Source organism: Altericroceibacterium xinjiangense (assembly GCF_003958635.1).
GTDB lineage: Bacteria > Pseudomonadota > Alphaproteobacteria > Sphingomonadales > Sphingomonadaceae > Altericroceibacterium_A > Altericroceibacterium_A xinjiangense.
This window is the reverse complement of record NZ_RSEK01000001.1, coordinates 223,502-280,115: the sequence shown is the minus strand read 5'-3', so window position 1 is coordinate 280,115 and position 56,614 is coordinate 223,502. Positions and strand designations below refer to the sequence as shown.

The window sequence follows — 56,614 nt, the reverse complement described above, 5'->3', positions numbered from 1 at the left end:
CGAGCCCGTCCAGGCCGCGGATCTGGCCGGATGCATAGACGGTGCTCGCCCGCTGCAGTTCGTCCGCCGTGGGGCCGTTGGCGATGAAATCGGCGATCTGCCGGTCCAGCGCGGCGGCAACGGTGGCCGGATCGACCCCCGGCTTCACGTCGGCATAGATCACGAATTGCCCGGCCTGCGCGAAGGTGTCCGCGCTGCTGCTGACCCCGACGGCGACTTCCTGTCCCCGGACCAGCGTGTTGTCTAGCCGCGAACTCGCGAGGCCGCCCAGCACCGCGCTCGCCATCTGCAGCGGCAGGTGGTCCGGATTGTCCAGCCCCGGGATCGCCCAGGAGCGATAGATGCGGGTCGTCGCGACCTGATCCTGAATGGTCTTCGATAGCGGCGCATCCAGCGTCGGGACCGGGGCGGATACCGGCGCCACTTCCGGGCCCGCCGGAATTTCGCCGAACCACTTCGTCACCTTTTCGCGCGCGGTCGCGGTGTCGATGTCTCCAGCCAGCACCAGCACGGCATTGTTGGGACCGTAATGATCCTGGAACCACTGGCGGACATCCTCCAGCGTTGCGCTGGACAGATCCTCCATCGAACCGATGGTGGAGTGGTGGTAGGGATGGCCGGACGGGTAGAGATTTTCCAGCTGCTCGTACTCGACCAGCCCGTAAGGCTGGTTGTCGCCCTGGCGCTTCTCGTTCTGGACGACGCCGATCTGGTTATCGAGCTTTTCCTGCGTCACCGCGCCCAGCAAGTGGCCCATGCGGTCGCTTTCCAGGAACAGCGCCAGATCCAGCGCGCCGGTGGGCACCGTCTCGAAGTAGTTGGTCCGGTCGAACCACGTCGTGCCGTTGAAATCGGTCGCGCCGACTTGCTGCAGCGGCTCGAAGAAATCGCCGGGCGCGTTTTCGGAGCCGTTGAACATAAGGTGCTCGAACAAGTGAGCAAAGCCGGTCTTGCCCTGCGGCTCGTTCTTCGATCCGACCTCGTACCACATCGACACCGCGACAACGGGCGCCTTGCGGTCCTCGTGCACCAGAACCGTCAGCCCGTTGGGCAGGGTGAAGCGATCGTACGGAATGTCGACGCGGTTCACCAGTTCGGCCACCGGGGCGGCCTGAAGGTCCGCCAGCGTGACCGCCGACACCGGCGCGGCCGGCTGGGCAAACGCGGGGGCGGGACAAGCGAGGGAAAGCGAGAGAGCGGAAGCGAGAAGGAGCGTGCGCATCGGCGGACCTCGAAAAAGTTCAGGGGCAAGTTGCGACAGTTACGATTGTTACGGTCTAGCACGCGCCACCGCACGCCGACAGCCGTTCGTCGATCCGTCATGACGGCCCAACGAATGTTCGCCCGCGCCCAAACGCCTTTTTCGCGGAGCGATACGGCATGCCGCGGCGAGGGATTGCGCTGGCGCAATGCGGGGACCACCTTGCCGGGCGCAAACAGCGCAAGCCGGGCTGAAAAATGCACGGGCAGGGCTTGTGTTGCAGATGTGCAACACTATCTGGTTTGGGAAAGATATTGAGGGGCAGTTCATGAATCTCGAAAAATTTACCGACCGGGCCAAGGGTTTCCTTCAGGCGGCGCAAACCGTCGCCATCCGCATGAATCACCAGCGGATTTCGCCCGACCACATCCTGAAGGCCTTGCTGGAAGACTCAGAAGGCATGGCATCGGGCCTGATCCAGCGCGCGGGCGGCGATGCGCAGGCAGCGCAGGCGCAAGTCGACAAGACGCTGGCGAAGATCCCCGCCGTCTCCGGCAGCGGCGCCCAGGCGACCCCGGGGCTCGACAACGACGCGGTCCGCGTGCTCGACCAGGCGGAACAGATCGCGCAGAAAGCCGGCGATAGCTATGTTACCGTTGAGCGGCTGCTGGTCGCGCTCAGCCTCGCCACCACCACGGCGGCGGGTCAGGCGCTGAAGACCGCGGGCGTTACCCCGCAGGCGCTCAATTCCGCGATCGAGCAATTGCGCGGCGGGCGTTCGGCCGATAGCGCCAACGCGGAAAGCGCCTACGAAGCGATGAAGAAATTCGCCCGCGACCTGACGCAGGCCGCGCGCGACGGCAAGCTCGATCCGGTGATCGGGCGGGATGAGGAAATCCGCCGCACGGTGCAGATCCTCGCCCGCCGGACCAAGAACAACCCCGTGCTGATCGGCGATCCCGGCGTCGGCAAGACGGCGATTGCCGAAGGGCTCGCCCTGCGCATCGCTAACGGCGACGTGCCGGATTCCCTCAAGGATCGGCGGCTGATGGCGCTCGACATGGGCTCCCTGATCGCGGGCGCGAAGTACCGCGGCGAATTCGAGGAGCGGCTGAAGTCCGTACTCGATGAAGTGAAGGGCGCGGAAGGCGAGATCATCCTGTTCATCGACGAGATGCACACGCTGATCGGCGCGGGCGCGTCCGAAGGATCGATGGACGCCGGCAACCTGCTCAAGCCCGCCCTCGCGCGCGGCGAACTGCACTGCATCGGCGCGACCACGCTGGATGAATACCAGAAGTACGTCGAAAAGGACGCCGCCCTGCAGCGCCGCTTCCAGCCGGTGTTCGTGGGCGAGCCGAGCGTGGAAGACACCGTCTCCATCCTGCGCGGGCTGAAGGAGAAATACGAACTGCACCACGGCGTGCGGATCACCGACGGCGCGCTGGTTGCCGCGGCGACCCTGTCCAACCGCTACATCTCCGACCGCTTCCTGCCCGACAAGGCAATCGACCTGATGGACGAGGCCGCCAGCCGCATCCGGATGGAAGTGGAATCGAAGCCCGAGGAAATCGAGGCGCTCGACCGCCGGATCATCCAGCTCAAGATCGAGGAATCGGCGCTGGCGAAGGAAAACGATCAGCCTTCGAAGGACCGGCTCGCCGCCTTGCGGGAAGAACTCGCCAACCTTGAACAGCAATCGGCCGAAGTCACCACCCGCTGGCAGAATGAGCGGGACAAGATCGCCGCCGAAAGCAAGATCAAGGAAGCGCTGGACCAGGCGCGGATCGAGCTGGAGCAGGCGCAGCGCGCCGGCGATCTCGGCCGCGCGGGGGAATTGTCCTATGGCCGCATTCCCCAACTGGAACAGCAGCTGCGCGATGCGCAGGCCTTGTCCGAAAACGCCTTGCTGCGCGAGGAAGTGACCGAAGACGACATCGCCTCCATCGTCAGCCGCTGGACCGGCATCCCGGTCGACCGGATGATGGAAGGAGAGCGCGAAAAGCTGCTGCAGATGGAAAAGATCATCGGCAAGCGGGTGATCGGGCAGGAACAAGCGGTCGAGGCGGTGTCCAAGGCCGTCCGCCGCGCCCGCGCCGGGCTCCAGGACCCGAACCGCCCCTTGGGCAGCTTCCTGTTCCTTGGCCCGACCGGCGTCGGCAAGACCGAGCTGACCAAGGCGCTGGCCGGGTTCCTGTTCGATGACGACAGCGCGATGGTCCGCATCGACATGAGCGAATTCATGGAGAAGCACGCCGTCGCTCGCCTGATCGGCGCGCCTCCGGGCTATGTCGGCTATGAGGAAGGCGGCGTGCTGACCGAGGCCGTGCGGCGCCGCCCCTATCAGGTCGTGCTGTTCGACGAAGTGGAGAAGGCGCACAGCGACGTATTCAACGTCCTGCTGCAAGTGCTCGATGACGGGCGGCTGACGGACGGGCAAGGCCGGGTGGTCGATTTCTCGAACACCCTGATCATCCTCACCAGCAATCTCGGCAGCCAGTTCCTTTCGAGCATCACGGATGACCAGACGGTCGAGGATGTGGAACCGCAAGTGATGGACGTCGTCCGCGCACACTTCCGGCCCGAATTCCTCAACCGCCTGGATGAGATCATCCTGTTCCACCGCCTGAGCCAGGAGCACATGGCCCCGATCGTCGATATCCAGGTCGGCCGGGTGCAGAAGCTGCTGAAGGACCGCAAGATCACGCTCGACCTCACCGACGCGGCGCGCCGCTGGCTGGGCCGGGTGGGGTACGATCCGGTCTACGGCGCAAGGCCGCTGAAACGGGCGGTCCAGCGCTACTTGCAGGACTCGCTGGCCGAACGGCTGCTCGGCGGAGAAATCCCCGATGGCTCGACGGTCAAGGTGGACGAAGGCGACGGTCAACTGGCGATCGAGATCGAAGGCGCCCGGAAACAATCCGAAGCCGCCGAGTGACGATTTGCCCTTCGTGGCGACTCGCAACGCGGGTCGCCACGAACAAGGGGCGAAACGGCATCTCGGGGCTTTTGGGGTCTTCTTGTCGGCGTACTGGCCTGCAGGGGTTTCGTCTTGCCGCATTAAAGAAAAGGTGCGGTTTATTAGGCGTATAAAAGTCGGGCCTACCCAATAACGGGGGGCATGACAGGATGCCTGAAATGAACCAGCAGAAAAACCAGGGCGGCAGCCAGAAGCAAGGCGGCCAGAAGCAAAGCGGCAACCAGCAGCAAGCCGGTGGCCAGCAGGAACGGCAGCGCACCCAGCAGGGCGGCGCCGGTCGGCAGCAAGCGGGCTCCAACGACCAGAACCGCAAGCAGGACTGAAACCGCATCGCCCGGATGCGCACCGGCGGCCGCCCTCCTCCTGAAGGGCGGCCGCTTTGGTAACGGGCGAAGGCGCGGACGGCGGACGCCGGCCAGAGCACGGGCACGAAGGCCGCTCTCGGCCGCGATCCGACGCTGCGGCCTCAGCCGCGCGGGGAAACTTGGGGGAAAGCTGCCCGTTCATGCCTGTGGAACCAACCTCAGGACGACGGATGCCCGCCACCAATCGCTATATCCCGCGTGTCGCGGTGATCTTCGACTTCGATGAGACGCTCGCGACCGACAGCGTCGATGCCATTTGCGCGGCTTGGGGAATAGGGCGCGAGGAATGGGAGGAGCGCTACTTCAAGCCCCTTGGCCACAACTGGGACAAGATCATCAAGCGGAGTCAGGCCTTGCTCGATTGCGGGCGCGACCGGGGAGAGCCACTGTCGGCCGATCTGTTCGAGAAGGCAGCCCGGAAGGTCGAACTCTATCCCGGCGTCACGGAACTGAAGCAGCGCCTCACCGCCTGCGCCCGTGAGATACTGGAAGAGCTGGAAGTCGAACTGGTGGTGCTCTCGTCCGGGTACGTGGAAATCATTCGGAGAACGGCCGTTCGGGACTCGTTCGACCATGTATGGGCAAGCAGCTTTCACGGAGAGCGGAGCGGGGGCGAAGTGCGGATCAAGCGGATCATCTCGCATCCCGAAAAAGCCCGCTATGTCGAAGCGTTCGCCAAGGGGCTGGACCTCGATTCGGCGAACGAGCCCCGCGTCGATCCGCCGGGCTCCAATCCGCACGACATGCACGTGCCGTTCGATCAGATCATTTACCTGGGCGATGGCCTTTCCGATCTTGCCACGTTCAAGTTCGTCACCGGTCATGGCGGGCTTGCGATTGCGGTGAACAAGGGCGAGGGCTTCGAGTACGCAAAGGAGCAGACCGCAGACCAGCGAGTCGATCACCTCGCGCCGCCCGATTACTCCCCGGGCGCCGAGTTGATGGAAGCGCTCTACCACGCGGTCCGCAGCGCTGCCTCCCGGACTGCGCTGCGCAAGCTCGGGTGCGGCGAGTAGAACCAGCGCCTGCCGCCGGCCAGGTTGCTCTCTGCCCCTGAGAACGACTGCTGGGAATGATGCTCAGAACGAGCGCGCGTGATGTCCGGCCGAGTTCGCCGCTCTTTCCTACACTGCGGGCCGCAGCCCACACCGCCCGGTCATGCCGACGATGCGATTCGCCTTTCCTTTCCCACTGCGGACTTTGCGATTCGAGCAGAATGACGCCTCATGCGTGAAACAAGATTTTAATTCTCTGCGACGGGGATTCTGTCGCCCAAGGGGCCGCAACCCGGCAGAAAACCGGGACTGGTTGCAGTGGACACCAAATGTTGGAGGTGTCACTTGTGTCAACCTCGACCCGCGCGCCGCCCCCGGGGACTCGCCCGTCGCGGGAGAACGGGCTAAGCCGGCAAAAATTTTGGTCCTCCAGGGAGAAGACAGTGAAGGTCGACAGTTCCGTTTCCGCCGTGGTCACCGGAGGCGCTTCGGGCCTGGGTGAGGCAACCGCCCGCGCGCTCGCTGCCAAGGGCGCAAAGGTTGCCCTGTTCGACCTGAACGAGGAACGCGGGGAGCAGGTTGCGAAGGAAATCGGCGGCACGTTCTGCAAGGTCGATGTCTCGGACGAAGCCTCCGTCGACGCCGGGTTCGCCAAGGCGCGCGAAGCGCACGGGCAGGAACGGGTGCTGGTCACCTGCGCCGGGATCGGGACCATCGGCAAGACCGTGCGCCGTGATCGGGAAACAGGGGAAATCAGCCACTTGCCGGTCAGCCTGTTCGTCAAGACGCTGCAAGTGAACCTGCTCGGCACCTTCCAGTGCGTGGCCAAGTCCGCCGTAGGGATGATGACGCTCGACGGGCTTGAGGACGGCGAGCGCGGGGCGATGATCACGACCGCGTCGGTTGCCGCCGTGGACGGGCAGATCGGGCAAGTCGCCTACTCCGCGTCCAAGGGCGGCGTCGTCGGCATGACCCTGCCGGTCGCGCGCGACTTCATGAGCGAAGGCATCCGGATCAATACGATCCTGCCCGGCATCTTCGAAACCCCGCTGATGCGCGGACTGCCGGAAAAGGCGCAGGAAGTGCTCGCAGCCTCGGTGCCGTTTCCGAAGCGCTTCGGCCAGCCGCAGGAATACGCCCACCTCGTGATGACGATGGTCGAAAACGGCTATTTCAACGGGGAATGCGTCCGGCTCGACGGCGCAATCCGCATGCCGCCGAAATAAGGAAGGACCGATGGATACCGCGAACCGCCTTGCCGATTTCCTGCCCTATCAGCTTTCGGTCACCTCGAACGCGGTCAGCGGCCGCATTGCGCAGGAATACCGCAGCCGGTTCGGCCTCAGCGTGCCGGAATGGCGCGTGATGGCAGTGCTGGGCGATGCCGGGGCGGTCACGCAGCGGGATCTCACCCAGTTGACCCTGATGGACAAGGTAGCGGTCAATCGCGCGTGCAAGGTGCTGGAAGAACGCGGGCTGGCGGTCCGCCAGCCCAACGCGCTCGACGGCCGATCTCACTTGCTCCAGCTCACGCAGGAAGGGGAGACGATGCACGGGGAGATCATGCCGCTCGCCGTGGAAATGGAGCAGCGCTTGTTCACCAACTTCTCGGCCGATGAAATCGCCACCTTCCGCTCCCTGCTCGGCCGGGTGCTGAACGAAGTGCGCGATCTCGATGCCGAAGGGCTGGACAGCGGCGCGTTCGGAGTCGGCTGACCGGGTCCCGGACCGGTTTGCTTGACGCAAGGCCCGCTTTGCCCGACCGGCAGCGGCGATGGACGAGACTTTCGACATTGCCGTGATCGGCGCCGGGATGGCCGGAGCCAGCCTCGCCGCCGAACTGGCGCCCCACGCCCGGGTGCTGCTGGCCGAAGCGGAGCCGCAGCCGGGTTACCATGCCACGGGCCGCTCCGCCGCCTTCTGGGAGGAATGCTACGGCGGGCCCGAGGTAGTGCCGCTGACGCTCGCCTCCGGCCCCTGGCTGCGCGAGCACGGGTTCCTGACCCTGCGCGGCGCGCTCTACATCGGCCGGACCGAGGACGCGGCCGCGCTCGATGCCTTCATGGATCGGTTCGCCAGCAGCGGCGCCTCGCTCGATCGGCTGGACCGTGCCGGCATCGACCGTCACATCCCGGGCCTGCGCCCCGACTGGACCGAAGCGGTATGGGAACAGGCCTGCGCCGACATCGACGTTGCCGCCCTGCATGCCCATTACCTCAAGCAGGCCCGGCGCTCCGGCGTGGAACTGCGCTGCTCTGCCCCGCTGACGGGTGCCGAGCGGGAAGGAGACGGCTGGCGGCTGGACCTGGGGCGCGGCGGCGAAGCGCGCGCGGCGATCCTCGTCAACGCGGGCGGCGCCTGGGTGGATACGATCGCGGGACTGGCGGGTGCCCCGCCGCTCGGCATCGCGCCGCTGCGGCGGACGGTGGCGCAGCTGCGCACCGATCCGGTCCCGTCAGCGGACCTGCCGCTGGTGCTCGACATCAACGGGCAGTTCTACTTCAAGCCGGAAAACGGCAGGCTCTGGCTCAGCCCGCATGACGAAACGCCTAGCGCGCCGTGCGATGCGGCGCCGGAAGAACTGGACCTCGCGCTGGCAATCCACCGGTTCGAGCAAGTGGTCGATTGGCGGGTAACGGCAGTGGAGCGTAAATGGGCCGGCCTGCGCAGCTTTGCGCCGGACCGGCTGCCGGTCTACGGGTACGACAAGCGCCTGCCCGGCTTCTTCTGGTTTGCCGGACAAGGCGGCTTCGGGATCCAGACGGCTCCCGCGGCCGCGCGTCTCGGCGCGCAACTGCTGCTGGAACTCCCGCGTGACGCGATGACGGAGAAGCTGGACGCGTCCCTCTACGCGCCGGACCGCTTCGGCTAGCGGCGGACCGATTCCGCCGCGGCAGAGGCAAGCTGGTCCACGCGCTCATTCTCCGGATGTCCGGCGTGGCCCTTGACCCAGCGCCACTCGATCCGATGCGGGGCCGCAGCCTCGATCAGCTCGCGCCACAAATCGGCGTTGGCGACTGGCTTCTTGCTGGCATTGACCCACCCATTGCGCTGCCAGCCGTGGATCCACTTGGTGATCCCGTCGATGACATAGCGGCTGTCTGTGAAAAGCGTGACGTGGCAGGGCTGGACCAGAGCCTTCAGCGCGCAAAGAACGGCCGTCATCTCCATGCGGTTGTTGGTCGTCTGCGGATCGGCGCCGGACAATTCCTTCTCATGCCGTCCCATCCGCAGCAGCACGCCCCAGCCGCCGGGACCGGGGTTGCCCTTGCACGCACCATCGGTGAAAATCTCGACCTGCTTCATGGATCAGGCGAGCGAAGGAAACGCGGCGTGCCCCGCTTCGGAATAGAACTGCAACCGGCGGGCAAACGCCATCGGATCCTTGCGCGTCACCAGCGCATCGGCGGGCGTGTGCAGCCAGTCGTAGGCGCGGGTCGCGAGGAATCGCATCGCCGCGCCTTCCGCGAGGACCGGCATTGCCTCGCGCTCCTCTTGTGAGAGGGGGCGCACTTCCTGATATCCTTCGACCAGTGCGGCTGCGAGATCGTGCCGGAAGTTGCGGCCGTCGGGATCGAAGCACCAGGCCGCATGAGTCACGGCAAGATCGTAGGCGGTCGTGTCCCGGCAAGCGAAGTAGAAGTCGATCAGCCCGCTTACCCGGTTGTCCAGCAGCAGGACGTTGTCGGGAAACAAATCGGCATGAATGATCGAGCGGGGCAGGCCGACCGGCCAGCGGGCGTCGATCGCGTCGAGCGCCTGTTCGGTGAGCGAAACCAGGGCAGGATCGATTTGCGCAAGGCCTTCCTTTCCGCAGTCCCCGATCAGGGTGCGCCACGCCGCGGGGCCAAGACCGTTTTCCCGCTCACCTTCGAAATCCGCCGAGGCAAGGTGGATTCCGGCCAGTGCCTCTCCCACGGCACGCACGTGTTCCGGACCAGGGTCGTCGATGGAAACGCCGGGCAGGAACTCGATCAGCGCAACCGCCTTGCCGTCGAGGAAGCGGAACGCAGCGCCGTTCCGGTCATGGATCGTGCGCGGGACAGGACAAGGCCGAACCGCCAGGTGATCGAGCAGGGAAAGGAAAAACGGCAGTTCGGAAAGGTCGATCCGCCGTTCATACATCGTCAGGATGAAGCGAGCGCCCTTGCCGTCCGTCCCGGTCGTTTCGATGAGCCAGTTGCTGTTGGAAACGCCTTCGGCAATGCCTTTGGCCGAAATCAGTTGCCCGACTTCGTACTGCGCGATCAGGTCTGTCAGCTGGTTGGACCCCAGCTGCGTGTAAACGGCCATGGCGGGAAACCTCGATCTATTCCGTCAGCTGTCGCGGCAGCTTGAAGACCATTTTTTCTTCCGCCGTAACGACCGGAATCTCCTCCACCTCGCGCCACTCACCGAGCCGGGCGATGACTTCGCGCACGAGTTCCTCAGGCGCGGAGGCACTTGCCGTCAGGCCAACCGTGCCAACTCCGTCGAGCCAGCTAGGCTCGATCTCGCTCGCGCGCTGGATCAGCTTCGCGCTGGTTCCGCAGCGCTGCGCTACTTCGACCAGGCGCAGCGAGTTGGAAGAGTTCGGCGCGCCGATCACCAGCACCAGATCGCTGGAAGGGGCGATTTTCTTGACCGCCGCTTGCCGGTTCGACGTCGCGTAGCAGATGTCGTCGGCCCTTGGCGCGACGATCTGCGGATACCGCTGCTTGAGCGCAGCGATCACTTGCGCGGTATCGTCTACCGAAAGGGTCGTCTGGGTGAGGAAGGCGAGCGGCTGCTCAGGCCCGAACTGCAGGCGCTCCACATCCGCGGGCGTTTCGACCAGCGTGATCGATCCTTCCGGCACCTGGCCGAACGTTCCAATCACTTCCGGATGGCCCTTGTGGCCGATGAAGACGATGTGCCGCCCGGCTTCGATCTGCCGTTCCGCCTGACGGTGAACCTTGCTGACCAGCGGGCACGTCGCGTCGAGATAGGACAAGCCGCGATCCTCCGCGGCCTGCGGCACGGACTTCGGCACACCGTGGGCGCTGAACACCACCGGTACTCCGTCCGGCACTTCGTCCAGTTCCTCGACGAACACGGCGCCTTTCTCCCTCAGTCGGTCGACGACGAAGCGGTTGTGGACGATCTCGTGGCGGACATAGACCGGTGCGCCGAACTGCTTGAGAGAGCGCTCGACGATCTCGATCGCCCGGTCGACGCCGGCGCAGAATCCGCGTGGGGCGGCGATCAGCACCTGAAGCGGCAGTTTCTCGCCAACAGCAGAGGTGACGTCAGGTTGGGCAGCGGACTTGGAAAAGGGGGCGTTCATGCTTCCTCGTCTAGCGGTTGTGAGGCTGCGGCGAAAGGGCTAGACGGCCGACGATTGACCCAAGAGGATCTTCGATGAAGCTCTGCGTTCCGTTTTCCATCGCGGCAGCCGCCCTGGCGCTGACTGGCTGCAAAAGCTCAGGCGACATCGTTGTCCAGGAGGGAGTGGGCATCACTGCCCTTCGTTCCGCCTGCCCGGCTGTCGGCGTTCCGGCCTATACCGGCGACATCACGTTGTTCTCCCCCGAAAATGCCCGCACGGCCGAGGCTATCGACGTCACTGCGAGCATGACCAACGTGCGCATGCAGTGCAACGAAACGGGCGACCAGGTCTATGCCACCGCCACCTTCGACGTCTTCGGGCAGCGGCGGGACACGCGGGGCGCACGGGACGTGCAGTTGCCTTACTTCTCGACCGTGGTGCGCGCGGGAAGCTCCGTGGTCGCCAAACGGGTCGGGACGGTCACGCTCCGTTTCGCCGACGGTGAGGCGCGCGCGCAGACGAGCGGGACGGCAGGGGCCTACATCGATCGGGCCGAGGCGACGCTTCCCGACGAAATCCGCCAGCGGATCACCCGGCCCCGCAGGGCGGGCGACCCCGATGCTGCGATCGACCCACTGGCGCAGCCGGAAGTGCGGGCCGCACTTGATCGGGCGAGTTTTGAGCTTCTGGTCGGCTTCCAGCTGGCGCAGGACCAACTCGCCTATAACGCCACGCGCTGATCCAGAGCCTGACCATGTCCGACACCCAGACCCTTTATGCCCTGTTCGCCGAGAAGATCGCCGCCGCGCTCGGGGCGTTGGAAATGGAAGCCGTGCTCCCCGTCGGGGCCGCCGCGACCCCAGTGAGCATTGAGCCTCCGCGCGATCCTGCCCACGGGGATCTGGCGACCAACGCCGCCATGGTGCTGGCCAAGCAGGCAAAGACCAACCCGCGCGCGCTCGCCGAAAAGATCGTCGGGAAACTGGCCGACGATCCGCTCGTCTCCAGCATCGAGATTGCCGGACCCGGATTCCTGAACCTGCGGCTGGACCGTGCGAACTGGCAGCGGGAGCTGGAGATCATCGCGACGCTCGGGGCCGAATACGGGCGCTCTGACGTAGGCACAGGTGAAACCGTCAACATCGAGTATGTCTCGGCCAACCCGACGGGGCCGATGCACATGGGCCACTGCCGCGGGGCGGTGGTCGGTGACGCTCTGGCGCGCCTGCTCGAATTCGCCGGGCACACCGTGATCCGCGAATACTACGTCAACGATGCCGGATCGCAGGTCCAGGTTCTCGCCCGTTCGGCCCATCTTCGCTACCGAGAGGCACTGGGCGAGGACATTGGCGAAATTCCGCCGGGGCTTTATCCGGGCGATTACCTGAAGCCGGTCGGCGACCAGCTGGCCCAGGAGTTCGGTAAGACTTACGTGTCCGCGCCGGAGAGCGAGTGGCTCGACATGTTCCGGGAGCGGGCGGTCGCGGCGATGATGGCGATGATTCGCGACGATCTCGCCCTGCTCGGCATCCATCACGATGTGTTCGCGTCGGAGGCTGCGTTGCAGCAGGCCGGGAAGCCGGCTGCGGCGGAAGCCTGGCTGCGGGAGCACGATCTCGTCTACGACGGCCTGCTCGAAGCGCCCAAGGGCAAGACGCCGGAAGACTGGGAGCCGGTGGAGCTGCCGCTGTTCCGTTCGACCCGGTTCGGGGATGACCAGGACCGGCCGATCCGCAAGAGCGATGGCAGCTGGACCTATTTCGGCGCCGACCTTGCCTATCACATGCAGAAGGCGGAAAGCGCCGATGCGCTGATCGACATCTGGGGCGCGGACCATGCCGGGACGGTAAAGCGGATCAAGGCCGCCGTTGCCGCCTTGTCCGAAGGGGAGGGCAAGCCGATCCCGTTCGACGTCAAGCTGGTTCAGATGGTGCAACTGCTCCGCAATGGCGAACCGGTGAAGATGTCGAAGCGCGCCGGGACGTTCGTGACTCTGGCCGACGTGGTGCAGGAAGTCGGCAAGGACGTGGTCCGTTTCACGATGCTGACTCGCAAACCCGAAGCGCAGATGGACTTCGACTTTGCCAAGGTGGTTGAGGCGAGCAAGGACAACCCGGTCTTCTACGTCCAGTACGCCCACGCGCGGATCAGTTCCACGTTGCGCAAGGGCGCGGCTGAGGGAATCGAGCCGTCGGCGCAAGCGCTGGACCGGCTGGGCGCGGAGGATCTGGAGCTGATCAAGATCGCCGCGCAATTTACCCGGCAAGTCGAAGCCGCTGCCGAAGCGCGCGAACCGCACCGGATCGCGTTTTTCCTCCATGATCTTGCCAGTGCGTTCCACACTTTCTGGAACCTCGGCAACGACGAGCCGGGCAAGCGCATCCTGATTGCGCAGGACCGGCAGCTCAGCGCCGCGCGGCTGTTCCTCGCCAGCCAGATCGCGCAAGTCCTGCGCAACGGCCTGGCCCTGCTGGGCGTGGAGGCGGTCGAGGAACTCTGAGGGTGAGCGGGACGGGAGCCGATCGCGAAACCTCGAGGCCCCGGAGCGGATCCGCAGGGCAGCTTCGGCGCGAGGATGACCGGCACCTTCCCTGGCTGGAGGCAGACGAAGAGGAAGAGCCGGGAATCGATACAGGCCGGGCCATTGCCTTCGCGTTGATCGCGCTGGTGGTTCTGGGAGTGCTGGGGGCAGCGGGATGGTGGTTTCTGCAAGGATCCGGCGGATCGGCGGCGGCCGATGGCAGCACGATCGAAGCGCCCGATGCCCCCTACAAGGTTCGACCCGAAGATCCGGGCGGGAAAGTCCACCTCGGGACCGGGGACCTCAGCTTCGCGGTGGGCGAGGGGCGCACCCGGAAAATCCGCGTGGGGCAAGCCGAAGCTGCTGCCGTCACCGAAATCCCCGACGTCGAGCCCGACGGTGAGGTCGATGCCGAGGGAAGTGAAACGGAGCCCGCCGTGGGCGTGCAGGTCGGCGCGTTCAGCTCGAAGCAGGAAGCCCAGCGTGGCTGGTCCGATCTTCTGCGGCGGATTCCGGCGCTCGACGGCGTGAATCACCGGATACTGGAAGGGCAGGCCGACATCGGGACCGTGTTCCGCCTGCAGGCCGTAGCGCCGAGTGTCCCGGCCGCCGATGACTTGTGCCAGCGGATCAAGGCGCAAGGCGGCGCCTGCGAGGTCAAGCACTGACCGTATCCGCACGAGCTTGCGCAACGCGCCGCATCCTGCGAATTGCCGGGGCATGACGCCTGCCATCTTCAGCTTCGCCGGACCGCACCTCACCGATGCCGAGCGGGCTTTGTTCCGCGAGAGCGACCCGGCGGGATACATCCTGTTCGGCCGCAATGTGGAGAACCGGGAGCAGCTGAGGGCGCTGACCGATTCGCTGCGCGAAATACACGGGCGCGCGGACCTGCTGGTCTCAATCGATCAGGAAGGCGGGCGAGTGGCGCGGATGAAGCCGCCGGAGTGGGATGCCTATCCGCCCGCAGCCACATTCGGAAAGCTTTACGAACGGGCGCCGGCAAGCGCGATTGAGGCAGCCCGTGTCAACGCAGAGATCCTCGCGCTCGATCTGGCGGAGGTGGGCGTTACCCTCAATTACCTGCCGTTGCTCGACGTTCGCCAGCCGGGCGCCCACGACGTGATCGGGGAGCGGGCGTTCGGTGAGGACCCTCTCCGGGTGGCGGCGCTCGGCCGCGCGGTGCTTGACGGGATGGCCCGAGCCGGAGTGGCGGGCTGCATCAAGCACATGCCGGGCCATGGCCGGGCCTTTGCGGACAGCCACAAGGAACTGCCGACCGTCACCGCGAGCGAGGAGGAGCTGGAAACCGATCTCGCCCCGTTTCGTGCGCTGGCCGACGCGCCGATCGGGATGACTGCTCACATCCGCTATACGGCATGGGATGCGGAAAGCCCGGGTACACTGTCCCGGTTCGTGATCAATACGATCATCCGGGAGCGGATAGGCTTCGACGGCTTGTTGCTCAGCGACGATCTCGACATGGAAGCCTTGTCCGGCAGCGTGCCCGAACGTGCCAAGCAGGCGATTGCGGCGGGCTGCGACCTGGTGCTCAATTGCTGGGGCAAGTTCGACGACATGTCGGAAATCAGCCGCCGCTTGCCTTCGATGTCCGATGAAACCCGCCAGCGGCTCCACCGCGCTGTCGTGCGGACGGAGAGCAGCGAGGCGAGCGATCGAGCGCACCTGATCGCGAAGCGCGAGGCGCTGCTGAACCTGCTCAAGGATGATGGAGCGGTTGCCAACTGAGCCGAGCGGCTCTCCATTTGCGGGTCGCGCTGGAAAAGGCAAACCAAAGCGCCTAGATGAGGGGCGAGCTACTGGAGGTTTCCCGTGAATATCGGACCGTTTCAAATCCTGATCATCGCACTCGTGATCCTCGTGCTGTTCGGTCGGGGCCGGATTTCCGAGATGATGGGCGATTTCGGCAAAGGCGTGAAGAGCTTCCGCCAAGGCCTGAATGACGAGGACACAGCTGCTGCGCGCCCGCGAATCGAGGGGCCGAGCAACGAAGCCCAACCGACGGTGAAGCCGGTGTCCGAAGTCATGCCCGAATCCAGGCCGGTCGAGCCGGTCGACAAGAAAATCGGCTGAACTCCTTTAGGAAGCGCCCATGTTCGATATTGGCGCAACCGAGCTGTTGCTGATCGTCATCGTGGCCGTCGTCGTAATCGGCCCGAAGGACCTGCCGCTCGCCTTGCGAACCGCCGGGCGCTGGATCGGCAAGATCCGCCGCGTCTCCACCCATTTCCGCACTGGGCTCGACGCCATGGTGCGCGAGGCGGAAATGGAGGACATGGAGCGCAAGTGGCGCGAACAGAACGCCCGGATCATGGCAGAACACCCGGGCGGGGACGTGGTCGAAGGCGCACCGCCGCCGAAAACCGCCGCCAATCCGGGCCCTGAAGTGCCCGCCGGCGCGGAAGCGCGCCTGCCGCCAGTCGAGATGGAACCGCTACGCGAAAGCGAGGAGCCGCAATTGCCGCTCAACACGCCGCGTCCGCCGTCCTAAGGCGGTCTCATGGCTTTCCAGATTCGCGACATCGATGAGACGCAGGCACCGCTGCTGGATCACCTGATCGAGCTGCGTTCCCGGCTGGTGCGTGCCGTGGCCGCGTTTGCCGTGGCCTTTGCCGTCTGCATCTACTTCGCGGACGACATATTCGGAATTCTCGTCCGCCCGCTGACCGCCGCGTTCCCGGCGGGTGAGGGGCGGCTGGTCTATACCGCGCTCTACGAAGCGTTCTTCGTGGAGATCAAGGTGGCGATGTTCGCCGCGTTCTTCGTCAGCTTCCCGATCATAGCCAACCAGTTATGGGCCTTCATTGCCCCGGGACTTTATTCCAACGAGAAGAAGGCGTTCCTGCCGTTCCTGATTGCGACCCCGGTGCTGTTCACGATGGGTGCGTCGCTGGCTTATTTCGTCGTGATGCCGACCGCGTTCCGCTGGTTCCTGGGATTTCAGGGTGTGACTGGGGGACTGCGCCAGGAAGCGCTGCCCGCGATGGGTGAATACCTCAGTCTGGTGATGCAGTTCATTCTCGCCTTCGGGGCCAGCTTCCTGCTCCCGGTGCTGCTGATGCTGCTCAACCGTGCGGGGATCGTCTCGCGGGAGCAGTTGGTCACCGCACGCCGTTATGTGATCGTGGCGGTGTTTGCTGTTTCGGCGGTAATCACGCCCCCCGACATAATTTCCCAGCTGATGCTGGCGATCCCGCTCCTGATCCTGTTCGAAGGCTCGCTGTTGGTGATGCGTTTCAGCGAGAACAAGGCCGCGAAGCAGGAGGCTGCACAGGCGGAAGAGGCGGTATCCACCTCCGATGTGCCGCCCCCTGCCTGACCGGGAAGTCCAGGACTTCAGGCGGCGGTTTCCGGGTCAGCAGGCAGGTGATCGGTGCCATATCGCCGAAAATGTGTGATCCGGCCTAGGTCTAACAGGCAAGAGATTTTCGTTTGCGGCGCCGTGCGCGCCAGACAAATAAAGCGTACCGCACTGTCGCCATCATTAATCCCAGGATGGAGCCTATGAAAAAGTTTCCGCCCCAGCTCGATTTTTTTGCTCCCTGATCGAGCCCGTTCAATTGCTTCTCACGCGTGATGCGGGATGCAACTGTAGCCCCGGTATCGTCGTAAATTGATAGAATGATGTTACTACCTTTGAAGGGAAAAACCTCAACCTCGACCCTCATGGGCAACTGGTTGCGTAAGGAGCTCGGGAAGCAATCGGACGCCAGGTACTCTGCACCGCAGCTTAACCCCACTCTTTGGCCACTAGTTTTCGTCAAGACTAGTTGACGCTCTCGATAGCCCGTCCGATGGAGCTCACCCGTGATCTTGACCGGTGTGACATTCACAGCCGCTTCACTGATACCGACGCGATCACTGATGTTGAGAGATGCATAGAAAAGCGCTGCACCCAACGGAATTAGCACCCAGTTGCAGAACAGACTCGTTTCGACCCAATCCCAAAATCTATTTGTTGACGCGCCGCCGTGCTCAGAGGCCTCCGGCTCGCTCACCGTGCTAATTGCCCGGATCCTCGTAGAGCTTGCGGCCGCCGACCCAGGTTTCCAGAACCCGGGCGTTCCGCAGTTCCTCCGGGCTGGCTTGCAGCGGGTTGCGGTCAAGGATCACGAAGTCCGCCCTTTCGCCGGGGATCAGGCGGCCAAAGTGTCCTTCGGCAAACCCGGCATAGGCCGCTTCCGCCGTGTAGGCGGCAAGGGCTTGTTCCCGGCTGATCGTCTCCTGCGGCTGCCATCCGCCCGCCGGTTGCCCGCTGGCGTCTTCCCGGCTGACCGCCGCAGCCATTCCGGCGAAGGGATCGGGCGCTTCCACCGGGGCGTCGGACCCGAAGGCGAGCGTGGCGCCCGCTTCGAGGATCGAGCGCCACGCATAGGCACCGGTGAGCCGTTCCGGTCCCAGTCGTGCTTCGGCCATCAGGCGGTCGGAAATCTGGTGGACCGGCTGCATCGAAGCGATGACGCCGTGCTGGCCGAAGCGGGGAATGTCCGCCGGTTCGACGATCTGCGCGTGCTCGATCCGCCAGCGCCTGTCTCCCGTGAAGTCCTGCGACAAGTCGTCAACTGCGTCGAGCACCTCTGCGTTGGCGGCATCGCCGATCGCGTGAACGGCGACCTGGAAATTGTTCATTGCCGCCCGGCTCATCAGGTTGCGCAGCTGCGTTCCGTTGAGCAATTGCAGCCCTTCGCTGTCCGGTGCATCGGCATAAGGCTGCTTGAGCGAGGCCCCGCGCGAGCCGAGCGCTCCATCGAGATAGAGCTTGATCCCGTTCAGGCGCAGCCGGTCCTCGTAAAGCCAGGGGGTAGGGCCGCTGCCACCGATCATGAGCATTTCGGGAATGCCCTTGGCGTAGGACATGATCCGAACCTGCAGCCGCCCCTCATCGCCTGCGCGGCGGTAAGTCATCCAGTCCTCAAGGCTGGTCCCCATGTCGGCAACCGCCGTGACACCGTTCCGCAGTAGCGCCTGCTGCGCTTCCTGAAGCGCCAGATCCCGGTCCTGCGGGCGGGGCGTCGGCACGTGATCCGCGACCAGCGCGCGCGCGGCATCGACCAGCACGCCTGCCGGCTGCCGGGACTTCGGTAGCCGCTCAATCCGTCCGCCTGCCGGATCGGCGGTTTTCGCGGTAATGCCTGCCGCCTTCAGAGCCAGGGTGTTCGCCCAGCCGGCGTGGCTGTCCACCCGATCAAGCCAGACGGGCCGGTCGGGTACCACCGCGTCGAGCTCGGCAGCGGTGGGGAAGCGCCCGAGGCCCCACAGTTCCTGATTCCATCCGCGACCGATGATCCAGGGACGATCCGGGTTCGCGGCGGCGTAGGCTGCGATCTTCGCCTGCGCTTCTTCCAGCGACCGGGTGTCGGAAAGATCGAGCGTCAGCGCCGCAAAACCGAGCTCCATCACATGAGCGTGGGCATCGATCAGGCCGGGGATGACCGTGCGGCCTTCTCCGTCGACCCGGTAATCGGGACGTTCGGCCGGGCGTTCCCCGCGCTGAAGGATTTGCACGATCCGCCCGTTGTCATCGATCAGCATTCCGGAGAAGCGGGCGATATCGCCGTTGCGGTCGGCCGAGATGCCGTCGATGTTGTCGACCAGGATATCGGCCAAAACCGGTGCGGGGAGGGTCAGAAGAAGCGCCGCCGCCAGTGCGCGCACGATCATCGTCCTTCTCCCTTCGGCAAGTGGCGGATCAGCGCGCTGGTGTCCTGCCGTCCGCCGCCCTGGGCCTGGACCTGGCCGTAAAACTGATCGACCAGCGCGGTGACCGGCAGCGAGACGCCCATTGCGCGGGCTTCTTCCAGTGCGATGGCGAGATCCTTGCGCATCCAGTCGATTGCGAACCCGAAATCGAATTCGCCCCGCGCCATCGTGTTCCAGCGGTTCTCCATCTGCCAGCTTTGCGCAGCGCCTCCGGAAATCGCTTCGAGCACCTTGTCCATTTCGAGCCCTGCCTCCGCAGCGAAACGAACGGCTTCGGAAAGTCCCGCGAGCGTTCCGGCGATGCAGATCTGGTTCACGGCCTTGGTGGCCTGGCCCATCCCCGCATCTCCGACATGAACGATGCGCGCGGCATAAGCCTCCATCACCGGACGGGCGCGCTCCATCGCGTCAGCACTGCCGCCGCACATGATTGCCAGTCGGCCGTTTTCGGCCCCGGCCTGACCGCCCGAAACCGGCGCATCGAGGGCAAGCACGCCGGCCCCTTTCGCTTCCTCGGCGATACGGCGGGCGAGCGCGGGCGAAATGGTGGTGTGATCGACGAACAAGGCGCCGCGTTCCATCGCAGCCAGCGCGCCGTCGTTACCCAGCACGACTTCGGTAAGGTCCCGGTCGTTACCGACGCACGTCAGCACGATGTCCTGGCCACGCGCCGCTTCGGCCGGAGTAGCGGCCGAGGCGACATTCAGGCCCTGGGCTTCATGCCGTTCGACCCATTCGGCTGCGCGCGAAGCGGTCCGATTGTAGACGGTTACCCGGTGCCCGGCGCGGGCAAGATGGCCGGCCATCGGCGCGCCCATGACGCCGAGACCGAGAAAGGCGATGCTCTTGCTGGTGCTCATGGATCGTTCCGTGCCGTCTTGGAGCGGTGAAAGCAATCGGGAGCTTGCGGTGAAAATCGAGCGTTTCCCTTGCACCGCATTTTCCGATAGGCCGCGCATGATGAGCGATACCCAGACTCTCGAGCCGACCGTCACGATCGATGACGTGAGGGCAGCGGCCCAGCGCGTGTCCGGCGCGCTGGTGCGCACGCCGACGATGCACAGCCGCACTCTTTCCGAGATCACTGGGGCGCAGATCTGGCTGAAGTTCGAGAACCTGCAGTTCACCGCATCCTACAAGGAACGCGGGGCGCTGAACAAGCTGCTGGTGATGGACAAGACGCAGCGCGACCGGGGGGTAATCGCCGCGTCCGCCGGCAATCACGCGCAAGGCTTGTCCTATCACGGCACCCGGCTGGGCGTACCCGTCACCATCGTGATGCCGCGCACCACGCCGATGGTGAAGGTGATGCAGACCGAGCAAGTCGGCGGCAAGGTGGTGCTGGAAGGGGAGACCTTCGACGATGCTGCCGCCCACGCCTGCAAGCTGGAGAAGGAGCTTGGGCTCACCTTCGTGCATCCGTTCGACGATCCGGCGATTGCAGCCGGGCAGGGGACCGTCGCACTCGAGATGTTCGAGGATGCGCCCGAGATCGACATGCTGGCGCTGCCGATCGGCGGCGGCGGGCTGGCCACGGGCGTGGGCACGGTGGCGCGGGCGTTAAAGCCCGATGTCGGGCTGATCGGCGTCGAGGCGAAGCTGTACCCATCGCTTTACAATCGCCTGAAGGGCACGGACCTGCCTTGCGGCGGCGATACCCTGGCTGAAGGCATTGCCGTGAAGGAGCCGGGGGTTTTTACCGGCGGGGCACTGGCGAAGCTGCTGGACGATATTGCGCTGGTCGATGAGCCGGCGCTGGAAAGCGCCGTCGCGCTGCTGTTGCAGATAGAAAAGACCGTGGTCGAAGGGGCCGGCGCGGCCGGGCTGGCCGCCGTCTGCAGCCACAAGGAATTGTTCGCCGGCCGCAATGTCGGGATTGTCCTGTGCGGCGGGAACATCGATACCCGCCTGCTTGCAAACGTGCTGCTTCGCGACCTTGCCCGTTCAGGCCGACTGGCGCGCCTTCGGATCACCCTGCAGGATCGTCCTGGTGCCTTGTTCAAGGTGATGCGCGAATTCGACCGGCACCAGGTCAACATCATCGAGATCTATCACCAGCGGATCTTCACCACCTTGCCCGCCAAGGGGCTGGTGACCGACATCGAATGCGAGGCGCGCGATCGCTTCCAGCTCGATGCGCTGATCGACGCCTTGAGGGCCAAGGGCTACTCCGTCGGCCATGTGGAGCTTAACTGAGCCTCGGCACTTTCCCGGATGGATTTAATCCTGCTTTTGCCCCAAGATACGGCTATCGTAATGGCTGAGTCCCACACCGGTGCCAGAGATCGTGATTCGTTGGCCCGGAACTGATTGAAAGAGAGACCGCCAGTCCCGTGACGGCCCCAGTTCGTTTCCCCCGCTTCTATGTGACGAGCCCTGCGCCGTGCCCGTATCTTGCCGGACGGACGGAGCGGAAGGTCTTCACTGAGCTGAAGGGCCGTCATGCCGAGCAGCTCAACGATGCGCTTGGGCGGATCGGGTTTCGTCGCAGTCAGACGGTCGCCTATCGCCCCAGCTGCGTGCAGTGCCATGCGTGCGTTTCGGTGCGCGTGGTGGCGAGCGAATTCAAGCCTTCCTCCAGCCAGCGCCGGAGCCTGCGGCGCAATTCGGATCTTGTCGTTTCCGAATGCCAGCCATGGGCCACAGCGGAACAGTTCGAGCTGCTGCAGCGCTATCTCACGGTCCGTCATCCAGGCGGCGGCATGGCCGCGATGGACGAAATCGATTATGCCGACATGGTGGAACACACCGCCGTCTCGAGCTTTGTGATCGAGTACAGGGAACCTTCCGTAGACGGGCAACCGGGACGCTTGATCGGGGCGTGCCTTACCGATCGGCAGGGGGACGGGTTGTCGATGATCTACAGCTTCTACGACCCGGAGCATGGGGCGCGCGACGGGCTTGGGAACTTCATCATCCTGGATCATATCCGCCGGGCTGCCGAAGCGGGCCTGCCTTATGTCTATCTTGGCTATTGGGTCGAAGGTTCGCAGCGGATGCAGTACAAGATCCGCTATCGTCCGGTCGAGCGGCTTGGACCCAATGGATGGTTGCGGTTCTCCGATGCCGAACAGGACACGCTTATTGCTGCCGCATCCGGGCACCATTCCGGCCGGACTCTGCCGGTGGGCGGGAGCGGGAAGGACGGGACGCCTGGCGGCCAGAAGCAATACGATCTGGGCTGACCGGCTCACCGGGGTCATCGCTGCCGTTCTTGCGGCATCATCCACGGTTCTAGCCGGGCCGGTGAGCGCGCAGGACCCGGACGCCGCTTCCCGGCTGGAGGAGCTGATTCCCGATTCCGCGGTGGAAAATCCGGTGGAATGGGCGCAGCAGGGCTCGCCTCCCGAAGTGGAGGTGCTCGAGGACGCCCCCCCTGAAGTCCAGGCGAATTCGCCGCTGGCCGAAATGCCGCTGGTCACTGTGCCATGGCCCGAGGAAACCGAGCTGCCGCTGCTCGCGCCCCTCGATGCCGAGGACGACATCCAGTTTGCTGACCTGGGGATCGAAGGGCCGGCCGCACTGGGCCTCGAAGATGGCTTCGAGGTCGAGATTTCCAACGAGCTCGCTCTCGTCTTCCCATCCGACGATACCCTGTTTCCAGAACGAGACGAATTCGTCAGCCGCTTCCGTTCGCTTTCGACCATCGAGCAGCTGGAGGATGAGAACGTCACCGCCCGGCTGGCTGCTCAAGCCCAGGCGGACCAGGACCTGCTGGAGCGCCTGCTCCGGATCTACGGCTACTACGAAGGCCAGGTCGTCCGCAGGACGGCTGAAGTTGCTGGTGTGGAAGAACCTGCCGAAACCGCCCCAAGCGTGCGCTTCGATGTCATGCCCGGCACGCAGTACACGTTCTCCGAAGTCGATCTCGGGGCGCTGGACGAAGCGGGTGAAGACTACCCGCTGCTGCGCAACGCCTTCGAAATCGAGGCAGGCGACCCGATCCTGGCCGACAAGATCGTCGAGGAGCGCTATGATCTGGACGAAGCGCTCGGTGAGAATGGCTATCCCTTCGCGGAGATAGAAGAACCCGAACTGCTGATCGACCATGCAACGGACATGGGCGACCTCGTCCTGCCCGTTACGCCGGGCGGCAAGTATGCCTTCGGCCGGGTGATCAGCGACATGCCGGATTTCCTGTCCAGCGAGCATCTTGCCACCATCGCGCGGTTCGATCCCGGCGATACCTACCAGCGCAGCCTTGAACTCGACTTGCGGCAGGCGCTGCTTGCCACCGGGATCGTCTCCAGCGTCACCGTCACCCCGGTCGTGGCCGAAGAGCCGAGCGCGGGCGACCCCGGCACGGTGAATCTTGAGGTGGGCATCACGCCCGCGGAGCTCAGGACCATTGCCGGATCCATTGGCTATGGCACCGGGGAAGGTTTCCGGGCCGAGGCGAGCTGGGAACACCGGAACCTGTTCCCGCCTGAAGGCATGGTACGGGCGCGCGTCATCGCGGGTACCCAGGAGCAGTTGCTCGGCGTCCTGTTCCGCAAGAGCAACTTCGGCGGGCGCGACAGGATCCTGACTCTCGATGCCTATGCGACGACGATCGACAGCCAGGCCTACGATTCACAGAGACTGTCGTTCATCGCCAGCTACGGGCGGGTCAACACCCTCTATTATCAGAAGTCCTTGACCTGGTCGGTCGGGCTTGAACTCGTCGCGAGCAAGGAACGGCCGCCGAGGGTCGATGACTTGCCGCAGCAGCCGTACCAGACCTATTTCGTCGCCGCGATTCCCCTGCAGGCCCAGATCGACACGTCGGACGACCTGCTGAACCCGACCGAGGGGTTCCGGGTCGGCGGCATGCTTTCACCCGAGATATCGCACACTGGCGGCGCGGAAAGTTTCTACCTGCGCAGCCGGGTGGATGCAGCCTACTACCGGCAGATGAGCGAGAAGGTGATCCTCGCGGGACGCGTGCGGTTCGGCAGCATCCCCGGCGCGCCGATCAGCGCGATCGCTCCGTCACGGCGTTTCTATGCCGGTGGCGGTGGATCGGTTCGCGGCTACGGGTATCAGGCGATCGGACCGCGCAACGAATTGGGAGAGCCGAGTGGCGGCCGATCCGTGACCGAGCTTTCGCTGGAAGGCCGGATTCAGACCGGCCTGCTGGACGGTGCCGTGTCGATCGTGCCGTTCATCGATGCAGGCTCCGTCAGTACCAGCCCGACGCCGACCTTTGACGAAATCAAGATCGGCGCGGGCGTCGGCATGCGCTATCTCACCGGCTTCGGCCCGATCCGCGTCGATGTCGGCATCCCGCTCAATCCGGGGCCGTACGATGCTCCGGTCGGGGTTTACGTCGGCCTCGGGCAGGCTTTCTGATGAGCGAAACCGATGCCCCGGAACTGGTAATCGATCCCCGCGCGGGAGAAGAGGCAGCGGAGCCCGAAAAGCCCCGGAAGCGGTCGCTTCCTCTGCGCATTCTGCGGTGGCTGGGTATATTCCTGCTGGGTGTCGTCGCGCTGATGCTGGCCGCGGTTGCCTATCTGCACACCTCACCTGGCCGACAGCTGATCGTCGAACAAATCGCGAAGTTCGCCCCGGCATCGGGCCTGACGGTCCGGGTCGGTAGGATCGAGGGTTCGGTCCTGTGGAGCGCGACGCTCCACGGCGCGCAGTTCTACGACGCGAACGATACGCTGTTCCTGGAAGTCCCGGAAATCGATCTCGACTGGCGGCCCTTCAGCTTCTTCTTCAGCGGCCTCGACCTGCGTTATTTGGTGCTGCACGAGGGGACCTTGCTCGCCGCTCCGGAATTGAACCCCGGCGATCCCAATGCCCCCACCCTGCCGAACTTCGATATTCGGGTCGATCACTTCGTGGTCGATGACTTGCGCATCGCCCGCGGCGTCATCGGGGAAGAGCGGATCATCGACTTTCGTGCGAGCGCGAACGTCACGGACGGCCTCGTCTATATCGATGCCGCCGGACAACTCGGCGGCGGAGATCGCTTCACCGCGCTTGTCCATGCCGAGCCGGATGGGAACGTCTTCGATCTCGAACTGGACTATGTCGCCCCGCAAGGCGGCTTGCTGGCCGAGCTTACCGGCGCGAGGGAGGATTTGCGGATCCACGCGGCCGGGGATGGCACCTGGCAGGAATGGACTGGCGCACTGGTGGTAAACCAGGGCGGCGCCCGGCTTGCCGCGCTGAAGCTCTACGAAACCGCGGGACGCTACAAGATCGTAGGCCAAGTGGCGACGGACGGCTATGTCAGCGGCTTGCCGGCCGACGCACTGGGCAGCGTGGTCTCCGTCGCCGCCGTGGGGACGCTGCAGAACAGCGTTCTGGCTGGCGGCGTTTCCGTGCGCGGAGAGGGTGTCAGCGCCGATGTGCGCGGATGGGTGGACCTGGCGAACAACCGGGTCCGGCAAGTCCGGGTCGAGGCACGCCTGCTCGATCCCGATCTCTTCGGGCCGAACGTGGAACTGGAGGACGCCCGGCTCGAGGCGGTGCTCGACGGCGCGTTCCGCAATCTGACCATCCCGCATGAACTTTACGTCGCCCGGGCGGATCTTGGCGGCACCATCCTGGTCGATGTCGTGCAGAAAGGGGTGGCGGTCTACACCGGCTCTCGTCTGGCCCTGCCGATAAACGCTGCCGTCCAGCGGATCGTCACCGGAAACGAACTGGCCGATCCCCGACTGGTAAACGGGCGGATAACCGGCCTGCTGGTCTACACCGGAGACAGGCTCGTCTCCGAAGGACTGGCGATCGCCTTCCCGGGGCTGCGCGCTAATCTGGCGCTCGACGGCGATCTGTCGCGCGGTCTCTACCAATTGAGCGGACCGGTGGACGTGCGTGGGTTCCCGGTTGAGAACGTGGGTGTCGTCGATCTGAACGGCAGGATCGCTTTCCGGATCGGCAGCGACACTCCCTGGGCGCTCAGGGCCAACGTGGCGGGACGCCTGACCCAGGTGACGAACGCTACGCTCGCCAACCTCGCCGGCGAGAACATCCGCTTCCGGGGGAAAGTAGCGCTCGGCGCCGGACAGCCGATCGTCCTCGACAATGTCGAATTGACCGGAAGCAAGCTTCAGCTTCAGCTCGATGCACAAGTCGTCGACGGGGAAGTAAGGATCACCGGGCGCGGGCGGCACGTGGAATATGGCGCGTTTACTGTCGAGGCGGAGATGGCCGAAGACGGCCCGCGCGCGGTGCTCGTGTTCGAAAACCCCCTGCCTGCGGCAGGGCTGCGCGATGTCCGCGTGGCGCTTTCGCCAAGCGGTGACGGCTTCCGCATCGAGGCGGAAGGCCAGTCGATGCTCGGGCCGTTCAGCGGCTTGTTCAACCTCTACGCTCCGGAAGGCGGACCGACACGCGTATCGATCGAGCGGCTTGAGGTCTCCGATACGCTGGTCACCGGAGACATCACGCTGGTGGACGATGGAGTCGCCGGCACGCTGCGTCTTGTCGGGGGCGGGGTCGACGGTACGGTCGAGCTCATTCCGCGGCCCGGCGGGCAGGGCTTCGATGCCCGGCTCGTCGCCGACAACGCCCGCTTCGGTGGAGCCACTCCGCTAACCATCCGGAGTGGGACGGCCGAATTGACCGGCGTCATCGGCACGAACACTGTCGTGGAAGGCACCGTTCGCGCCGAAGGCGTCGAGTATGGATCGCTCTACATCAGCCGCCTTGCCGCGACGGGAGAGTACCGCAACGGACGCGGCACCTTCGACGGATCGCTGATCGGGCGACGCGGTGAGACTCCGTTCCGGCTGCAGCTGACCGGCACGGCCACACCGGACCGGATTGCGGCTGCCATACGCGGAACCTATGCGGGCCGGCCGATCTCGATGCCGCGGCGCGCGGTTCTGCTGCGGACTGAGGATGGTGGCTGGGAACTGCAGAAGACTCAGGTCTCCTTCGCCGGCGGCTACCTGATCGCGGAAGGCCGGTTCGGCGGTGACGCACCGGCAAGCGGGCGGGTGGCTTTGGCTGAAGTGCCCCTGTCGGTAGTCGATATTTTCGCAGGCGATCTCGGCCTGGGCGGGACTGCATCGGGGGTGATCGAATTCCAGACAGGCCCCAACGGCCTCCCGACGGGAGAAGCGCGCCTCCTGGTAGAAGGGCTCTCCCGTTCCGGGCTGACCCTGTCCTCCCGGCCGATCGACCTCGCGCTGGTGGCCGATCTTTCGCCCGATGTGCTGCAGGCTCGCGCCTTGATGACCGACGAAAGCGGCACACGCGGACGGTTCCAGGGCCGTATCGCGAACCTGCCCGCGACCGGCTCCCTGATGGAAAGACTTCAGGCGGGCAGTCTCTTCGCCCAGCTGCGTTACGACGGCCCGACCGACGCCTTGTGGCGCCTTGCAGCCGTAGACATTCTGGATATCACCGGAAACATCGACGTGGCCGCAGATATTCGCGGCAGCCTGCAGAATCCGCAAGTCAGCGGATCGCTCGCCGGCGACGATCTGCGCGTGGTGAGTTCCCTGACCGGTACAAGCCTGCGGGACGTGGACGCACGGGGACGCTTCTCCGGGTCACGGCTCCAACTCACCCGGTTCAGCGGGGTAGCGCCGAATGGCGGCACGGTGACCGGCAGCGGCACGGTCGACTTGTCCAATCTGGGGGCGGGGCGCGGACCGCAGCTGGATATTCGCGCGGCTGCAGTGAACGCCGAAATCCTCGATCGCCCGGGCATGGAAGCAACGGTTACCGGGCCGCTCCGGATCGTTTCGACCGGTATCGGCGGTACCATCGCCGGGCGTCTGCGGATCGACAAGGCGTACTGGCAGCTGGGCGGGGCCGTCGCGGCGGAGGACCTGCCGAGCATCCGGACCCGGGAAATCAATATGCCGGAGGATCTGAGCCCGCCGACCGCACCGGGGGCGCCGTGGCGGTTCCTGATCAACGCTTCCGCCAATGACGATATCGAGGTCGACGGCATGGGTCTCGACAGCGAATGGAGCGCCGAAATCCGCCTGCGCGGCACGACCGACGATCCTCGCATCGGCGGTGGGGCAGAGGTGATTCCACGCCAGGGCTTCTACTCGTTCGCCGGCACACGGTTCGATATCACCCGTGGGCGGATTGCCTTCGACGAAAGCGTGCCGATCGATCCCCGCATCGACATTCTGGCCGAGACGCAGGTAAACGATCTCGCGGTGGCCGTATCTGTCACCGGCAGCGCCTTGCAGCCGGACATCGAATTCTCCTCGACGCCCTCGCTGCCGGAAGAAGAGATTCTGGCCCGGCTTCTGTTCGGCGGATCGATCAGCAACCTTTCCGCCACCGACGCCCTGCAACTGGGGGCGGCGCTTGCGTCCCTGCGCGGCGGCGGCGGACTGGATCCGATCAACAAGCTGCGGGAGGCCATCGGGCTCGATCGCTTGCGGCTCGTTCCCGCCGACCCGGCGCTGGATCGTGAAACTGCGGTGGCGCTGGGCAAGAACTTCGGGCGCCGGCTCTATGCGGAGATCATCACGGACGGGCGTGGCTATAACGCGACATCGGTGGAATACCGGATTACCGGCTGGCTTTCGCTTCTCGCGACGGTTTCGTCGATCGGCCGTGAAAGCGTCGCGGCCGCGTACAGGAAGGACTACTGAGCCTGATCAGGAGACGGGCGGAACCGTCTTTAGCAATCCGGTCACCGGGATGGCGACTCCGTTGCTCCCCTGCTTCGCAGCTCCGCTGATGCGTACCACGGAGCCGTTTTCCGTGCTTATCAGGATCCCGCTGGGGTCGCGGGTGAAGCGCAGCGTGCGGTCCCCCATGGTCTGGATCTCCACCATGTCCTTATCGACCAGTGCCGCCTCGATGTCGTCCGGCGTCAGGTAGCCGGGCACGATATGGTCGCGCAGGACAGCCGCGATCAGTGGGCGCTGTTCCGGCTCGCGCAGCCACGTGCCTTGATCCGCAAGTCGGACGAAGACCGCATCCTCCGGCGCGAAGATCGTGTAGGATCCGACCCCGTTGAACAGCTGCATCAGGCCGGTATCGTCCAGCACGTCGGACAGAACCTGCAGTTGGGGCGCTTCGGCGATTTCCGCCGCCAGAGTCTCGCGGGAATGCACGACAGCCATGACCGGCTTCTCGATCGTGCTCTCGTCATCGTTATCCGAACAGCCGCCCAGCCCACCAAGCGCGACCGCTCCCAGCAGAGTTGCGAGCCGCAGCGCTGTTCGTCCTGCCTGCACGCGTCCTCTCCTCAATTCGCCATCAGTTCGATCGCGGCCCTGACCAGCCGAGTGGCCGGATCTATCTCGTAGATGTAGCCGTCGCTGTAACGGTAGACGGCGTTCGCCCGATCGATATAGTGGTCCCGGTAGCCCACCGGAATATTGTAAAGATCATACCCGGGCGGGGCCTTTTCCCCAATGGCGAAGCGATCGCCTGTCAGCATCGCCGCGATGGAGGTGATCGCGCTGCTCCGGGGTTCGATCCGATAGATTACGTTGTTGGCGTAACGGTAATCCGTACTCGAGCCCAAAGCGTACAGATCGACGTAGTAGTCGGGCATCTCCACCGGCTGGTACGAGGATGGCCAGCCATTGCCGACCGAAAGCGCGCCTCCCAGCAGTGGCACGTAACCGGTGACGCGGTCCCCGCTGCGGCGCAGAAGATAGCCGTCGTGATAGACGTAACGGCCATCCAACTCGGCAAGTCCCCACCACTTCGGCTCCAGCGATACCCAGGAACGGGAACGCGCCTGTCCGGGCGGCAGGCATCCGGTTCGCTCGTTGGTCAACCCTGGAGGGCAGCCGCCGATCAGGGGGGTGGGACGCGATACTCCGGGATCGTACCCAAGGCGTGTGCCCTTCAGCGAGAAATAGCGGTTTCCATTCACGTCGATGGAGGCCGGCTCGGTGGCGATCCGACGCGCTTGTCTCAGCCGCTGCTCATCGCGGCCGCGGCGCGGCGGGCGCGTTACAGGCGGCCTGACCGCTGGCCCGGCTTCGGCTGCCGCGGCGGGGATCGCGGAAGCATTCTCTCGGCCAACGGGGCCGTTCTGGCGAGGTCGTGGCGCGTCAGTGTCGGCAACGGGGGGATTTCCGCGCGGACTGCGGCTGGCGGGTGAAACGGTGCCGGGCCCCCTGCTGCCGCGATCAGGTGCGGCGGCAGGCGGCGAACGCTCGGCGTTCGGCTCAGCCCTTTCCTCCATGGCTGGGCCTTGCACGTCCTCTCCGGCGCTTTTGTTCTTGCCGTTCTCCGGGGCCGCCTGAGCAGTGCCGACGGCCAGCGCGAGGGCGGCCCCCAGCAGCAACTTGCGCATGAAACTCTACTCCTTTGGGTCAGAACCCTCCGGCGAACGGCACGGTTCCCGCCCAAGGCATCGCAGCGTTTCAGTCTGGAGAGGCGTAGAGCCTCGCCTCATCCGCCCGGCGATTGCGCAAGCCCTGCATCGGCTTGCCATCATTGAATATCCATTTGCCGAATTCAGCCCGGGCGCCGGCGAAATCGCCCCCCTTGTGCTTTCGGGTCAGCGTGGCAGTCGCAATCTTCCCGGTGTTGTAGTGAAACGACACCAGGGCATCGAACTGGTTCTGGCTCGTCGGCGCATCGCCGATCGTCCGCGCGACTTCATCGACGTAGCGTTGAAGCTCCTGCAGGAACCGCTCGTCGCATTGCTCCTGGTTCCAGACGACGCCCGGCCGGATGTCCGAACCGGTGGAGCCCCAGCCGATCGTCCAGGGATGTCCGTCCTTGCTGCCGGGATCGGGATAGGCTTCAAACCGTCCGTCCGCGCGCCGTTTTGCGCAGCCTTCCCATTTCTGGATGAGCTTGAGGCCGCCGGCACCCACGGTGCGGGAAGCCGTACCGGCTTCAGGCGGGGAAGCGGGCGCCACGGAGTTCGGCAAGACGGCCAAGGCCTGCTCGATGGCAGCATCCAGCGCGTGCACTTCATCCTGACTGAAGCCGCGCCCCAGAAGAACGCGGACAGTATCGAAGATCGGCTTCGGATTCATGATCGTCTCCTGCGAGTCGAGGAGCACGCTAGGAACCTGGATAAAGCGTAGGAAAGAGCTGTTTTTGCAGCCGCAACCGGGCAGCCAAAAAAAAGGGCGTCCGGATCGCTCCGAACGCCCTTCCTGTGCCGTATAACCGGCGATCAGGCGCTGTAGTACATGTCGTACTCAACCGGGCTGGGGGTCATCTCCCAGCGCAGCACTTCTTCCCACTTCAGGTCGAGATAGGCGTCGACCTGATCCTTGGAGAAGACGTCGCCGCGCAGCAGGAACTCATGGTCTGCCTGCAGCGACTCCAGGGCTTCGCGCAGGGACGCGCAGACGGTCGGAACCAGGGCGAGCTCTGCCGGCGGCAGGTCGTAAAGGTTCTTGTCCATCGGATCGCCCGGATGGATCTTGTTCTGGATCCCGTCGAGGCCGGCCATCAGCAGCGCGGCATAAGCGAGGTAGGGGTTCGCCAGCGCATCGGGGAAGCGGAACTCGACGCGCTTGGCCTTTTCGCCCGCACCGTAGGGAATCCGGCAGGATGCCGAACGGTTGCGCGCAGAATAGGCAAGCAGGACCGGTGCTTCGAACCCGGGAACCAGCCGCTTGTAGCTGTTGGTACCGGGATTGGTGAACGCGTTCAGCGCCTTGGCGTGCTTGATGACGCCGCCGATGAAGTACAGGCAGGCATCGGACAAGCCGGCGTAGCCGTTGCCGGCGAAGGTCGGCTTGCCGTTTTCCCAGATGGACATGTGCGTGTGCATGCCCGATCCGTTGTCGCCCTTGATCGGCTTCGGCATGAAGGTCGCGGTCTTGCCGTAAGCCTGCGCGACCATGTGCACCACGTACTTGTAGATCTGCATCCGGTCGGCCGTCTGCACCAGCGTGCCGAACGTCAGACCCAGCTCATGCTGCGCCGCGGCCACCTCGTGGTGGTGCTTGTCGCACGGCAGGCCCATCTCGATCATGGTGGAGACCATCTCGGCACGGATGTCGGTCGCGCTGTCGACGGGAGCGACCGGGAAGTAGCCGCCCTTGACGCGCGGCCGGTGGGCCATGTTGCCCGCGCCGTATTCGGTGTTGGTGTTGGTCGGCAGCTCGATGTCGTCGAGCTTGAAGCCGCTGCCGTTGTAGTCGTCATAGAAACGAACGTCGTCGAACATGAAGAACTCGGCTTCGGGTCCGACGTAGATGGTGTCGCCGATGCCGGTGCTCTTGAGATAAGCCTCGGCGCGCTTCGCGGTGGAGCGCGGATCGCGGGCGTAAAGTTCGCCGGTCGAAGGCTCGACGATGTCGCAGAAGACAATCATCATGGGCGTCGCGCTGAAGGGATCCATGAAGACCTCCTCCAGATCGGGCTTCAGGATCATGTCGGATTCGTTGATCACCTTCCAGCCCGCGATCGACGATCCGTCGAACATCAGGCCTTCTTCAAGCTCGTCCTCGCCCAGCAGGGACGACACCATGGTCAGGTGCTGCCACTTGCCCTTGGGATCAGTGAAGCGAAGGTCGACCCATTCGATCTCTTCGTCCTTGATCCGCTGCACGACTTCCTTTGCACTCGGCATTGTCTTCCTTCCTTGCAATAGCTGGCTTGTCCGGTCCCCGCTGAGGGTCCGAAGCGAGTTCAGAGCGCGGCGTCGTCCTTTTCGCCGGTGCGGATGCGCAACGCGAATTCAACCGGGGTGACGAAGATCTTGCCGTCGCCGATCCGTCCCGTCTGCGCGGCCGCGGCGATCGCCTCCACCACTCGCTCCGCCAGTTCGTCCGCGACGACCACCTCAAGCTTAACCTTGGGCAGGAAGTCGACCACGTACTCGGCGCCGCGATAGAGTTCGGTATGGCCCTTCTGACGGCCGAAGCCCTTGGCTTCGAGCACGGTGATGCCGGAAACGCCGACTTCGTGCAGCGCTTCCTTCACTTCGTCGAGCTTGAACGGCTTGATGATGGCTTCGATCTTTTTCACCTACATCCCTGCGCGAAATTTCCGGCGCGCGGATTGCCCGCCGCCGGATCTTGTCCGAACAATCCTGACAATGCCCTTCAAGAATCGTGCCAGTTCGCAGGCCAACTCAAGAATCACGCCAGGAGCGTGGTGCAAGGGGTAGACAATCACCGGTGCCGGCGAAAGGGGCCAATCGCGTGCGGACGCTGCCATGAGGCATTCCGTCGGGTCCGGTCGTCCGGTCTGGATAAAAACCGGGCAGGGTGTGCCCGTTTTTCAGGCATTCCTAGAGGCGCAATCCTGCAGCCTCGTGCAGTCCGGCCATCAGGTTGAGCGATTGCACCGCAGCTCCGCTGGCACCTTTGCCAAGGTTGTCGAGCACGGCCACCAATCGCGCTTGCGATCCGTCCGGGCTGGCGAACACGGAAAGCTCCATCGCATCGGTCGGCGCACGCGATCCGCGCAGCAGCAGTTCGCCGTCTGCTGGTTCTTCGCCCATGCGGACAATTCGGCTGCCTTGATAGAATCGGGCCAGTTCCTCCCGCAGCGCCTCGGGGCTGGCAGCCCCTTCCATCGCGGAGAGGGGCAGCGGTACCTCCACCACCATGCCGCGCATGGCGGGGATCACGGCCGGAGTGAACAGGGGTGAGCGGGAAAGCCCCGCCCGCGCCTGCATTTCAGGCACGTGCTTGTGCCCAAGCTGGAGCGCATACCCGCGCCAGGCGATGTCCCGGTCGTCTTCGAAGCGGGCGATCAGCGCCTTGCCGCCGCCGGAATAGCCGGACACCGCGTTGCAGGTGTAAGGCCAGTCGGCAGGAAGCAGGCCGGCCCGTATGAGAGGCGCCAGCAAGGCAATGAACCCGGTTGAGTAACAGCCGGGATTGGACACGCGCCGGGCGTTGGCCACTTCGTCGCGGCCCTCCACTTCTGGAAATCCGTAGACCCAGCCCGGCGCGACCCGGTGCGCGGTCGAGGCATCGATCACGCGGGTGGTGTCGTTGCCGATCATCGCCACCGCTTCGCGCGCTGCGTCGTCGGGCAGGCAGAGAATGGCGAAATCCGCAGCGTTAAGCGCTTCGGCCCGCGCCGCATCGTCCTTGCGCCTGGCCTCCGGAAGCGCGATCAGCTCGAACTCGGGCCGCCCCGCCAGCCGATCGGCGATTTCCAGCCCGGTGGTCCCCGCGGCTCCATCGATAAAGACCGTCTGCGCCATCAGGGGATCGCCTCCAGCAAGTCGAGCCGGATGTAACCGACCGGCCCATCCAGAGACAGGCAGCCCCACGCCCAGGCGCCGGTGATGTCGAGCACTTCGAAGCTCTCACCTTCCGCCAGATCGCGAATCGCGGGCGCGCTCTCGCTTGGCGCATCGTGCAAGGTGGCGCCGCCGGTCAGGACCGCGCGGGGTTGCGGCACCGCATAATGCGGCACGAAATATCGCCCGGCGAGCGCGACATGTGCAAGATCGCCTCGCAGCGGCAGCGTGCCGGGAGCCGGGCGGGGAGCGGGTCCGGCAAGCACGTAAGGCCCATGCGTCGACGAATCCGGCTGAAGTGTTGCGGCGCTGTTGTTCACCTGAGGTCCTGCGGCTCCTGTGCGGAAACCGGCGCGATTAGACCGGCAGAGGCGAACGGGCAAGAAGGGCGCGTGAGGTCGTTCAACCGAAGCGGTCCCGCAGCATGTGCCAGGCCGCTCGCAAGCCCAGGGCTTCCCCCCCCTTGGGCCGACCCGGCTTGGCGGCCGGCCGCCAGGCGAAGGTATCGAAATGGGCCCAATCGATCCCGTCCTCCACGAACTTGTCGAGGAACAATCCGGCGACGCTGGCCCCTGCATACCCGTTGGCAGGACTGTTGTTGATGTCGGCGATGTCGGATTTCAGCCACTCCCGGTACGCGTCGGGCAAAGGCAGGCGCCACACTTCGTCGTCATGGGTCTTGCCCGCATGGGTCAGCGCTTCGGCCGTTTCGTCCCGGCGAGTGAACAGCGCAGGAAGATCGGGGCCAAGCGCTACGCGGGCTGCGCCGGTCAGGGTCGCGAAATCGATCACCAGTTCAGGGGCGCTTTCGCAGGCAAGCGCCAGCGCATCGGCCAGGATCAGCCGCCCTTCGGCATCGGTGTTGCCGATTTCGACCGTCAGCCCCTTGCGGCTTTTCAGCACGTCGCCCGGACGGAAAGCGTTGCCGGAGATCGCGTTTTCAACCGCCGGGACCAGCAAGTGCAGCCGCACCTTCAGCCCTGCGCCCATGATCAGCCGGGCCAGCGCGATTGCGTGGGCCGCGCCGCCCATGTCCTTCTTCATCAGCAGCATTCCCGCTGAACCCTTGATGTCGAGCCCGCCCGAGTCGAAGCACACGCCCTTGCCGACTACCGCCAGGCGCGGCGCATCCTCGTCGCCCCAGATCAGCTCGATCATCCGCGGCGCGTGACTGCGCGCGGCGGCCCGGCCGACCGCGTGGACCATCGGGAACTGCTGTTCCAGCCCGTCACCCCGGGTCACTTTTACCTCGGCCCGGAACTGTCTGGCCAACGCCTCGACTTCGGCTTCGAGCTGGGCCGGCCCCATATCCTCGGCTGGGGTGTTCACGAGATCGCGCACCAGGGCGACGGCTTCCGCTTCGGCGATGGCCGCTTCGATCGCGGCTACTTGCCGGGTCAGCAGGATACGCGGGCCGACGGAATCGGTCTCCTCCCGGTACCGGGTGAAGCGATACTGCGCCATCTGCCAGCCGTGCAGGGCCGGGCCGGGCTCCGCACCTTCGATCCGGTAGGTTCCGGCCGGTAGCCTCTCCGCCAAAGGAGCGAGCGACCAGCTGTTGAGTTCCGCCGGATCGGCCACCCCGCCGACGGCAAACCAGCTGTCCTGGTCGGACACGATTCCCACCGGGCCATCGCCCCCGGAAAACTTCTGCGCGGCGAGCGCCGCCTGCTGCGCCGGGTTCAGGTTTTTCACGAAGTCGGCTAGGCCGGCCTTGCCCACAAGGTGGATCGAGGTGGCTTCCTGCTCGCGATCCGGCTGGATCAAGTCATTTTCGATGCTCATGCTTCAGGGCTTGCCCAAAACCGGCGCGTTTGGAAAGGTCAGGCGATGCGACACGCCTTTGCGATACTGGTGGCAATCATCCTGAGCGGATGCGGGGAAACCGCCGACAGCCCGCCTGTGCGGGAGCCGGAAGCGAGAGCGGTAACCGCAACGGCAACCGCCAGCTCTTCGTCATCGGGCGCCTCCGCCAGCGCACCCGCAGGAGAAAGCGGCAACGGCGCGCGCGCGGTTTCCACCGAAACCGACGCCTACAGCTTCGCCTATGCCTATCCCGAAAAAGCGGGTGCGATCCCCGGGCTTGCCCGGCTGCTCGACACCCGGCTTGAAGAAACGAAGGCGAACCTCGCTGCCGCGGCGAGCAAGGACCGAGCCGAGATGCAGGATAGCGGGTCTCCCTTCCGCCCGCACAGCCATGAGACCAGGTGGATGGTCGTGGCCGACCTGCCGGACTGGTTGAGCCTTTCGGCGCAGGCCTACTTCTATTCGGGCGGGGCGCACGGGATGACCACGTTCGATTCGCTCGTATGGGACAAGCGCGCCGGCCGCGCGCTTCAGCCCACCGACTTCTTCGGTAGCGCCAGCGCGTTCTCGGACACGGTACGGGAATCCTTCTGTGCCGAGCTGGACCGGCAGCGCGCGGAAAAGCGCGGCTCTCCTGTCGACAAGACGGATGAGATCTTCGGCGCCTGCATCGATCCGGTCGAAAATTCGACCCTGATCCTCGGGTCGTCCAACGGACGGACCTTCGACCGGATCGGTTTCCTGATCCCGCCCTACAACGCCGGACCTTATGCCGAAGGGACCTTTGAAATCACGCTGCCCGTGACCCCGGCCGTGCTGGCGCGCGTGAAGCCGGAGTATCAGGCCAGTTTTTCGACCTTGCGCTGATGCGCTCGCAATTCGGCGTTTTCGACACTAGATGAAGGCCCATGACCCAGTACCAGCATATTACCGGCACCGAAACCGTCCTGCGCGACGGCACGATCAAGCTCCATGGCCCCGAAGCGTTCGAGGGAATGCGCAAGGCGGGGCGCCTCGCCGCCGAAATCCTCGATGCGATGGCCCCGCTCGTGCAGCCGGGCGCGTCGACCGAGGACCTGGATCGGACGGTGCGCGAAATGATGCTGGACGGCGGAGCGGTACCGGCGACGCTTGGCTATCGCGGGTATACGCACAGCTGCTGCATCTCGATCAACCACGTGGTGTGCCACGGGATTCCGTCGTCCAAGACGCTGAAAGACGGTGACATCCTCAACATTGACGTGACCCCGCTGCTGGATGGCTGGCATGGCGATTCCAGCCGCATGTACATCGCGGGCGATGCTTCGCTGAAGGCCCGCCGGCTGGTCGAGGTGACCTACGAATGCCTGATGATCGGGATCGAGAAAGCCAAGCCGGGCGCGCGGCTGGGTGATATCGGCGCAGCGATCCAGAGCCACGCCGAACAGTACCGCTACGGCATCGTGCGCGAATTCTGCGGCCACGGCCTTGGCCGCTTGTTCCACGATGCACCCGAAGTCGTGCATGCCGGAAGGGCCGGGACCGGGCCGGAACTGAAGCCGGGCATGTTCTTCACCATCGAACCGATGATCAATCTCGGCAAGTCGCCGGTGAAGCTGCTCAATGACGGCTGGACCGCGGTGACGCGCGACAAGAGCTTGTCCGCGCAGTTCGAACATTCGATCGGGATCACCGAGGACGGCTGTGAAATCTTCACCCTCAGCCCCAGGGGCCTGCACAAGCCGCCTCACGAATAAACGGCTGAGCTCAAGGGGAGCGTCAGCCCTCGCGCGCGGCCCGAATGGCCGCGCCGCCGGCAAACGGCGCCATCGCCACCAGCAGCAGGCTGATCGCGGCAGTCAGCGCAAGGCCGCCTTCGCCGCCGGTCGAAAGGCTTCCCGCGCCGAAGATCAGGATTGGCACCGCCAGCGGGATCAGCAGCAGCCCGGCCATCGCCGCGCCGGAGCGCAAGGACACCGTCAGCGCCGCGATCGTGACGCCGATTGCGGCCAGCCCCGGTGTTCCGACCAGCAGGCCAAGCTCGACCGTTCTCAGCGTGGGGCCGTCGATCCCGAGCAAGGCGGCGGCGGGCAGGGCGGCGATCATCAGCGGCGGACCGAAGCTCAGCCAATGAGCAAGCACCCTCAGCGCGATGACGGCTTCCTCCGCAATTCCGCGCAAGGCCCACTGATCGAAGAACCCTTGTTCGAGATCGGGCGCAACCAACCGGTCGAGCGGGAGGATCGCTGCCAGCAGGGCCGCGACCCATATCACGCCTCCGCCGGTCCGGGCCAGCAGCGGCGCATCCGGCCCGACCGCGAATGGATAGAGCACCGTCACCGCCAGGAAAAACAGCAGCGGCAGCAGTGTCCCTCCTCGCCGGCCGCCGGGAAGCAGCAAGGCAAGATCGCGCTTCAGGATGGCCAGCAGCGGGCTCATGGCGCGTAGTCCGCGATGGCCAGCTTGCCACCGGGCAGGGTGAACGGCTGGTGCGAGGCGACGATGGCAATGCCGCCGTCCCCGCAATGTTCAGCAACCAGTCGCTGGCAATCGGCCGCCGCATCAATGTCGAGGCCGTTCAGCGGCTCATCCAGCAGCCAGACCGGTGCGCGCTGGCCGATCAGGCGAGCAAGGGCGGCGCGCTTCCGCTGACCGGTCGAAAGGTACCGCACCGGGACATCCAGCAAGTCGGCAAGGCCGAGCCGGTCCACAGCTGCCCCCGGTCCATCGATCGTCTGCCAGAACCCGAGCGCGTGGCCGAGCGGCAGGTATTCGTCGAGTGCAGGCCGCTCATTCAGCAGCGCGATCGCGCCGTCCCGCTCCACCGTGCCGGCGAACGGGCGCAGCAGTCCCGCAAGGATGCGGATCAGGCTCGACTTGCCGGTGCCGTTCGGCCCGGCAACCTGCAGCGCCTCACCGGACGCGAGCGAAAGCGACAGGCGCCGGAACAGCAGCCGATCCCCCCGAAGGCAGGCAAGATCCTTGGCAACAAGCGAGCACCCATCCATTGCGCGATGCGTTAGGGTATGCCGCAGAGACGGACAAGCAGAGGAGACCGACGAATGCCCATCCCGCAACTGACCCCGACCGAGTGCGAGGAAGCGTTGCGTCAGCTTTCCGACTGGACGTTGCGGGACGACGGGCTTGCCATCGAGCGGGAGTTCCGCTTCCGCGATTTCAGCGAAGCCTTCGGTTTCATGACTCGTGTCGCCCTGCTGGCCGAACAGCACGATCACCATCCCGAATGGTCGAACGTCTACAATCGGGTGGAGATCACCCTGACTACCCACGACGCCGGCGGGCTGTCGCAGCGCGACGTGAAGATGGCGCAGGCCATCGACGCACTGGTTTAGCCTTTCGCCGCGACCTGCCGCATCTGCCTGCGCAGCCGACCCGGGAGCCAGCGCGCCGCGAACGTCAGGCGGCGTGCGTCCTTGCCGACCGGCCAGTGCAGTTTGTCGCCATGGACGGCATCCCAGGCGGCTTGCGCGACTTGTTCCGGCGAAAGGACTTCCAGTCCGAGCGCTTTCAGGTGGTCCCGAACGGTTACGGGCCCGATGTGTCCATCCAGCAGCGGGGTATCGACGAACCCCGGCATCAGGCAGCGCACCCGGATCCCGTCCGCGGCCCATTCGGCGTCGAGCGATTCGCTCAGCGACTTGAGCGCCGCCTTGGTCGCGCCGTAGACGTTGAGTCCCGGCACGCCGTAAAGTCCCGAGGCGCTGGAGGTGTTCACCAGGCACGAACCGGGCGCGGTTTCCTTCAGATAGCGATAGGCCGCCCGCGCACCGTGGATCGCGCCGCTAAGGTTGACGGAAAGTTCGTGCTCCACCTGCTCATCGGACAAGTCCATCAGTGTGCCGCTTTCCGCCACGCCGGCGTTGTTGGCGACGACGTCGATCTGCCCGCCCGAAGCCCGGGCGACCACGCGCAGCGCGTCGTCCCATTCGTCGCGCCGGCGGACGTCCATCCAGTAGGCATAGGAATAGCCGCCCGGCAGCATCCGTTCCGTCTCGTACATCCGATCAGGATCGTTGTCGCCCAGGCCGACGAACCAGCCCTGATGCCCAAAGTGCAAGGCGATCGCCCGCCCGATGCCGGATCCGGCCCCGGTGACGAAGATCGTGCGCCGGGGGGTCATGCCGCATCACCCTCGAACGCATGCCTTGGCCGTGCCTTCATTCCCCGGTCACGGCCGACGTGCCGCCAAGCCCGCGCACGTGTTCCGCGCCCATCGCGATCTCGGCGGTGGAGCTTTTCACCGCGTCGCCAATCGGCTCTGCCCTGCCGCCAAGGCAGCTGGCGAGGAAGTTCTCCACGATCGCGTTGAACCCGATGTTGTTTTCCGGCCGGTGGAACCCATGCCCTTCATCAGGAAACACGACATAGGTCACCGGAATGCCGGCCTTTTCCATCGCGGCAACGATCTGGTCGCTTTCCGCCTGATTCACGCGCGGATCGTTGGCCCCTTGCCCGATCAGCAGCGGCTTGATGATCCGGTCCGCCTTATAGAGCGGGGACCGATCCTGCAGCAGGGCCTTGCCTTCCGGAGTTTCCGGATTGCCCATCCGTTCGTGGAACTGCTTCACCATCGGCTCCCAGTAAGGCGGGATCGTAGAAAGCAGGGTCTCGAGGTTCGAAGGGCCGACGATATCCACTCCGCAGGCGAACGTTTCGGGCGTGGAAGTCAGGCCGACCAGCGTGGCGTAGCCGCCGTAGGACCCGCCCATGATCGCGATCTGGTCTTGTTGGGCGATGCCTTTGCCGACCGCCCATTCGACCGCGTCGATCAGGTCGTCGTGCATCTTGCCGGCCCACTCAAGGTTGCCGGCGTTGACGAAGTCCTTGCCGAAGCCGGTCGATCCGCGGAAGTTGACGCTGAGCACGGCGTAGCCGCGGTTCGCCAGCCATTGGTGGTAGGAGTTGAAGCCGTACGAATCGCGCGCCCATGGGCCGCCGTGAACCAGCAGGATCATGGGCACCGGCGCGTTGGGTACGCCGTTCCTGTCGGGATCGCTCCCCAGCGGCAGGGTCAGATAGCTCGGCAGCGTCAGCCCATCGCGTGATGCGATCTCGACCGGGTGCATCGGCTGCAGCGGCGCACCTGCCAGTTCGGGCCGCGTGGTGTAGAACTCGGTCAACGTGCCGGCCGGACGGTCGAAAAGATAGACCTTGCTCGGCCCGGTCAGCGGATCGTTCCAGACGACCCACTTGGTATCGTCGTCGGTGCGCGACTGAACACCGAAATCTCCCTCAAGCCGCCCATCGAGCCAATCCAGCGAAGCCTTCACCGCGGGATCGAGCGCGTTCCACTCGGTCGTGAGGTAATCGACTGCGTAGGCCTCGACCTGTCCTGTAGTCGGGTTCTGCATGACCGAACCGATATCGGCCTTGTCGCTTTGCCCGATGACCTGCTTTTCGCCCGTTTCGGTGTTTTCCGCGATCAGCGCCGCCGTGTTCCGTCCCCGGCTGTCGATCCAGTAGAGCGTCCTGCCATCGGCGGTGTACCCGGCCGGGCTGGTGGCAAGGGCATCCTCAAGACTGGTGACTTCGCGCGGAGCGTCGGCAACTGTCCCGTCGCGCATCTCGAACATGTCCATTCCGCCCGCAGCGTTCTGGCGCAGCGCCCAGCGCAGGGCCAGGTCATCGTCGGCGACGAACGCGACGTAGCTGTCGTTCTGCTGCACAAGCGTCAGGTCGCCCGAGTTCAGGTCAAGCCGGTGAACGTCGTGAAACCGCGGGTCCCGGTTGTTGAGGCCGATCAGGATCGAGTCACGGACCTTGGTCGAAGTTCCGACCACCTGCACCCGGGTCTTGTCGAACGGGGTGAGGGCGCGCTCCTGTCCGGAGGCGACATCGATCCCGTAGAGCAGGTAATTCTCATCCCCGGCCTTGTCCTGCACATAGAGGATGCTCCGGGAATCGGGCGCCCAGAAATGCTGCGGGATGGGCCGTTCGGTCGCCTTGGTCATTACCCGGGCAGCGGAAGGATCGCTGGCCGGAGCCATCCACACGTTCATCACGCCGCTGGACGGGGCCATCCAGCTCAGCCACTGGCCGTCCGGGCTGATCCGCCCCGCTGAGCGTGTGGGATTGCCGAACAGCGCCTGGCGCGGGATGAGCGTGTCCGTGCGCTGGGGCTGGGCGGGGGCGGCTGGGCTGGTGGACATTGGTTCTCCTTGGGCAGCTGCGGGGCTGCAGGCGAGGCTTACCGAAAGAAGCAGGGTCTGAAAACTGCGCGGAAAGGTAAGCTCCGGTGCCAGCGATGAAAATGCGGCACTGCTACAACGCGGCGGTGTTATAGCAGTGCCAGGCCAGCAGTGCGACCGCGCCCCGATCGGGTCGCCACGGTTCCGCACGCTGGCGCAAAGCCTTCTCGGAAGGCCTTTCGGCCAGGCCCAGGATCTGTCCGGTTCCGGCTTGCACCGCCAGATCGCCGGCGGGCCAGATGTCCGGCCTTGCTTCGGCGAACAGCAGGTAGATTTCCGCCGACCAGCGGCCGATCCCCTTGATCCGGGTAAGAAGTTCGATCGCTTCCTCGTCGTCTTCCGGCAAGTTGTGCAGATCCACTTCGCCGCGAACGACAAGATCGCACAAGGAACGGGCGTAGGACTGCTTCTGGCGCGACAAGCCGCAGGCGCGCAGTTCGTCTTCGCCAGCGGCCAGCAGTGCATCGGGTGCCACGCCTTCCCCCAGCAACGTCTCCAGCTTGGCCCACACGCTAGCGGCGGCAGCGACGCTGACTTGCTGGCCGACAATCGCGCGCAACAGCGTGTAGTGGCCTGCGGGGCGGATGCGCGGTTCGGGATAGCCTGCCAGCGCCAGCGCCCGGGCGATTGCCGGCTCTGTCGCCGCTACCCGGTCCAGCCCTTCATGCAGGCGTTCGGCGTCCAGTCTCATGGCCTCTCCTGCCCCCTCTGCTTGCCAAAGCCGTTCATCTCACTTAGCTCGCGCTGCCATAGGAGATCGAACGAGCCATGCCCAAGCTGATTGTCGTGACGCGCGATGGAACCGAAACCGCGGTCGAAGCTGACGCCGGCCTTACGGTCATGGAAGCGATCCGCGACAACGGCTTCGATGAACTGCTGGCGCTGTGCGGCGGCTGCTGTTCCTGTGCGACGTGCCATGTCCATGTCGACCCCGCGTTCCAGGACAAGCTCCCGGCGATGAGCGCGGATGAGGACGACTTGCTCGACAGCAGCGACGATCGGAATGAAACGTCGCGGCTTTCCTGCCAGGTGCCCTTCACCGACGACCTCGACGGACTCAAGGTCCGGATCGCGGCTGAGGATTGAGCCGGCAAGGCTGGCTTGACCCCTGACGAGAGCATTTGCGTTGCGGCGCGCGGGCTTGCGGCCTAATTCCCTGGAATGACCAGTCTGCCCGTCCTGCGCGACACCCTTGACCTGATCGGCAACACCCCGCTCGTCCTGCTGAAAGGCCCGAGCGAGGAGGCGGGTTGCGAGATCTGGGCGAAATGCGAGTTCACCAACCCCGGCGGTTCGGTAAAGGACCGGGCTGCGCTGTGGATCGTGAAGGACGCGGAAAGCCGGGGGGAACTGAAGCCCGGCGGAACGATCGTCGAAGGCACCGCCGGCAACACCGGCATCGGCCTGGCGCTGGTCGCCAACGCCAGGGGCTACCGCACGATCATCGTGATGCCGGAGACGCAAAGCCGCGAAAAGATGGACACGCTGCGCGCGCTTGGTGCCGAGCTCGTGCTCGTCCCTGCCGCGCCGTACGCCAACCCCGGTCATTTCGTGCACACCTCGCGCCGCCTTGCGGAAGAAACCGAAGGGGCGATCTGGGCCAACCAGTTCGATAATACCGCCAACCGCAAGGCGCATATCGAAGGTACCGCGCCCGAGATCTGGCAGCAGATGGATGGGCGGATCGACGGCTTCACCTGCGCCGCCGGCACCGGCGGGACCATCTCGGGGATCGGGCTGGGCCTGAAAGCCTTCGACGAAAGTATCTGCGTTGCGCTGACCGATCCTCACGGCGCCGGGCTGTACAACTACTACGCCTGCGGGGAACTGAAGGCTGAAGGCTCCTCTGTCGCGGAAGGTATCGGGCAGAGCCGCATTACCGCCAATCTGGAAGGTGCGCCCGTCGATGCGCAGTTTCGCGTCTCGGACCAGCAGGGGCTGGAGTGGGTGGCCCGGCTGCTGCGGGAAGAAGGCTTGTGCATCGGCCTTTCATCCGGGATCAACGTGGCCGGGGCCGTGGCGCTCGGCAAGCAGCTGGGTTCCGGGAGCCGGGTCGTGACGATCCTGACGGACAGCGGGCTGCGCTACTTGTCGACCCTGTTCAATCGTGAATGGCTGGAAGCGAAGAACCTGCCGGTTTTCGACTGGCTCAAGTAGGATTCGTGCCTTATCCTGCCGGGATGCAAGGCAATTCCATTGGTCCGGTCCGCACGCCCCGGGATGAGGAAGGCGAGGTGATGAGCCCGCTGTCCGGCACGCGCGCGCAAGCCATTCAGCGCCTGCAGGTCGGGCTTCTGGGGCTTGGCGCAATGATCCTGCTCGTCGGCCTCGCGAACGTCATCATGAACCGCGCACAGCAGAGCGAAGCGGAAGCCGTCGCCGAACCTTTGCCCGCAGACATGGCGGCCAAGGCCGAAGATACCGCGAGCGACCCGCTGGCCGACGCCGGAGTAGTGCCCGAAGTGCCCGCTCAGCCAGCGGCGGCGCCCGTAACGGTGGTGCCCGAGATGGAGCCTGAATTGTACGATGTACCGCCGGCCGCGCCCTAGGCCAGCAATTGCGGCGCCTGCGCCAGGCCAACTGATCGGGCTTGCCCCAGTGTGGCAGGCCCGATCAGGCGTCCCCCTCGATGCGCATCTGCGGCTTCGCTTGCTATGTCCGAAACGAGTCTTCGGGCGCCCGGCTGCACATGAAAGCACATATCGCACCGCTGTCGCGTCGGCGTGGGATCGGAAGCCGAATCGGGTTGCCGTAAAAGAGGTGCTTCCCCTCCCGTTCGCCGCTTTCAGCAAATCGGGGATTTTGCGGGCGGGAAGGGCTTCAGCGCGCGGGATACTGCGGGAAATCGCGTAAATCCGGCCCTGCAGGAAGGTCCCGCGCGTGCGGGTAAGTCGAAGGGTAGGGCGAAAAAAACGGCCTTAAAACAATGGGATGCAACCGTGTCCCCAAACTTCCCGTGATTTCCCCTTCCATCCCGCCGCCGCGCGGGATAGGGATTTCTTCAATCGGCCAATTCGCCTGCGATGCATCCCTGGCGGGATGACGGGCCGCGTTTGCGCGCGGCTTGCAGGAGGTGAATTGCGCCAGGCAATCGGGGCTATTCCGGGGCAGAACACGTGGCGGGCGAACAGCCGATCGGATACAGCGGACAGGCTTTCTCGCTTCAGGGCGAGAAGAGCCGATTCACGCTGCCTCCCGCCTTCCGCAAAGCCGTCACCGAATCGAGCGGTGACCGCATTCTCTGCTTGTCCAAGCATGAGAAGTGGCCCTGCCTGACCGGCTTCGGCCTCTCCCGCCGCAGCGCGCTCGAAGCCCAGATCGATCGGGAGGAGGAACGCGCCCTGCGCCTCGGCCGCGATTTTGATCGCGATCTGCGCGCCCTGCAGCTCTACGGCTTCAGCGAACTTCCCTTCGATGCCAGCGGCCGGTTCGTGATGCCGGAACATCTCGCCGAGCTCGGGCAGATGGACCGCGGCGTCTACTTCCAAGGCGCCGGCGCTTTCTTCACCTTGTGGAACCCGGAAGAACTCTACCGCATGGGCGAAGGCTGGGAAGGCGCGCAGGCTGCCTGCCGTCAGCTGGAAGCCGAAGCGCTGGCCAAGGGGAAGAAGGGATGACCGCGCCGATCGCGTTCCCTCCTGTCCCGCATGTTCCCGTCCTGCTGGACGAAGTGCTCGAAGCGCTCACCCTCCGGCCGGGCGACGTGATCGTCGATGCGACCTTCGGCGCGGGCGGCTACACGCGTGCGCTGCTCGAGGCTGGCGCCACGGTCCACGCGTTCGATCGCGATCCCGATGCGATCGCGCGGGGGCGGACCTGGCCCGAAACCGAACAGGACCCGCCGCGCCTCGTGCTTCATCCCCGCCGGTTTTCGGAAATGAGCGATGCCTTGGCGCAAGCGGGGGTCGCGCGGGTGGACGGCGTGGTGATGGACATCGGGGTATCCTCGATGCAGCTGGACCAGCCGGCCCGTGGCTTCGCCTTTTCCACCGAAGGCCCGCTCGACATGCGGATGAGCCAGGAAGGCGAAAGCGCGGCCGATTTCCTGAATCGGGCCGACGAAGCCGAGATCGCCGACGTGCTCTACCGCTATGGAGAAGAGCGGCAGTCTCGGCGCATCGCCCGAGCACTCGTCGCCGCGCGGCCCTTGTCGACCACCGGCGATCTTGCGCGGGTAGTCCGCAAGGCGCTCGGCTATCGGCCCGGCGCACCCAAGGACCCGGCCACGCGCAGCTTCCAGGCCGTTCGCATCCACGTGAACGCCGAACTGGATGAACTCCAGACCGGCCTGTTGGAGGCCGAGGCGCTGCTGGGCGAAGGCGGCCGGCTCGCCGTGGTCAGCTTTCACAGCCTTGAGGACCGGATCGTGAAGCACTTCCTGCGCGATGCATCGGGGGCGAACGCCGGAGGTTCGCGCCACTTGCCCGAAGCGCCGCGGGAGCATCCGGCCACCTTCACCGGCGTGGGCAAGGCGATCCGCGCCTCCGAGGCCGAGATTGCCCGCAACCCGCGCTCCCGCTCCGCGGTGCTGCGCTCCGCCGTCCGCACCGCAACGCCAGCCAGGAGGGCCGCATGACCCAGCAAAGCCGTCTTCGCCGGATCGGGTGGTTCGCCGTCCTCGCCTTGTGCACCGGGCTCTATCTGCTGCTGCACATCCAGGTGAATGCGGTCCACAGCAAGGTCGTCACCGCCGAGCGCAGGATCGTCGCGCTCGAACAGCAGAAAATGCTTCTGGAAACGGAATTCCAGACGCGCGCCAGCCAGCAGCAGCTTGCCAGCTGGAACCGGGTCGATTTCGGCTACAGCGCGCCGACGGCCGACCAGTTCATCGGAGGGGAGCGGCAGCTCGCCCAGCTCGGTACGCCGCCGGTTGTCGGCGCTCCCGATCCGATCCGCCTTGCCAGCAACGATGCAGCGGACGAAGCTCCGTCGTTCCCCCAGCTCGTCTCCCCGATCACCGGGCGCGCGGTGGATGAGGAACTGATCGAGGGTGAACGGCCGACCCGGGAGGCGGCGCTGTCCTTGCCGTTCGCGGCCAGCGGCCCGATGCGGGTCCAGCTCGGCGCCGTGGCGCGGAGCGGTGCCGAATGAACTCCCTGACCGCCTCCGGAGCGATCGCCACCGGACGCGTCCGGCTGGTCGACATCCGCCAGCGGTCCCTGCTTACCGCCCGGCTGCGGGTCCTGCTGCTCGTCGGTGCGTTCTGCCTGATCGCGCTTGCCGCCTTGCTGCGGATCGCCTGGCTTGGCCTCGTCCAGCCGCCGCCGCACGAACAATCGATGGCCGAAGCCCTGCTGCCGTCGCGCGGAGAGATCACCGATCGCAATGGCGTTCCCCTGGCCCGGGCCTTTCCCGCCTATGCCTTGTGGTACGATCCGCAGGCGCTGAACGACGGAGGATCGGCGCTGGTAAAGCCTGCATCCGAGGTCGCGGCCGAACTCACGCGCATCTTCCCCGATCTTGATCCGGCGGAAACCACGCGCCGCCTCACCAGCGGCAAGGCCGGTTACATCCGCCGCCGCATCCTGCCCGAAGACGCGAATCGAGTGCAGGCGATCGGGGAACTCGCGCTTGAACTTCCGCGCGAGACCGACCGGCAGTATCCGCAAGGGTCGATGGCGGCGCACGTTCTCGGCTATGTCGCGGCCGATGGCCATGGCCGTGTCGGCATGGAACAAGTGCTCGACGAACACCTGACCGATCCGGCCACCCGCGGCACGCCCGCGGCCCTGTCGATCGACACCCGCGTGCAGGGAGCGCTGGAAGACGAATTGCGGCGCGGGATGCTGGCGGTGAATGCGGCCGGCGCGGCCGGCATCGTGCTCGACGTCGATACCGGCGAAGTGCTTGCGCTCGCCTCGCTGCCGGAATTCGACCCCAACCGGATCGACGCGCGCGGGCAAAGCCTGATGTTCAACCGGGTGACCAACCAGGTCTATGAACTCGGCTCCACCTTCAAGCCGCTGACGGTCGCGGCGGCGATCGATTCCGGCGTCGTGACCGATCTCGCGAAGCTCTATCCCGCGGCTCGTCCGCTTCAGGTCGGCGGTTTCCGTATTCGCGACAGCCACATCATCGGCCAGTACATAAACGCGCCGCAGGCCCTGATCCATTCCTCCAACATCGTCACTGCCCAGATCGCCGACGCGCTCGGCCCGGACCGGCTGAAGCGGACGATGGAGGACCTCGGCATGAACGAGCGGCCGTATATCGAGCTGCCCGCGCGCGGTTTTCCGATCTGGCACAAGGGCAAATGGCCGCGCCTGCGCGCGATGACCGTCAGCTACGGCCACGGCATCGCGGTAACGCCGCTTCACCTTGCCAGCGCCTATGCCACGATGGTCAACGGCGGCATCTGGCGCCCGACGACGCTGCGGAAAGTCGCCCCGGGCGAAGCGCCGCGCGGACGGCGGGTGTTCAAGGCCTCCACCAGTGCGCGGATGAACCAGTTGCTGCGGATGATCGCGGTCTACGGCACCGGACGCCATGCCGACGCGCCGGGCTTTCGCATCGGCGGCAAGACGGGCTCCGCCGAAAAGCCGGGCGTCGGCGGCTACCGCCGGACCTCGCTGATCACCACGTTCGCCGCGGCCTTCCCGATGGACAAGCCGCGCTATGTCGTGGTCGCGATGATGGATGAGCCGAAGGGCACCGCGGCCAGTTCCTACCAGCGGACCGCCGCGTGGAACGCCGCGCCGGTCGTGGGCCGCCTGATCCCCCGGATCGGGCCGCTCCTGGGCATTCTGCCCGACACCAGCCGCGATATCGACCTGACCGACCTGAAGCCGCTAGTCGGCGATGAGGAGACCGAGGAATGAAGCTGGCGCGGTTGATCGAAACGGCAGGGATGAATGTTCCCGGAGTGTCCGGGGAGCAGGTCACCGGCTTTGCCATCGATCACCGCAAGGTGGCCCCGGGCACGGTCTTCGGCGCCTTCCCCGGGACACAGGTGAACGGGGAAGATTTCATTCCGGCCGCAATCCGCGCCGGGGCGATCGCTATTGTTGCCCGCCCGGAGGCTGAGGTGAACGGCGCAATCCACATCGCCGACCCGCAGCCGCGCCGCGCATTTGCCGGCCTTGCAGCCCGGTTCTTCCAGCCGGTCCCGGATACCGTCGTTGCGATCACCGGCACCAATGGCAAGACCTCGACCGCGGAGATGACCCGGCAGCTGTGGCGGATGATGGGCGAACGGGCCGCATCGATCGGCACGCTCGGCGTCACCACGCCCGATGGTAGCGTCTCCACCGGACTGACTACGCCCGACATCGTCACGTTTCTGTCCAACATGACCGGCCTCGCCCGCGAAGGGGTGAGCCACGTGGCCTATGAAGCGTCGAGCCATGGCCTCGCGCAGTTCCGCAACGAAGGGCTGCGCGTGGTGGCCGGGGGCTTCACCAACTTGTCCCGCGACCACCTCGACTACCACCCGACGATGGAGGATTACTTCGCCGCGAAAATGCGGTTGTTCGACGAAGTGGTCGACGATGACGGCGCGGCGGTGATCTGGGCAGACGATGCGTGGTCGCAGCGCGCGCGTGAACACGCGGAACGGCGGGGGCTGCGCGTGTTCTCCGTTGGCGAAAACGGAGCGGACCTGCGCCTGCTTTCCCGTATGCCGGGGCAACTCGGGCAGGAACTGGAAATCGAGCATGGCGGGGAAACACGCCGCGTGAACCTGCCGCTGATCGGCGCCTACCAGGCAGCCAACGCGCTGGTCGCCGCCGGACTGGCCCTGGCGACCGGCAGCGAGGCGGGGCGAGTGTTCGACGCAATTGGGCGGCTTCAGCCGGTGCGCGGGCGGCTGGAGCGGGCGGTCATTACCATGAGCGGCGCACCGGTGTACGTCGATTACGCGCATACGCCCGATGCGCTCGGCGCGGCAATTGCTGCCCTGCGTCCTCATGTCGAAGGCCGGCTGATCACGGTGTTCGGCGCGGGCGGTGACCGCGACCGGGGCAAGCGTGGCCCAATGGGCGAAGTCGCGGTGAAGAACTCCGACCTCGTGATCGTCACCGATGACAACCCGCGCGGAGAGGACCCGGCCGCGATCCGGGCAGAGGTGCTGACCGGCGCGCCGGGCGCGCGGGAAATCGGCGGGCGGCGCGATGCGATCGCCGCTGCCGTGGCCGAGGCGGGCCGGGACGACATCGTGCTCATCGCCGGGAAGGGGCACGAACAAGGACAGATCATCGGATCGGGGGAGGACGCGCAGGTCCTTCCCTTCGATGACGTGACGGTGGCGCGGGAATGCGCGGCCGAACTGGCGGGAGCCGCATGACATGAGCGCGTTGCAGGAAATCCTCAGCTGGCCCCCTCGCCGGGATGACGAGCGGAGGCTGGCCTTGTGGGACGCGGAAGCGATCGCCGCGGCAACCGGCGGGACGGCGAGCTGCGACTTCGAGGTGTCCGGGGTGGAGATCGACAGCCGGGACGTTCGGTTCGGAGAATTGTTTTTCGCGCTGAAGGGTGAAAAGTCCGACGGACACGCATACCTCGACAAGGCGTTCGCCAAAGGAGCGGCGGCAGCGGTCGTGGACCGCCCGATCGACCGGCCGCACATCCTGGTCGAAGACACGACCCAGGCGCTGGAACGGCTTGCGCAAGCCGCACGGGACCGCGCGCCGGCCCGGGTGATCGGCGTCACCGGATCGGTCGGCAAGACGGGCGTCAAGGAAGCGGTGTTCACCGCGCTGGAACGGAGCAGCCGGGGCGCGGCCCACCGGTCCGTGCGCAGCTACAACAACCATGTGGGCGTGCCGCTGAGCTTGGCACGAATGCCGGAACGCAGCGAATTCGGCGTGTTCGAGATGGGCATGAACCATGCCGGAGAAATCGCCGCGCTGACCCGCCAGGTTCGTCCCGATGTGGCGGTGATCACCACCATCGCTCCTGCGCACATCGAAAATCTGGGCAGTGAGGAAGCGATTGCCGATGCCAAGGCGGAAATCTTCCGGGGCCTTGCCCCGGGCGGTACGGCGGTGATCCCGGCAGACAGCCCGCATTTCGAACGGCTGCGAACCGCCGCGCAGGAGTGCGGCGCAAGGATCCTCTCCTTCGGCCGCGCGGCACACGCCGATGTCCGCCTGCTCGACGCAATCCCGTCCGCCAACGGCGGCTCGCTGGTCACCGCCGCGCTGGGCGAAGCGAGACTGTGCTACACGGTGGCCGAACCGGGGGAGCACTGGATCGCCAACTCCCTGTGCGTACTCGCCGCAGTGAAGGCCGCCGGCGGCGATCTGGGGGCGGCCGGGCTGGCGCTGGCCGAAATGGGCGGGCTGAAGGGCCGCGGGGAGCGGAACCGGGTGCCGGTGCCGGGCGGCCATGTGCTGCTGATCGATGAAAGCTACAACGCCAATCCCGCGTCGATGCGCGCCACCCTGGCCCAGCTTGGCCAGACGCCGGCTGGGCGCCGGATCGCGGTGCTCGGCGCGATGAAGGAACTGGGCGACTTTGCCCCCCGCTTCCATGCACAGCTTGCCGCCCCTCTATGCGAAGCGGGCGTGGACATGGCGATCCTCGTCGGGCCGGAAATGTCTGCGCTTGCTCGTGAATTAGGCAACGCAGGGGGTGTATCGGGCGCGACGATGAGTTATGTGCACTGCGAAGGACCGGGCGAAGCCATTGCCGCACTGGAGGAATTCGGGCTGCTTGGCGGTGATGCCGTGCTGGTCAAGGGGTCCAATTCGGTGGGGCTGGGGACCCTGGTTGCCCATTTCAGCACCAGGGAACGCTGAATGCTCTACCTCTTTGCGCAGTGGTTTGCGTTTGACGGCCTGTTCAATCTCGTCCGCTACCAGACGTTCCGTGCCGGAGCGACTTTGCTGACGGCGCTGGCGATCGGCCTGATTATCGGACCCAAGTTCATTTCCATGCTGCGCGTCCGCCAGGGCAAGGGGCAGCCGATCCGTTCGGACGGACCTCTGACGCACCTGGCCAAGGTCGGCACGCCGACAATGGGCGGGCTGATGATCCTGACCTCGCTGGTCATCGCGATGCTCCTGTGGATGGATTTGTCCAGCCCGTTCGCCTGGGCCTGCCTCGCGGTGACCGCAGGCTTCGGCGCGATCGGGTTCCTCGACGATTTCGACAAGGTGACCAAGCGCAGCCACAAGGGCGTTTCCGGCAAGGTTCGCCTGCTGCTGGAATTTGCCGTTGCGGGCGTCGCCGCCTGGCTGATCGTCGGCAACATCAATACCAACATCTATATCCCGTTTACCACCGGCCTCGTCATTCCGCTCGGGCCGCTCTACTACGTGTTTGCTGCTTTCGTGATCGTGGGGGCGGGCAACGCGGTCAACCTGACGGATGGGCTGGACGGGCTGGCGAGCATGCCGGTCATCATCGCAACGGGCACTTTCGCGCTGATCGCGTACCTCGTGGGCCGGGTGGATTATTCCTCCTACCTCAACATCCCGCACGTGCCGGGCGCGGGCGAACTGACCATCCTGTGCGGTGCGATCATGGGGGCGGTGCTGGCGTTCCTCTGGTTCAACGCGCCGCCTGCCGCCGTGTTCATGGGCGACACCGGCAGCCTTGCACTCGGCGGCGCGCTTGGCGCGATCGCGGTGGCCACGCACCACGAAATCGTGCTTGCGATCGTCGGCGGCCTGTTCGTGCTGGAGGCCGCTTCGGTGATCATCCAGGTGTTCTGGTTCAAGCGCACCGGAAAGCGGATATTCCGCATGGCTCCGATCCATCACCATTTCGAACAGATGGGCTGGTCCGAAAGCACGGTCGTGATCCGCTTCTGGATCGTCTCCATCGTCCTTGCCCTGATTGGCCTTTCGACGCTGAAGCTGCGGTGATCGTTTCCCCCGCCTTCTCGGGCAAACGCTATGCGGTGCTCGGCCTTGCCCGGTCGGGCATCGCCACGGCCGAGGCCCTGCTGGCGAGCGGCGCCCGCGTAACGGTGTGGGACCGGCGGGAAGGCCCGCGTGAGCAGTTCGAGGGGCGGGCCGAGATTGCCGATCCCCTGCGGATCGACTTGTCCGGGTTCGCGGGCGTGGTCGTGTCCCCCGGCGTGCCGATCAACACCCATCCGATTGCGGAGCGGGCACGGCAAGCAGGTGTTCCGCTGATCGGCGACATCGAATTGTTCGCGCAGGCACGCGGCGATCTGCCGCCGCACAAGGTCGTGGGGATCACCGGGACGAACGGCAAATCGACCACGACCGCGCTGGTGACGCACTTGCTGGCCGAAGCCGGACGTCCCGCGCGAATGGGCGGCAACATCGGCCTGCCCATTTTGGCGCAGGAGCCGCTTTCCTGCAACGAAAAGGGCGCAGGCGTTTATGTCCTCGAGCTGTCGAGTTACCAGATCGACCTGACGTTTTCGCTCGCGTGCGAGGCGGCGGCGCTGACCAACATTACTCCCGATCATCTGGACCGGTATGATGGGTTCGCCGGCTATGCTGCCGCCAAGGCGCGGCTGTTCGCGATGCAGGGTGAAGACCAGTTCGCCGTCTTCGGCTGCCAGGACGAGCAAACCCGGCAGGTGCGCGCGCGGGAAGCGGCGCGCCGTTCGCAGGACCGTGCGCTTTGCGCCGACATGGCGGCATGGGCGGCGCTCCAGGCGGACTGGCCATCGCTGAAAGGCCCGCACAACTTGCAGAACGCCGCGATTGCCGCGGCGATGGTGATGGAGCTGGGCCTCTCGGCGGAACAGGTATTTGCCGGCCTCGCCAGCTTCCGAGGTCTGGCGCACCGGATGGAGCGGCTCGGCGAATTCGGCGGCGTGCTGTTCATCAACGACAGCAAGGCGACCAATCCCGCATCCACCGCGCCAGCCCTTGCTGCCTTCCCGCCCGATCCGGACAAGCGGGTCCACTGGATCTGCGGCGGTCTGCCCAAGGGAGACGACCTCGACGAATGCGCGCCGTTCTTCGGGAATCTTGCCGCGGCGTACACGCTTGGCGAGGCGGGGCCGCGCTTCGCTGACATCCTTGAGCCTGTCACGCACGTGGAACGGTGCGAGATGCTGTGCGAGGCTGTCCGCCGGTCGATCGCCGCGGCGAGGCCCGGCGATGTCGTGCTGTTCTCCCCCGCCTGCGCCAGCTTCGACCAGTTCCGCGACTATGAAGCGCGCGGAGACATGTTCCGCTCCGTCGTCCACGGCCTGACCGGCGGGGATCAGGCGGTGTGCGATCCGGCAGGGATATCGGCAGCATGACCATGGCTCGACCTTATGTGCCTCGTCCGGGGGAACGCACGGCGGCGCGGCCGCAATTCCCGCAGTCTCGCAAGCAGCAGGTCAAGGTGTGGTGGCGCGAGATCGACCGGGTCCTGCTCGCGCTCGTGTTCGGGCTGATGGTGCTGGGCACGATCGCAGTCGCGTCCGCATCCCCCGCCAGCGCCCGGCGCTTGTCCACTTCCGCGGAGCGGCTGGACGAGTTGTACTTCTATTGGTTGCACTTGCGCTGGCAGGCGCTCGGTCTGGTGGCGCTGATCGCCACATCGATGCTGCCGCGCGACCTGGCCCGGCGGGGATCGATCCTGCTGGCCGGGGCAATGCTGTTCTTCCTCCTGCTGGTTCCGTTCATCGGCAGCGAGGTCAACGGCGCCCGGCGATGGATCGATCTGGGTATCCGTTTCCAGCCAAGTGAATTCCTCAAGCCGGCCTTCGCGGTAAGCATCGCCTGGATCCTGTCCTGGAAAGCGCGCGATCCGGACATGCCGGTGATCCCGATCAGCGGAGCGCTGCTCGGTGTGGTGATCGTGCTGCTGATGGCGCAGCCAAACCTGGGCGACACGATCCTGTTCGTCGGCTGCTGGTCGGTGCTGGTGCTGCTTGCCGGCCTCCCGCTGCAGCGAGTGGGCATCATGGGAGCGGCCGGCGTCGGCCTGATGACGCTGGCGTACTTGTTCTACGACAACGCGCGGAACCGGATCGACAGCTTCCTGGGCGGCGGCACGGCGTATGACCAGGTGGACCTCGCCAGCCGCACGCTGATGAGCGGTGGGTGGACCGGCGCCGGGCTGTGGCTGGGCCGACGCAAGATGAGCCTGCCCGAAGCGCACACCGATTACATCTTCTCGGTCATCGGGGAAGAATTCGGGCTGCTCGTCTGCGCAGTGGTGGTCGTGCTCTATCTCGCGATCATCCTGCGCGTGCTGATGCGGCTGGTGGATGAGGAAAACCTGTTCACGATCCTGGCCGGTTCCGGACTGATCGCGCTGTTCGGCGGGCAGGCATTCATCAACATCCTCGTCAACCTGCAGCTGTTCCCGTCCAAGGGCACGACGCTGCCGCTGGTGAGCTATGGCGGATCGTCCACGATCGCGCTGTGTTTCACCATTGGGCTGCTGGTCGCGATCACGCGGCGCAATCCATTCCTGCCGCGCGACAGGTTCATGTTCACCGGCGCGCTTGAAAAAGGAGCTTTCCGGTGACCGGCGCTTCCCGCCATTACGTACTCGCTGCCGGCGGCACCGGCGGCCACCTGACGCCGGCCTTTGCGCTGGCGCATGAGCTTCACGCCCGGGGGCACAAGGTCGCGCTGATCACCGACAGTCGCGGCGCGGCCATTCCGGGCAAGCCCGATTTTCTTGAAGCCCACGTCCTTCCGGCCGGGCGATTCGGCAAGAACCCGCTGCACTGGCCCAAGGGCATCGCCGCGGTACTGTCCGGCCGATCCATGGGGCTGGGGCTGTTCAAGCGCTTCAAACCAAGCGCACTGGTCGGCTTCGGCGGCTATCCCGCGCTTCCCGCTTTGCTCGCCGCCCATTCCGCCGGGGTGCCGAGCGTGATCCATGAACAGAACGCGGTACTCGGCCGGGTGAATCGGCTGCTGGCCGGCCGCGTGAACGCGATCGCCACGGCTTATCCGAAGGTGAAGCGGCTGAAATCATCGGATGCCGCCAAGGCCCGTCTCGTCGGCAATCCGGTTCGTCCGCAAGTGCTGGCTCTTCGCGGAGAGCCGTTTCCCGATTTTACCGAGACGGGCCCCCTGCGCGTGCTCGTCACCGGCGGCAGCCAGGGCGCGCGCGTTTTGTCGCAAGTCGTTCCGGAAGGACTGGCGCAGCTCGATCCCGCGCTGCGGTCGCGCCTGCACGTGACACAGCAATGCCGGCCGGAAGACCTCGACGAGGTGCGCGAGCTGTACGCGAGCCACGCCATTCCGGCCGAGCTTGCCTCGTACTTCGAGAACATGGAGCGGCAGCTGGCGGCGGCGCACGTGTTCATCGGCCGTGCGGGCGCATCGACGATTGCCGAACTGACGGCGGTGGGCCGCCCGGCAATCCTCATCCCACTGCCAATCGCGACCGATGATCATCAGGCAGCCAACACGCGCGAAATGGTCGAGGCGGGCGGCGCAAAGGCAATCCGTCAGCATGATTTTACTCCGGAAACGCTCGCGCGGCATATCGAAGACCTGGCCCGCACGCCTGAGGCGCTGGCGGACGCGGCCCATGCCGCCTGGAGTTGCGGCCGGCCCGATGCT

At 65.5% G+C, this 56,614-nt stretch carries 53 protein-coding genes (2 of these 53 cut by a window edge); 33 read left to right on the top strand and 20 right to left on the bottom strand.

From position 1 onward, the window contains the following. Nucleotides 1-1,222, bottom strand: partial view of a M16 family metallopeptidase gene (locus ELY13_RS01375; RefSeq protein WP_126172079.1) — the start only. Its footprint begins 1,658 nt before the window's first position; only the first 1,222 of its 2,880 coding nucleotides appear in the window; it begins with the start codon at nt 1,220-1,222; its stop codon lies off the left edge, out of view. 307 nt (nt 1,223-1,529) lie between these two features. Here ELY13_RS01375 and clpB point away from each other — a divergent pair, with 307 nt between their 5' ends. The 6 genes from clpB (at nt 1,530) to ELY13_RS01350 (ending at nt 8,413) form a co-directional block, all read left to right on the top strand. Next, on the top strand, nt 1,530-4,139 hold the full coding sequence (gene clpB, locus ELY13_RS01370) for an ATP-dependent chaperone ClpB (RefSeq protein WP_126172078.1): 2,610 nt from the start codon (nt 1,530-1,532) through the stop codon (nt 4,137-4,139). Between the two features lie 200 nt (nt 4,140-4,339). Then, nucleotides 4,340-4,504 carry a hypothetical protein gene (locus ELY13_RS14910; RefSeq protein WP_164549673.1) on the top strand — a complete coding sequence of 55 codons (165 nt, stop codon included), beginning with the start codon at nt 4,340-4,342 and terminating at the stop codon, nt 4,502-4,504. A 212-nt stretch (nt 4,505-4,716) separates the two neighbouring features. Beyond that, nucleotides 4,717-5,562: a haloacid dehalogenase-like hydrolase gene (locus ELY13_RS01365; RefSeq protein ID WP_164549672.1), complete on the top strand. Its 846-nt coding sequence runs from the start codon at nt 4,717-4,719 to the stop codon at nt 5,560-5,562. Nucleotides 5,563-5,984: 422 nt separating this feature from the next. Next, entirely contained in the window at nt 5,985-6,767 is a 783-nt protein-coding gene (locus ELY13_RS01360; protein WP_126172076.1) for an SDR family NAD(P)-dependent oxidoreductase, read from the top strand. A 10-nt stretch (nt 6,768-6,777) separates the two neighbouring features. Further along, nucleotides 6,778-7,257: a MarR family winged helix-turn-helix transcriptional regulator gene (locus ELY13_RS01355; protein WP_126172075.1), complete on the top strand. Its 480-nt coding sequence runs from the start codon at nt 6,778-6,780 to the stop codon at nt 7,255-7,257. 58 nt (nt 7,258-7,315) lie between these two features. Further along, nucleotides 7,316-8,413: an NAD(P)/FAD-dependent oxidoreductase gene (locus ELY13_RS01350; protein WP_126172074.1), complete on the top strand. Its 1,098-nt coding sequence runs from the start codon at nt 7,316-7,318 to the stop codon at nt 8,411-8,413. Here ELY13_RS01350 and rnhA read toward each other — a convergent pair. Genes rnhA through ispH form a run of 3 tightly spaced genes read right to left on the bottom strand, consistent with a single transcriptional unit; the run spans nt 8,410 to nt 10,846 of the window. After that, complete coding sequence (rnhA, locus tag ELY13_RS01345; RefSeq protein ID WP_126172073.1) at nt 8,410-8,847, bottom strand: ribonuclease HI; 438 nt, start codon at nt 8,845-8,847, stop codon at nt 8,410-8,412. The genes ELY13_RS01350 and rnhA overlap by 4 nt on opposite strands. A gap of 3 nt (nt 8,848-8,850) precedes the next feature. Next, entirely contained in the window at nt 8,851-9,834 is a 984-nt protein-coding gene (gene thrB, locus ELY13_RS01340; RefSeq protein ID WP_126172072.1) for a homoserine kinase, read from the bottom strand. 16 nt (nt 9,835-9,850) lie between these two features. Continuing rightward, nucleotides 9,851-10,846 (bottom strand): 4-hydroxy-3-methylbut-2-enyl diphosphate reductase, encoded by a 996-nt coding sequence (gene ispH / locus ELY13_RS01335; protein WP_126172071.1) that lies wholly within the window; start codon nt 10,844-10,846, stop codon nt 9,851-9,853. A gap of 74 nt (nt 10,847-10,920) precedes the next feature. Here ispH and ELY13_RS01330 point away from each other — a divergent pair, with 74 nt between their 5' ends. From ELY13_RS01330 to tatC, 7 genes are all read left to right on the top strand, one after another. Next, nucleotides 10,921-11,568 (top strand): hypothetical protein, encoded by a 648-nt coding sequence (locus tag ELY13_RS01330; RefSeq protein ID WP_126172070.1) that lies wholly within the window; start codon nt 10,921-10,923, stop codon nt 11,566-11,568. Nucleotides 11,569-11,582: 14 nt separating this feature from the next. Beyond that, a complete protein-coding gene (gene argS, locus ELY13_RS01325) occupies nt 11,583-13,328 on the top strand; it encodes an arginine--tRNA ligase (RefSeq protein ID WP_126172069.1) in 1,746 nt (581 codons plus the stop codon). A 2-nt stretch (nt 13,329-13,330) separates the two neighbouring features. Continuing rightward, complete coding sequence (locus ELY13_RS01320) at nt 13,331-14,017, top strand: SPOR domain-containing protein (RefSeq protein ID WP_126172068.1); 687 nt, start codon at nt 13,331-13,333, stop codon at nt 14,015-14,017. A gap of 52 nt (nt 14,018-14,069) precedes the next feature. Further along, nucleotides 14,070-15,098: a beta-N-acetylhexosaminidase gene (nagZ, locus tag ELY13_RS01315; RefSeq protein WP_126172067.1), complete on the top strand. Its 1,029-nt coding sequence runs from the start codon at nt 14,070-14,072 to the stop codon at nt 15,096-15,098. Between the two features lie 84 nt (nt 15,099-15,182). After that, nucleotides 15,183-15,443 carry a twin-arginine translocase TatA/TatE family subunit gene (gene tatA / locus ELY13_RS01310; protein WP_126172066.1) on the top strand — a complete coding sequence of 87 codons (261 nt, stop codon included), beginning with the start codon at nt 15,183-15,185 and terminating at the stop codon, nt 15,441-15,443. Between the two features lie 19 nt (nt 15,444-15,462). Next, nucleotides 15,463-15,861 (top strand): Sec-independent protein translocase protein TatB, encoded by a 399-nt coding sequence (gene tatB / locus ELY13_RS01305; protein ID WP_126172065.1) that lies wholly within the window; start codon nt 15,463-15,465, stop codon nt 15,859-15,861. Nucleotides 15,862-15,870: 9 nt separating this feature from the next. Further along, entirely contained in the window at nt 15,871-16,689 is an 819-nt protein-coding gene (tatC, locus tag ELY13_RS01300; RefSeq protein WP_126172064.1) for a twin-arginine translocase subunit TatC, read from the top strand. 91 nt (nt 16,690-16,780) lie between these two features. On the opposite strand, the gene ELY13_RS14905 is transcribed toward tatC, so the two are convergent. Genes ELY13_RS14905 through ELY13_RS01285 form a run of 3 tightly spaced genes read right to left on the bottom strand, consistent with a single transcriptional unit; the run spans nt 16,781 to nt 19,930 of the window. Further along, nucleotides 16,781-17,368 (bottom strand): hypothetical protein, encoded by a 588-nt coding sequence (locus tag ELY13_RS14905; protein WP_164549671.1) that lies wholly within the window; start codon nt 17,366-17,368, stop codon nt 16,781-16,783. A 4-nt stretch (nt 17,369-17,372) separates the two neighbouring features. After that, nucleotides 17,373-19,031, bottom strand: coding sequence for an amidohydrolase (locus ELY13_RS01290; RefSeq protein ID WP_126172062.1), 1,659 nt, complete (start codon nt 19,029-19,031; stop codon nt 17,373-17,375). Continuing rightward, a complete protein-coding gene (locus ELY13_RS01285) occupies nt 19,028-19,930 on the bottom strand; it encodes an NAD(P)-dependent oxidoreductase (RefSeq protein ID WP_126172061.1) in 903 nt (300 codons plus the stop codon). Before ELY13_RS01285 ends, ELY13_RS01290 begins: the two co-directional genes overlap by 4 nt. A gap of 100 nt (nt 19,931-20,030) precedes the next feature. Here ELY13_RS01285 and ELY13_RS01280 point away from each other — a divergent pair, with 100 nt between their 5' ends. From ELY13_RS01280 to ELY13_RS01265, 4 genes are all read left to right on the top strand, one after another. After that, nucleotides 20,031-21,266, top strand: a complete 1,236-nt coding sequence (locus ELY13_RS01280) for a threonine ammonia-lyase (RefSeq protein ID WP_420897410.1) — start codon at nt 20,031-20,033, stop codon at nt 21,264-21,266. Nucleotides 21,267-21,403: 137 nt separating this feature from the next. After that, nucleotides 21,404-22,255, top strand: a complete 852-nt coding sequence (locus ELY13_RS01275; RefSeq protein ID WP_126172059.1) for an arginyltransferase — start codon at nt 21,404-21,406, stop codon at nt 22,253-22,255. A gap of 61 nt (nt 22,256-22,316) precedes the next feature. Continuing rightward, complete coding sequence (locus ELY13_RS01270) at nt 22,317-24,401, top strand: autotransporter assembly complex protein TamA (RefSeq protein ID WP_241233481.1); 2,085 nt, start codon at nt 22,317-22,319, stop codon at nt 24,399-24,401. Beyond that, nucleotides 24,401-28,633: a translocation/assembly module TamB domain-containing protein gene (locus tag ELY13_RS01265; protein ID WP_126172058.1), complete on the top strand. Its 4,233-nt coding sequence runs from the start codon at nt 24,401-24,403 to the stop codon at nt 28,631-28,633. The genes ELY13_RS01270 and ELY13_RS01265 overlap by 1 nt, the downstream gene beginning before the upstream one ends. Nucleotides 28,634-28,639: 6 nt before the next feature. On the opposite strand, the gene ELY13_RS01260 is transcribed toward ELY13_RS01265, so the two are convergent. The 8 genes from ELY13_RS01260 to ELY13_RS01225 all read right to left on the bottom strand — a co-directional run bounded on the left by ELY13_RS01260 (nt 28,640) and on the right by ELY13_RS01225 (nt 35,961). Then, entirely contained in the window at nt 28,640-29,224 is a 585-nt protein-coding gene (locus ELY13_RS01260) for a fasciclin domain-containing protein (protein ID WP_126172057.1), read from the bottom strand. 11 nt (nt 29,225-29,235) lie between these two features. Further along, nucleotides 29,236-30,300 (bottom strand): hypothetical protein, encoded by a 1,065-nt coding sequence (locus ELY13_RS01255; protein WP_126172056.1) that lies wholly within the window; start codon nt 30,298-30,300, stop codon nt 29,236-29,238. Nucleotides 30,301-30,370: 70 nt separating this feature from the next. After that, the gene (locus tag ELY13_RS01250) at nt 30,371-30,994 is read right to left on the bottom strand and encodes a lysozyme (protein ID WP_126172055.1); all 624 of its coding nucleotides are present in this window, start codon (nt 30,992-30,994) and stop codon (nt 30,371-30,373) included. A gap of 143 nt (nt 30,995-31,137) precedes the next feature. After that, nucleotides 31,138-32,547, bottom strand: a complete 1,410-nt coding sequence (glnA, locus tag ELY13_RS01245; RefSeq protein WP_126172054.1) for a type I glutamate--ammonia ligase — start codon at nt 32,545-32,547, stop codon at nt 31,138-31,140. A gap of 59 nt (nt 32,548-32,606) precedes the next feature. Beyond that, complete coding sequence (locus ELY13_RS01240; RefSeq protein ID WP_126172053.1) at nt 32,607-32,945, bottom strand: P-II family nitrogen regulator; 339 nt, start codon at nt 32,943-32,945, stop codon at nt 32,607-32,609. A gap of 265 nt (nt 32,946-33,210) precedes the next feature. Next, nucleotides 33,211-34,137, bottom strand: coding sequence for an N-acetyl-gamma-glutamyl-phosphate reductase (argC, locus tag ELY13_RS01235; RefSeq protein WP_126172052.1), 927 nt, complete (start codon nt 34,135-34,137; stop codon nt 33,211-33,213). Further along, a complete protein-coding gene (locus tag ELY13_RS01230) occupies nt 34,137-34,496 on the bottom strand; it encodes an SH3 domain-containing protein (RefSeq protein ID WP_241233480.1) in 360 nt (119 codons plus the stop codon). The genes argC and ELY13_RS01230 overlap by 1 nt, the downstream gene beginning before the upstream one ends. A gap of 82 nt (nt 34,497-34,578) precedes the next feature. Continuing rightward, the gene (locus ELY13_RS01225) at nt 34,579-35,961 is read right to left on the bottom strand and encodes a leucyl aminopeptidase family protein (RefSeq protein WP_126172051.1); all 1,383 of its coding nucleotides are present in this window, start codon (nt 35,959-35,961) and stop codon (nt 34,579-34,581) included. Nucleotides 35,962-36,006: 45 nt separating this feature from the next. Here ELY13_RS01225 and ELY13_RS01220 point away from each other — a divergent pair, with 45 nt between their 5' ends. After that, entirely contained in the window at nt 36,007-36,849 is an 843-nt protein-coding gene (locus ELY13_RS01220; protein WP_126172050.1) for a DUF3298 and DUF4163 domain-containing protein, read from the top strand. Nucleotides 36,850-36,890: 41 nt separating this feature from the next. After that, complete coding sequence (gene map / locus ELY13_RS01215) at nt 36,891-37,718, top strand: type I methionyl aminopeptidase (RefSeq protein ID WP_126172049.1); 828 nt, start codon at nt 36,891-36,893, stop codon at nt 37,716-37,718. Nucleotides 37,719-37,740: 22 nt separating this feature from the next. On the opposite strand, the gene ELY13_RS01210 is transcribed toward map, so the two are convergent. Beyond that, a complete protein-coding gene (locus tag ELY13_RS01210) occupies nt 37,741-38,400 on the bottom strand; it encodes a heme exporter protein CcmB (protein ID WP_126172048.1) in 660 nt (219 codons plus the stop codon). Beyond that, entirely contained in the window at nt 38,397-38,969 is a 573-nt protein-coding gene (ccmA, locus tag ELY13_RS01205; RefSeq protein ID WP_126172047.1) for a heme ABC exporter ATP-binding protein CcmA, read from the bottom strand. Before ccmA ends, ELY13_RS01210 begins: the two co-directional genes overlap by 4 nt. A gap of 54 nt (nt 38,970-39,023) precedes the next feature. On the opposite strand from ccmA, the gene ELY13_RS01200 reads away from it, so the two are divergent. Continuing rightward, nucleotides 39,024-39,314 (top strand): 4a-hydroxytetrahydrobiopterin dehydratase, encoded by a 291-nt coding sequence (locus tag ELY13_RS01200; RefSeq protein WP_126172046.1) that lies wholly within the window; start codon nt 39,024-39,026, stop codon nt 39,312-39,314. On the opposite strand, the gene ELY13_RS01195 is transcribed toward ELY13_RS01200, so the two are convergent. The 3 genes from ELY13_RS01195 to ELY13_RS01185 all read right to left on the bottom strand — a co-directional run bounded on the left by ELY13_RS01195 (nt 39,311) and on the right by ELY13_RS01185 (nt 42,861). Next, complete coding sequence (locus ELY13_RS01195) at nt 39,311-40,102, bottom strand: SDR family oxidoreductase (RefSeq protein WP_126172045.1); 792 nt, start codon at nt 40,100-40,102, stop codon at nt 39,311-39,313. The two genes, ELY13_RS01200 and ELY13_RS01195, sit on opposite strands and share 4 nt — an antisense overlap. Before the next feature lie 37 nt (nt 40,103-40,139). Beyond that, nucleotides 40,140-42,131 carry a S9 family peptidase gene (locus tag ELY13_RS01190; protein ID WP_126172044.1) on the bottom strand — a complete coding sequence of 664 codons (1,992 nt, stop codon included), beginning with the start codon at nt 42,129-42,131 and terminating at the stop codon, nt 40,140-40,142. A gap of 112 nt (nt 42,132-42,243) precedes the next feature. Beyond that, complete coding sequence (locus ELY13_RS01185) at nt 42,244-42,861, bottom strand: DNA-3-methyladenine glycosylase family protein (protein WP_126172043.1); 618 nt, start codon at nt 42,859-42,861, stop codon at nt 42,244-42,246. A gap of 77 nt (nt 42,862-42,938) precedes the next feature. Here ELY13_RS01185 and ELY13_RS01180 point away from each other — a divergent pair, with 77 nt between their 5' ends. The 13 genes from ELY13_RS01180 to murG all read left to right on the top strand — a co-directional run. Beyond that, nucleotides 42,939-43,256 carry a 2Fe-2S iron-sulfur cluster-binding protein gene (locus tag ELY13_RS01180; RefSeq protein ID WP_126172042.1) on the top strand — a complete coding sequence of 106 codons (318 nt, stop codon included), beginning with the start codon at nt 42,939-42,941 and terminating at the stop codon, nt 43,254-43,256. 75 nt (nt 43,257-43,331) lie between these two features. After that, a complete protein-coding gene (locus ELY13_RS01175) occupies nt 43,332-44,327 on the top strand; it encodes a cysteine synthase A (protein ID WP_420897409.1) in 996 nt (331 codons plus the stop codon). A gap of 23 nt (nt 44,328-44,350) precedes the next feature. Continuing rightward, nucleotides 44,351-44,719, top strand: a complete 369-nt coding sequence (locus ELY13_RS01170; protein WP_126172041.1) for a hypothetical protein — start codon at nt 44,351-44,353, stop codon at nt 44,717-44,719. A 567-nt stretch (nt 44,720-45,286) separates the two neighbouring features. Continuing rightward, nucleotides 45,287-45,787, top strand: a complete 501-nt coding sequence (locus ELY13_RS01165; protein WP_126172040.1) for a division/cell wall cluster transcriptional repressor MraZ — start codon at nt 45,287-45,289, stop codon at nt 45,785-45,787. Continuing rightward, nucleotides 45,784-46,746 (top strand): 16S rRNA (cytosine(1402)-N(4))-methyltransferase RsmH, encoded by a 963-nt coding sequence (rsmH, locus tag ELY13_RS01160; protein WP_126172039.1) that lies wholly within the window; start codon nt 45,784-45,786, stop codon nt 46,744-46,746. The genes ELY13_RS01165 and rsmH overlap by 4 nt, the downstream gene beginning before the upstream one ends. Beyond that, nucleotides 46,743-47,261 (top strand): hypothetical protein, encoded by a 519-nt coding sequence (locus ELY13_RS01155; RefSeq protein ID WP_126172038.1) that lies wholly within the window; start codon nt 46,743-46,745, stop codon nt 47,259-47,261. The genes rsmH and ELY13_RS01155 overlap by 4 nt, the downstream gene beginning before the upstream one ends. Beyond that, nucleotides 47,258-48,988 carry a peptidoglycan D,D-transpeptidase FtsI family protein gene (locus ELY13_RS01150; RefSeq protein WP_126172037.1) on the top strand — a complete coding sequence of 577 codons (1,731 nt, stop codon included), beginning with the start codon at nt 47,258-47,260 and terminating at the stop codon, nt 48,986-48,988. Before ELY13_RS01155 ends, ELY13_RS01150 begins: the two co-directional genes overlap by 4 nt. Beyond that, nucleotides 48,985-50,451 (top strand): UDP-N-acetylmuramoyl-L-alanyl-D-glutamate--2,6-diaminopimelate ligase, encoded by a 1,467-nt coding sequence (locus ELY13_RS01145; RefSeq protein ID WP_126172036.1) that lies wholly within the window; start codon nt 48,985-48,987, stop codon nt 50,449-50,451. Before ELY13_RS01150 ends, ELY13_RS01145 begins: the two co-directional genes overlap by 4 nt. A gap of 1 nt (nt 50,452) precedes the next feature. Continuing rightward, entirely contained in the window at nt 50,453-51,907 is a 1,455-nt protein-coding gene (locus ELY13_RS01140) for a UDP-N-acetylmuramoyl-tripeptide--D-alanyl-D-alanine ligase (protein ID WP_126172035.1), read from the top strand. Next, nucleotides 51,908-52,978 (top strand): phospho-N-acetylmuramoyl-pentapeptide-transferase, encoded by a 1,071-nt coding sequence (mraY, locus tag ELY13_RS01135; protein WP_126172034.1) that lies wholly within the window; start codon nt 51,908-51,910, stop codon nt 52,976-52,978. It abuts the gene before it with no gap. Next, a complete protein-coding gene (gene murD, locus ELY13_RS01130) occupies nt 52,975-54,342 on the top strand; it encodes a UDP-N-acetylmuramoyl-L-alanine--D-glutamate ligase (protein ID WP_126172033.1) in 1,368 nt (455 codons plus the stop codon). The genes mraY and murD overlap by 4 nt, the downstream gene beginning before the upstream one ends. Further along, nucleotides 54,339-55,562, top strand: coding sequence for an FtsW/RodA/SpoVE family cell cycle protein (locus tag ELY13_RS01125; RefSeq protein ID WP_241233479.1), 1,224 nt, complete (start codon nt 54,339-54,341; stop codon nt 55,560-55,562). The genes murD and ELY13_RS01125 overlap by 4 nt, the downstream gene beginning before the upstream one ends. After that, nucleotides 55,559-56,614: the 5' portion of an undecaprenyldiphospho-muramoylpentapeptide beta-N-acetylglucosaminyltransferase gene (gene murG, locus ELY13_RS01120; protein WP_126172032.1), read on the top strand. The gene runs 108 nt beyond the window's last position; 1,056 of the gene's 1,164 nt are visible here — the first part of the coding sequence; the start codon lies at nt 55,559-55,561; its stop codon lies beyond the right edge, outside the window. Before ELY13_RS01125 ends, murG begins: the two co-directional genes overlap by 4 nt.

What these genes read in the sequence shown, in the direction of transcription:
- clpB (WP_126172078.1), top strand. Translation starts at nt 1,530, where the DNA reads ATGAATCTCGAAAAATTTACCGACCGGGCCAAGGGTTTCCTTCAGGCG.
- ELY13_RS14910 (WP_164549673.1), top strand. Translation starts at nt 4,340, where the DNA reads ATGAACCAGCAGAAAAACCAGGGCGGCAGCCAGAAGCAAGGCGGCCAG.
- ELY13_RS01365 (WP_164549672.1), top strand. Translation starts at nt 4,717, where the DNA reads ATGCCCGCCACCAATCGCTATATCCCGCGTGTCGCGGTGATCTTCGAC.
- ELY13_RS01355 (WP_126172075.1), top strand. Translation starts at nt 6,778, where the DNA reads ATGGATACCGCGAACCGCCTTGCCGATTTCCTGCCCTATCAGCTTTCG.
- ELY13_RS01350 (WP_126172074.1), top strand. Translation starts at nt 7,316, where the DNA reads ATGGACGAGACTTTCGACATTGCCGTGATCGGCGCCGGGATGGCCGGA.
- rnhA (WP_126172073.1), bottom strand. Translation starts at nt 8,847, where the DNA reads ATGAAGCAGGTCGAGATTTTCACCGATGGTGCGTGCAAGGGCAACCCC.
- thrB (WP_126172072.1), bottom strand. Translation starts at nt 9,834, where the DNA reads ATGGCCGTTTACACGCAGCTGGGGTCCAACCAGCTGACAGACCTGATC.
- ispH (WP_126172071.1), bottom strand. Translation starts at nt 10,846, where the DNA reads ATGAACGCCCCCTTTTCCAAGTCCGCTGCCCAACCTGACGTCACCTCT.
- ELY13_RS01330 (WP_126172070.1), top strand. Translation starts at nt 10,921, where the DNA reads ATGAAGCTCTGCGTTCCGTTTTCCATCGCGGCAGCCGCCCTGGCGCTG.
- argS (WP_126172069.1), top strand. Translation starts at nt 11,583, where the DNA reads ATGTCCGACACCCAGACCCTTTATGCCCTGTTCGCCGAGAAGATCGCC.
- nagZ (WP_126172067.1), top strand. Translation starts at nt 14,070, where the DNA reads ATGACGCCTGCCATCTTCAGCTTCGCCGGACCGCACCTCACCGATGCC.
- tatB (WP_126172065.1), top strand. Translation starts at nt 15,463, where the DNA reads ATGTTCGATATTGGCGCAACCGAGCTGTTGCTGATCGTCATCGTGGCC.
- tatC (WP_126172064.1), top strand. Translation starts at nt 15,871, where the DNA reads ATGGCTTTCCAGATTCGCGACATCGATGAGACGCAGGCACCGCTGCTG.
- ELY13_RS01290 (WP_126172062.1), bottom strand. Translation starts at nt 19,031, where the DNA reads ATGATCGTGCGCGCACTGGCGGCGGCGCTTCTTCTGACCCTCCCCGCA.
- ELY13_RS01285 (WP_126172061.1), bottom strand. Translation starts at nt 19,930, where the DNA reads ATGAGCACCAGCAAGAGCATCGCCTTTCTCGGTCTCGGCGTCATGGGC.
- ELY13_RS01280 (WP_420897410.1), top strand. Translation starts at nt 20,031, where the DNA reads ATGAGCGATACCCAGACTCTCGAGCCGACCGTCACGATCGATGACGTG.
- ELY13_RS01265 (WP_126172058.1), top strand. Translation starts at nt 24,401, where the DNA reads ATGAGCGAAACCGATGCCCCGGAACTGGTAATCGATCCCCGCGCGGGA.
- ELY13_RS01255 (WP_126172056.1), bottom strand. Translation starts at nt 30,300, where the DNA reads ATGCGCAAGTTGCTGCTGGGGGCCGCCCTCGCGCTGGCCGTCGGCACT.
- ELY13_RS01250 (WP_126172055.1), bottom strand. Translation starts at nt 30,994, where the DNA reads ATGAATCCGAAGCCGATCTTCGATACTGTCCGCGTTCTTCTGGGGCGC.
- glnA (WP_126172054.1), bottom strand. Translation starts at nt 32,547, where the DNA reads ATGCCGAGTGCAAAGGAAGTCGTGCAGCGGATCAAGGACGAAGAGATC.
- argC (WP_126172052.1), bottom strand. Translation starts at nt 34,137, where the DNA reads ATGGCGCAGACGGTCTTTATCGATGGAGCCGCGGGGACCACCGGGCTG.
- ELY13_RS01225 (WP_126172051.1), bottom strand. Translation starts at nt 35,961, where the DNA reads ATGAGCATCGAAAATGACTTGATCCAGCCGGATCGCGAGCAGGAAGCC.
- ELY13_RS01220 (WP_126172050.1), top strand. Translation starts at nt 36,007, where the DNA reads ATGCGACACGCCTTTGCGATACTGGTGGCAATCATCCTGAGCGGATGC.
- map (WP_126172049.1), top strand. Translation starts at nt 36,891, where the DNA reads ATGACCCAGTACCAGCATATTACCGGCACCGAAACCGTCCTGCGCGAC.
- ELY13_RS01210 (WP_126172048.1), bottom strand. Translation starts at nt 38,400, where the DNA reads ATGAGCCCGCTGCTGGCCATCCTGAAGCGCGATCTTGCCTTGCTGCTT.
- ccmA (WP_126172047.1), bottom strand. Translation starts at nt 38,969, where the DNA reads ATGGATGGGTGCTCGCTTGTTGCCAAGGATCTTGCCTGCCTTCGGGGG.
- ELY13_RS01200 (WP_126172046.1), top strand. Translation starts at nt 39,024, where the DNA reads ATGCCCATCCCGCAACTGACCCCGACCGAGTGCGAGGAAGCGTTGCGT.
- ELY13_RS01195 (WP_126172045.1), bottom strand. Translation starts at nt 40,102, where the DNA reads ATGACCCCCCGGCGCACGATCTTCGTCACCGGGGCCGGATCCGGCATC.
- ELY13_RS01190 (WP_126172044.1), bottom strand. Translation starts at nt 42,131, where the DNA reads ATGTCCACCAGCCCAGCCGCCCCCGCCCAGCCCCAGCGCACGGACACG.
- ELY13_RS01185 (WP_126172043.1), bottom strand. Translation starts at nt 42,861, where the DNA reads ATGAGACTGGACGCCGAACGCCTGCATGAAGGGCTGGACCGGGTAGCG.
- ELY13_RS01180 (WP_126172042.1), top strand. Translation starts at nt 42,939, where the DNA reads ATGCCCAAGCTGATTGTCGTGACGCGCGATGGAACCGAAACCGCGGTC.
- ELY13_RS01175 (WP_420897409.1), top strand. Translation starts at nt 43,332, where the DNA reads ATGACCAGTCTGCCCGTCCTGCGCGACACCCTTGACCTGATCGGCAAC.
- ELY13_RS01170 (WP_126172041.1), top strand. Translation starts at nt 44,351, where the DNA reads ATGCAAGGCAATTCCATTGGTCCGGTCCGCACGCCCCGGGATGAGGAA.
- rsmH (WP_126172039.1), top strand. Translation starts at nt 45,784, where the DNA reads ATGACCGCGCCGATCGCGTTCCCTCCTGTCCCGCATGTTCCCGTCCTG.
- ELY13_RS01155 (WP_126172038.1), top strand. Translation starts at nt 46,743, where the DNA reads ATGACCCAGCAAAGCCGTCTTCGCCGGATCGGGTGGTTCGCCGTCCTC.
- ELY13_RS01150 (WP_126172037.1), top strand. Translation starts at nt 47,258, where the DNA reads ATGAACTCCCTGACCGCCTCCGGAGCGATCGCCACCGGACGCGTCCGG.
- ELY13_RS01145 (WP_126172036.1), top strand. Translation starts at nt 48,985, where the DNA reads ATGAAGCTGGCGCGGTTGATCGAAACGGCAGGGATGAATGTTCCCGGA.
- ELY13_RS01140 (WP_126172035.1), top strand. Translation starts at nt 50,453, where the DNA reads ATGAGCGCGTTGCAGGAAATCCTCAGCTGGCCCCCTCGCCGGGATGAC.
- mraY (WP_126172034.1), top strand. Translation starts at nt 51,908, where the DNA reads ATGCTCTACCTCTTTGCGCAGTGGTTTGCGTTTGACGGCCTGTTCAAT.
- ELY13_RS01125 (WP_241233479.1), top strand. Translation starts at nt 54,339, where the DNA reads ATGACCATGGCTCGACCTTATGTGCCTCGTCCGGGGGAACGCACGGCG.